The organism is Pseudobutyrivibrio xylanivorans, assembly GCF_008935055.1.
Taxonomy (GTDB): domain Bacteria; phylum Bacillota; class Clostridia; order Lachnospirales; family Lachnospiraceae; genus Pseudobutyrivibrio; species Pseudobutyrivibrio xylanivorans_A.
The window spans coordinates 1-57,671 of sequence record NZ_CP043030.1 but is presented as its reverse complement, the minus strand read 5'-3'; the positions used below and the strand labels follow the sequence as shown (position 1 = coordinate 57,671).

58 protein-coding genes and 2 pseudogenes (1 of these 60 running past the window's edge) are annotated in these 57,671 nt (G+C 37.4%); 14 read left to right on the top strand and 46 right to left on the bottom strand.

Annotated elements, in window-relative coordinates:
• On the top strand, nucleotides 1–259 hold the 3' portion of the coding sequence (locus FXF36_RS15985) for a helix-turn-helix domain-containing protein (RefSeq protein ID WP_151626076.1). 764 nt of this gene lie to the left of the window's left edge; the window shows 259 of its 1,023 coding nt (coding positions 765–1,023); its start codon lies beyond the left edge, outside the window; the stop codon is at nucleotides 257–259.
• On the opposite strand, the gene FXF36_RS15980 is transcribed toward FXF36_RS15985, so the two are convergent.
• From FXF36_RS15980 to FXF36_RS15965, 4 genes are read right to left on the bottom strand one after another with little or no spacing between them, the layout of a single operon-like run.
• Nucleotides 222–1,031: an ABC transporter ATP-binding protein gene (locus FXF36_RS15980; RefSeq protein ID WP_028247884.1), complete on the bottom strand. Its 810-nt coding sequence runs from the start codon at nucleotides 1,029–1,031 to the stop codon at nucleotides 222–224. The genes FXF36_RS15985 and FXF36_RS15980 overlap by 38 nt on opposite strands.
• Nucleotides 1,031–2,047 (bottom strand): FecCD family ABC transporter permease, encoded by a 1,017-nt coding sequence (locus tag FXF36_RS15975; RefSeq protein WP_028247883.1) that lies wholly within the window; start codon nucleotides 2,045–2,047, stop codon nucleotides 1,031–1,033. Before FXF36_RS15975 ends, FXF36_RS15980 begins: the two co-directional genes overlap by 1 nt.
• The gene (locus FXF36_RS15970; RefSeq protein ID WP_243143627.1) at nucleotides 2,044–3,045 is read right to left on the bottom strand and encodes a FecCD family ABC transporter permease; all 1,002 of its coding nucleotides are present in this window, start codon (nucleotides 3,043–3,045) and stop codon (nucleotides 2,044–2,046) included. The genes FXF36_RS15975 and FXF36_RS15970 overlap by 4 nt, the downstream gene beginning before the upstream one ends.
• The gene (locus FXF36_RS15965; protein ID WP_090166703.1) at nucleotides 3,032–4,072 is read right to left on the bottom strand and encodes an iron-siderophore ABC transporter substrate-binding protein; all 1,041 of its coding nucleotides are present in this window, start codon (nucleotides 4,070–4,072) and stop codon (nucleotides 3,032–3,034) included. Before FXF36_RS15965 ends, FXF36_RS15970 begins: the two co-directional genes overlap by 14 nt.
• A gap of 318 nt (nucleotides 4,073–4,390) precedes the next feature.
• Here FXF36_RS15965 and FXF36_RS15960 point away from each other — a divergent pair, with 318 nt between their 5' ends.
• Nucleotides 4,391–4,675, top strand: a complete 285-nt coding sequence (locus FXF36_RS15960) for a DUF3784 domain-containing protein (RefSeq protein WP_243143626.1) — start codon at nucleotides 4,391–4,393, stop codon at nucleotides 4,673–4,675.
• Nucleotides 4,676–5,239: 564 nt separating this feature from the next.
• Here the strand turns inward: FXF36_RS15960 and FXF36_RS15955 are convergent.
• The gene (locus tag FXF36_RS15955; protein WP_151626072.1) at nucleotides 5,240–6,529 is read right to left on the bottom strand and encodes a tyrosine-type recombinase/integrase; all 1,290 of its coding nucleotides are present in this window, start codon (nucleotides 6,527–6,529) and stop codon (nucleotides 5,240–5,242) included.
• A gap of 74 nt (nucleotides 6,530–6,603) precedes the next feature.
• A complete protein-coding gene (locus FXF36_RS15950) occupies nucleotides 6,604–7,224 on the bottom strand; it encodes a helix-turn-helix domain-containing protein (RefSeq protein WP_151626070.1) in 621 nt (206 codons plus the stop codon).
• 253 nt (nucleotides 7,225–7,477) lie between these two features.
• Between FXF36_RS15950 and FXF36_RS15945 the strand changes: the two genes are divergently transcribed.
• The 3 genes from FXF36_RS15945 to mobV all read left to right on the top strand — a co-directional run bounded on the left by FXF36_RS15945 (nucleotide 7,478) and on the right by mobV (nucleotide 9,478).
• Nucleotides 7,478–7,699, top strand: a complete 222-nt coding sequence (locus FXF36_RS15945) for a helix-turn-helix domain-containing protein (protein WP_090531095.1) — start codon at nucleotides 7,478–7,480, stop codon at nucleotides 7,697–7,699.
• Nucleotides 7,700–7,718: 19 nt separating this feature from the next.
• Nucleotides 7,719–8,024 (top strand): hypothetical protein, encoded by a 306-nt coding sequence (locus tag FXF36_RS15940; protein WP_151626068.1) that lies wholly within the window; start codon nucleotides 7,719–7,721, stop codon nucleotides 8,022–8,024.
• Between the two features lie 188 nt (nucleotides 8,025–8,212).
• A complete protein-coding gene (gene mobV / locus FXF36_RS17045) occupies nucleotides 8,213–9,478 on the top strand; it encodes a MobV family relaxase (RefSeq protein ID WP_151626066.1) in 1,266 nt (421 codons plus the stop codon).
• A gap of 75 nt (nucleotides 9,479–9,553) precedes the next feature.
• On the opposite strand, the gene FXF36_RS15930 is transcribed toward mobV, so the two are convergent.
• The gene (locus FXF36_RS15930; RefSeq protein WP_167511449.1) at nucleotides 9,554–10,186 is read right to left on the bottom strand and encodes a hypothetical protein; all 633 of its coding nucleotides are present in this window, start codon (nucleotides 10,184–10,186) and stop codon (nucleotides 9,554–9,556) included.
• 6 nt (nucleotides 10,187–10,192) lie between these two features.
• Complete coding sequence (locus FXF36_RS15925) at nucleotides 10,193–10,846, bottom strand: ABC transporter ATP-binding protein (protein ID WP_420330104.1); 654 nt, start codon at nucleotides 10,844–10,846, stop codon at nucleotides 10,193–10,195.
• A gap of 2,153 nt (nucleotides 10,847–12,999) precedes the next feature.
• On the opposite strand from FXF36_RS15925, the gene FXF36_RS15920 reads away from it, so the two are divergent.
• The 3 genes from FXF36_RS15920 (at nucleotide 13,000) to FXF36_RS15905 (ending at nucleotide 14,547) form a co-directional block, all read left to right on the top strand.
• Entirely contained in the window at nucleotides 13,000–13,443 is a 444-nt protein-coding gene (locus FXF36_RS15920) for a MarR family winged helix-turn-helix transcriptional regulator (protein WP_151626061.1), read from the top strand.
• A complete protein-coding gene (locus FXF36_RS15915; protein WP_317617432.1) occupies nucleotides 13,436–13,912 on the top strand; it encodes a GNAT family N-acetyltransferase in 477 nt (158 codons plus the stop codon). The genes FXF36_RS15920 and FXF36_RS15915 overlap by 8 nt, the downstream gene beginning before the upstream one ends.
• Nucleotides 13,913–14,103: 191 nt before the next feature.
• Nucleotides 14,104–14,547 (top strand): GNAT family N-acetyltransferase, encoded by a 444-nt coding sequence (locus FXF36_RS15905; RefSeq protein ID WP_151626059.1) that lies wholly within the window; start codon nucleotides 14,104–14,106, stop codon nucleotides 14,545–14,547.
• 672 nt (nucleotides 14,548–15,219) lie between these two features.
• Here the strand turns inward: FXF36_RS15905 and FXF36_RS15900 are convergent.
• The 7 genes from FXF36_RS15900 to FXF36_RS15875 form a co-directional block, all read right to left on the bottom strand.
• Nucleotides 15,220–17,205: a carbon-nitrogen hydrolase family protein gene (locus FXF36_RS15900; protein ID WP_167511448.1), complete on the bottom strand. Its 1,986-nt coding sequence runs from the start codon at nucleotides 17,203–17,205 to the stop codon at nucleotides 15,220–15,222.
• 1,250 nt (nucleotides 17,206–18,455) lie between these two features.
• The gene (locus FXF36_RS16435) at nucleotides 18,456–18,599 is read right to left on the bottom strand and encodes a hypothetical protein (protein ID WP_155829907.1); all 144 of its coding nucleotides are present in this window, start codon (nucleotides 18,597–18,599) and stop codon (nucleotides 18,456–18,458) included.
• Nucleotides 18,600–20,045, bottom strand: a complete 1,446-nt coding sequence (locus FXF36_RS15895; protein WP_151622149.1) for a DDE-type integrase/transposase/recombinase — start codon at nucleotides 20,043–20,045, stop codon at nucleotides 18,600–18,602.
• Nucleotides 20,046–20,495: 450 nt separating this feature from the next.
• Complete coding sequence (locus FXF36_RS15890) at nucleotides 20,496–23,159, bottom strand: family 78 glycoside hydrolase catalytic domain (RefSeq protein ID WP_151626055.1); 2,664 nt, start codon at nucleotides 23,157–23,159, stop codon at nucleotides 20,496–20,498.
• 32 nt (nucleotides 23,160–23,191) lie between these two features.
• Nucleotides 23,192–24,001 (bottom strand): sugar phosphate isomerase/epimerase family protein, encoded by an 810-nt coding sequence (locus FXF36_RS15885; RefSeq protein WP_330583239.1) that lies wholly within the window; start codon nucleotides 23,999–24,001, stop codon nucleotides 23,192–23,194.
• 54 nt (nucleotides 24,002–24,055) lie between these two features.
• Nucleotides 24,056–25,480, bottom strand: a complete 1,425-nt coding sequence (locus tag FXF36_RS15880; RefSeq protein ID WP_151626051.1) for an MFS transporter — start codon at nucleotides 25,478–25,480, stop codon at nucleotides 24,056–24,058.
• 29 nt (nucleotides 25,481–25,509) lie between these two features.
• Nucleotides 25,510–26,814, bottom strand: coding sequence for a glycoside hydrolase family 1 protein (locus tag FXF36_RS15875; protein WP_151626049.1), 1,305 nt, complete (start codon nucleotides 26,812–26,814; stop codon nucleotides 25,510–25,512).
• A gap of 183 nt (nucleotides 26,815–26,997) precedes the next feature.
• Between FXF36_RS15875 and FXF36_RS15870 the strand changes: the two genes are divergently transcribed.
• Complete coding sequence (locus tag FXF36_RS15870) at nucleotides 26,998–28,194, top strand: AraC family transcriptional regulator (RefSeq protein ID WP_151626047.1); 1,197 nt, start codon at nucleotides 26,998–27,000, stop codon at nucleotides 28,192–28,194.
• Nucleotides 28,195–28,240: 46 nt separating this feature from the next.
• Here FXF36_RS15870 and FXF36_RS15865 read toward each other — a convergent pair whose 3' ends face one another.
• The 20 genes and pseudogenes from FXF36_RS15865 to FXF36_RS15770 all read right to left on the bottom strand — a co-directional run bounded on the left by FXF36_RS15865 (nucleotide 28,241) and on the right by FXF36_RS15770 (nucleotide 44,093).
• Complete coding sequence (locus FXF36_RS15865) at nucleotides 28,241–28,597, bottom strand: SdpI family protein (protein WP_151626045.1); 357 nt, start codon at nucleotides 28,595–28,597, stop codon at nucleotides 28,241–28,243.
• Between the two features lie 143 nt (nucleotides 28,598–28,740).
• Nucleotides 28,741–29,013: pseudogene (locus FXF36_RS15860) on the bottom strand (M15 family metallopeptidase); the annotation flags it as partial.
• Nucleotides 29,014–29,031: 18 nt separating this feature from the next.
• The gene (locus tag FXF36_RS15855) at nucleotides 29,032–29,607 is read right to left on the bottom strand and encodes a hypothetical protein (RefSeq protein WP_151626041.1); all 576 of its coding nucleotides are present in this window, start codon (nucleotides 29,605–29,607) and stop codon (nucleotides 29,032–29,034) included.
• Nucleotides 29,608–29,655: 48 nt separating this feature from the next.
• The gene (locus FXF36_RS15850; RefSeq protein WP_151626039.1) at nucleotides 29,656–30,183 is read right to left on the bottom strand and encodes a phosphatase PAP2 family protein; all 528 of its coding nucleotides are present in this window, start codon (nucleotides 30,181–30,183) and stop codon (nucleotides 29,656–29,658) included.
• A gap of 216 nt (nucleotides 30,184–30,399) precedes the next feature.
• The gene (locus FXF36_RS15845; RefSeq protein ID WP_090550897.1) at nucleotides 30,400–30,600 is read right to left on the bottom strand and encodes a hypothetical protein; all 201 of its coding nucleotides are present in this window, start codon (nucleotides 30,598–30,600) and stop codon (nucleotides 30,400–30,402) included.
• Between the two features lie 8 nt (nucleotides 30,601–30,608).
• Nucleotides 30,609–30,830, bottom strand: a complete 222-nt coding sequence (locus FXF36_RS15840; protein WP_072912303.1) for a hypothetical protein — start codon at nucleotides 30,828–30,830, stop codon at nucleotides 30,609–30,611.
• 161 nt (nucleotides 30,831–30,991) lie between these two features.
• A complete protein-coding gene (locus FXF36_RS15835; protein WP_151626037.1) occupies nucleotides 30,992–31,216 on the bottom strand; it encodes a hypothetical protein in 225 nt (74 codons plus the stop codon).
• A 47-nt stretch (nucleotides 31,217–31,263) separates the two neighbouring features.
• Nucleotides 31,264–31,623 (bottom strand): dihydropteridine reductase, encoded by a 360-nt coding sequence (locus FXF36_RS15830; RefSeq protein WP_151626035.1) that lies wholly within the window; start codon nucleotides 31,621–31,623, stop codon nucleotides 31,264–31,266.
• A 165-nt stretch (nucleotides 31,624–31,788) separates the two neighbouring features.
• Nucleotides 31,789–32,382, bottom strand: a complete 594-nt coding sequence (locus tag FXF36_RS15825) for a TetR/AcrR family transcriptional regulator (RefSeq protein WP_151626033.1) — start codon at nucleotides 32,380–32,382, stop codon at nucleotides 31,789–31,791.
• A gap of 25 nt (nucleotides 32,383–32,407) precedes the next feature.
• A complete protein-coding gene (locus FXF36_RS15820; RefSeq protein WP_167511447.1) occupies nucleotides 32,408–33,550 on the bottom strand; it encodes a carboxylesterase family protein in 1,143 nt (380 codons plus the stop codon).
• A gap of 300 nt (nucleotides 33,551–33,850) precedes the next feature.
• Complete coding sequence (locus FXF36_RS15815; RefSeq protein ID WP_151626029.1) at nucleotides 33,851–34,924, bottom strand: alpha/beta hydrolase; 1,074 nt, start codon at nucleotides 34,922–34,924, stop codon at nucleotides 33,851–33,853.
• A gap of 6 nt (nucleotides 34,925–34,930) precedes the next feature.
• Nucleotides 34,931–35,926 carry an alpha/beta hydrolase gene (locus tag FXF36_RS15810; protein ID WP_151626027.1) on the bottom strand — a complete coding sequence of 332 codons (996 nt, stop codon included), beginning with the start codon at nucleotides 35,924–35,926 and terminating at the stop codon, nucleotides 34,931–34,933.
• Nucleotides 35,927–36,024: 98 nt separating this feature from the next.
• The gene (locus FXF36_RS15805; protein WP_151626025.1) at nucleotides 36,025–36,732 is read right to left on the bottom strand and encodes a LytR/AlgR family response regulator transcription factor; all 708 of its coding nucleotides are present in this window, start codon (nucleotides 36,730–36,732) and stop codon (nucleotides 36,025–36,027) included.
• On the bottom strand, nucleotides 36,729–38,039 hold the full coding sequence (locus FXF36_RS15800) for a GHKL domain-containing protein (protein ID WP_151626023.1): 1,311 nt from the start codon (nucleotides 38,037–38,039) through the stop codon (nucleotides 36,729–36,731). Before FXF36_RS15800 ends, FXF36_RS15805 begins: the two co-directional genes overlap by 4 nt.
• Before the next feature lie 63 nt (nucleotides 38,040–38,102).
• Nucleotides 38,103–38,540: a hypothetical protein gene (locus FXF36_RS15795; RefSeq protein ID WP_151626022.1), complete on the bottom strand. Its 438-nt coding sequence runs from the start codon at nucleotides 38,538–38,540 to the stop codon at nucleotides 38,103–38,105.
• Between the two features lie 63 nt (nucleotides 38,541–38,603).
• Entirely contained in the window at nucleotides 38,604–41,549 is a 2,946-nt protein-coding gene (locus tag FXF36_RS15790) for a glycoside hydrolase family 3 protein (RefSeq protein ID WP_151626020.1), read from the bottom strand.
• A gap of 160 nt (nucleotides 41,550–41,709) precedes the next feature.
• Entirely contained in the window at nucleotides 41,710–42,291 is a 582-nt protein-coding gene (locus FXF36_RS15785; RefSeq protein WP_151626018.1) for a cyclophilin-like fold protein, read from the bottom strand.
• 12 nt (nucleotides 42,292–42,303) lie between these two features.
• Entirely contained in the window at nucleotides 42,304–42,846 is a 543-nt protein-coding gene (locus FXF36_RS15780) for a flavodoxin family protein (protein WP_151626016.1), read from the bottom strand.
• An 11-nt stretch (nucleotides 42,847–42,857) separates the two neighbouring features.
• Nucleotides 42,858–43,859, bottom strand: a complete 1,002-nt coding sequence (locus FXF36_RS15775; RefSeq protein WP_151626014.1) for an alpha/beta hydrolase — start codon at nucleotides 43,857–43,859, stop codon at nucleotides 42,858–42,860.
• 12 nt (nucleotides 43,860–43,871) lie between these two features.
• Nucleotides 43,872–44,093: a hypothetical protein gene (locus FXF36_RS15770; RefSeq protein ID WP_151626012.1), complete on the bottom strand. Its 222-nt coding sequence runs from the start codon at nucleotides 44,091–44,093 to the stop codon at nucleotides 43,872–43,874.
• Nucleotides 44,094–44,216: 123 nt separating this feature from the next.
• Between FXF36_RS15770 and FXF36_RS15765 the strand changes: the two genes are divergently transcribed.
• Nucleotides 44,217–45,089, top strand: coding sequence for a LysR family transcriptional regulator (locus FXF36_RS15765; RefSeq protein ID WP_151626010.1), 873 nt, complete (start codon nucleotides 44,217–44,219; stop codon nucleotides 45,087–45,089).
• A 133-nt stretch (nucleotides 45,090–45,222) separates the two neighbouring features.
• On the opposite strand, the gene FXF36_RS15760 is transcribed toward FXF36_RS15765, so the two are convergent.
• Complete coding sequence (locus FXF36_RS15760) at nucleotides 45,223–45,810, bottom strand: nuclease-related domain-containing protein (protein ID WP_028243359.1); 588 nt, start codon at nucleotides 45,808–45,810, stop codon at nucleotides 45,223–45,225.
• A 452-nt stretch (nucleotides 45,811–46,262) separates the two neighbouring features.
• Here FXF36_RS15760 and FXF36_RS15755 point away from each other — a divergent pair, with 452 nt between their 5' ends.
• The gene (locus FXF36_RS15755) at nucleotides 46,263–48,494 is read left to right on the top strand and encodes an EAL domain-containing protein (RefSeq protein WP_151626009.1); all 2,232 of its coding nucleotides are present in this window, start codon (nucleotides 46,263–46,265) and stop codon (nucleotides 48,492–48,494) included.
• A gap of 292 nt (nucleotides 48,495–48,786) precedes the next feature.
• On the opposite strand, the gene FXF36_RS15750 is transcribed toward FXF36_RS15755, so the two are convergent.
• From FXF36_RS15750 to FXF36_RS15710, 9 genes and pseudogenes are all read right to left on the bottom strand, one after another.
• Nucleotides 48,787–50,022 carry a glycerate kinase type-2 family protein gene (locus tag FXF36_RS15750; protein ID WP_151626006.1) on the bottom strand — a complete coding sequence of 412 codons (1,236 nt, stop codon included), beginning with the start codon at nucleotides 50,020–50,022 and terminating at the stop codon, nucleotides 48,787–48,789.
• Between the two features lie 13 nt (nucleotides 50,023–50,035).
• Nucleotides 50,036–50,356 (bottom strand): helix-turn-helix domain-containing protein, encoded by a 321-nt coding sequence (locus FXF36_RS15745; protein WP_167511446.1) that lies wholly within the window; start codon nucleotides 50,354–50,356, stop codon nucleotides 50,036–50,038.
• 280 nt (nucleotides 50,357–50,636) lie between these two features.
• Nucleotides 50,637–50,849, bottom strand: coding sequence for a hypothetical protein (locus FXF36_RS15740; protein ID WP_151626002.1), 213 nt, complete (start codon nucleotides 50,847–50,849; stop codon nucleotides 50,637–50,639).
• 24 nt (nucleotides 50,850–50,873) lie between these two features.
• Nucleotides 50,874–51,304: pseudogene (locus FXF36_RS16965) on the bottom strand (hypothetical protein); the annotation flags it as partial.
• Between the two features lie 50 nt (nucleotides 51,305–51,354).
• Nucleotides 51,355–52,230 (bottom strand): AAA family ATPase, encoded by an 876-nt coding sequence (locus FXF36_RS15730; RefSeq protein WP_151626000.1) that lies wholly within the window; start codon nucleotides 52,228–52,230, stop codon nucleotides 51,355–51,357.
• Nucleotides 52,231–52,247: 17 nt separating this feature from the next.
• A complete protein-coding gene (locus FXF36_RS15725; RefSeq protein WP_151625998.1) occupies nucleotides 52,248–53,225 on the bottom strand; it encodes a DNA/RNA non-specific endonuclease in 978 nt (325 codons plus the stop codon).
• 61 nt (nucleotides 53,226–53,286) lie between these two features.
• Nucleotides 53,287–54,045: a hypothetical protein gene (locus FXF36_RS15720; protein WP_151625997.1), complete on the bottom strand. Its 759-nt coding sequence runs from the start codon at nucleotides 54,043–54,045 to the stop codon at nucleotides 53,287–53,289.
• A gap of 21 nt (nucleotides 54,046–54,066) precedes the next feature.
• A complete protein-coding gene (locus tag FXF36_RS15715) occupies nucleotides 54,067–54,465 on the bottom strand; it encodes a hypothetical protein (RefSeq protein ID WP_151625994.1) in 399 nt (132 codons plus the stop codon).
• 15 nt (nucleotides 54,466–54,480) lie between these two features.
• Nucleotides 54,481–54,723 carry a hypothetical protein gene (locus FXF36_RS15710; RefSeq protein WP_151625992.1) on the bottom strand — a complete coding sequence of 81 codons (243 nt, stop codon included), beginning with the start codon at nucleotides 54,721–54,723 and terminating at the stop codon, nucleotides 54,481–54,483.
• 242 nt (nucleotides 54,724–54,965) lie between these two features.
• On the opposite strand from FXF36_RS15710, the gene FXF36_RS15705 reads away from it, so the two are divergent.
• Genes FXF36_RS15705 through FXF36_RS15695 form a run of 3 tightly spaced genes read left to right on the top strand, consistent with a single transcriptional unit; the run spans nucleotide 54,966 to nucleotide 56,708 of the window.
• Entirely contained in the window at nucleotides 54,966–55,661 is a 696-nt protein-coding gene (locus FXF36_RS15705) for an alpha/beta hydrolase (protein WP_151625990.1), read from the top strand.
• The gene (locus FXF36_RS15700; RefSeq protein ID WP_151625988.1) at nucleotides 55,651–56,133 is read left to right on the top strand and encodes a GNAT family N-acetyltransferase; all 483 of its coding nucleotides are present in this window, start codon (nucleotides 55,651–55,653) and stop codon (nucleotides 56,131–56,133) included. Before FXF36_RS15705 ends, FXF36_RS15700 begins: the two co-directional genes overlap by 11 nt.
• Nucleotides 56,130–56,708 carry a GDSL-type esterase/lipase family protein gene (locus FXF36_RS15695; protein ID WP_151625986.1) on the top strand — a complete coding sequence of 193 codons (579 nt, stop codon included), beginning with the start codon at nucleotides 56,130–56,132 and terminating at the stop codon, nucleotides 56,706–56,708. Before FXF36_RS15700 ends, FXF36_RS15695 begins: the two co-directional genes overlap by 4 nt.
• A 625-nt stretch (nucleotides 56,709–57,333) precedes the next feature.
• On the opposite strand, the gene FXF36_RS15690 is transcribed toward FXF36_RS15695, so the two are convergent.
• Nucleotides 57,334–57,630 (bottom strand): hypothetical protein, encoded by a 297-nt coding sequence (locus FXF36_RS15690; protein WP_151625984.1) that lies wholly within the window; start codon nucleotides 57,628–57,630, stop codon nucleotides 57,334–57,336.
• Nucleotides 57,631–57,671 lie beyond the last annotated feature (41 nt).

Sequence of the window (57,671 nt, the reverse complement as noted above, 5' to 3'; positions counted from 1 at the left end):
GGAAGTGGGTATAAGTGAGCAAAAGCTGAAGTATGGTTTTTTAGATTATTACAAACAGACTATTTGGGATTTTCAAAATAATATTAGGATGAGTAGAGCGGCATGGCTCATTTTAAACGATTCGGATACCGTTGAAGAAATATCAAAAGCAGTCGGCTATCATAGCCAAACTGCTTTCTATAATGCATTTAAAAAATGGTGTGGTTTATCCCCAGGAGCCTTTAAGAAACTCCAGAAATCTCATCGTGAGAGCTTATAGGGATAATCATAGGACTGTTGGAGACAGGGTCTGTCACAACAACACTTTCAAGTCCATAGATTTCCCTGATAGTTTCAGGGGTAATAATATCAGCTGGTTCGCCTTCTTTGATAAGATGACCATTTTTCATGGCGAAAATATAATCAGCATATTTGCTGGAAAGATTTATATCATGCAAGACCATCACAATGGTGGTCTTTTTCTTTTTGTTTAAATCCTTTAAAAGATCAAGTATTTCTATTTGGTAAGCAATGTCTAGGTAAGTTGTAGGTTCGTCTAAAAACAGGATATCTGTCTGTTGGGCAAGTGCTAGGGCAATAAAGACACGTTGACGTTGCCCGCCTGATAATTCATCTACACTTTTGTCTGCAAGCATACATATATTCATTGCTTCCATAGCTTCCTCAATTGCGATGTAATCTTCTTTTGTAAGAGGTGCCATAAATTTCCTGTAAGGGAAGCGTCCTCTGGCAACAAGCTCAGCTACAGAGATTCCAGCTGGTGCTATAGAATCCTGTGGAAGTAATCCTATGGACTTGGCAATGTCCTTGCTTCTAATGCAATTGATAGACTTGTCGTCTAGGAGAATCGAGCCGGATTTTGGAGCCAAAAGTCTGCAGAAGGTTTTAAGCATAGTAGACTTGCCACTTCCATTTGAACCGAGAATGACACTGATTTTATTTTCTGGAATTTTCATATTCACAGAGTTTAATATGATATCGTCGCCATATCCGGCAACCAAATTTTCAGCTTTAAGAGAATGGGCTTTCACTAAATTACGCCTCCTTTATTTTGTCTGATTAGAAGATATACAAGGTATGGAGCTCCTAGAAGTCCAGTAACAATTCCAACTGGATATCTAGTTGGAAGAAGATTTTGTCCAATAAAGTCTCCTGCTATTACAAGAATTGCTCCAATTAATGCTGAGGACGTGTAGTTGGTTTGGTTGTTTGAACATATACGGGTCGCAATTGGTCCAGATAAAAAAGCAATTGAAGCAATTGGACCAGAGATTGAGGTAGCAAATGCAATCAACACAACAGAGCAAAACATGAGGAGTGTTCTAACTACACTAACATTTACTCCTAGGATTGTGGCATATCGTTCGCCTAATTCCAGAGACCGGATACTTTGATTACAATAAATCATTATCGCAAAAGCAAGGATTACCACAATCACAAGGAGAGGTAGTGTATCTGTTGTGATTCCGTTGAGATTGCCTGCCATCCATCTCATGGCTGTTGGAACATCATATTCTGCAGCTCGCATTACCATCCAGTTTATAAGGGCTGTAAAGAATGCCTGGGCCCCAATACCTGTGAGAATAAGCCTGCTGTTAGAAAATCCATTTTTACAGGATAGCTTGTAGATTGTAAACGCTGCAAGTAATCCGGCAACAACGGAGATGATAGAGACAATCCCTCTGTTTAGATTCAAAAATAAAATACAGAAAACTGCAGCTACTGTTGATCCAGAGGAAACTCCGATAATATCAGGGCTTGCCAGTGGATTGCCAAGAAGGGTCTGAAATGTGTTTCCTGCAATGGCAAAGGCAATTCCGCAAAAAATACCTGCTATAGTTCGAGGTAACCTAAGCTTCATTATGATATAGTTGTTTTCACCATTTAAAATGATGCTTACTACTTCGGCAAGAGTATAGTTTTTCTCGCCAATTGTAACATTGAGACAAACAAGTATTGCAAGGATAACAAACATTATAAAGATTGCAATATGGTAGTGTTTCTGTCTTTTTTTTATTCCGTGAAAAATGATTTCGTTTTTTATCATAAGCTCTGAAGCTTCGCCTTTCTAATAATGTAAATAAATACTGGAGCTCCAATAAGTGCTGTCATTATTCCAGACTCCAATTCACCTGGAGCGCCAAGGATTCGTCCAAGCACATCTGAGATAATAAGAATAGCACCACCATATATTCCACTTAGAATAATAAGTGGTTTGTGGATGGATCCAATAGAAGAGCGGATAAGATGAGGAATCATAAGACCGATAAAGCTAATTGGTCCTGCTAGTGCTGTGGTGCAAGCACATAATAATACGCCACAAAGAGCTGCCAAAATTCTAGTACGACCAATGTTTAGTCCTAGAGCTATTGCAGTTTCTTCTGAAAGAAGCATTGTGTCCAGATTGTCTGATAGAAGAAAACTCACCACGATAGCCAAAACAGTGAATGGGAGAAGCAATAAGATGTCATCAGTAGATGTGCCGCCAATACTGCCTATCTGCCAAAATCTGAAGGATGTCATTACACTGGAATCTGGCATAACAATTATGCTTATAAGACTGGATAGAGCGGTGCTAATAGCTGCCCCAGAAATAGCAAGCTTAATTGGCGTGGCCCCACTATAACCAAGACTTGCCAGACGATACACAAATATGGAAGTGAGGAGCGCCCCTACAAAGGCAAGTCCAATATATGATAGCTTGGATTGAATATTAAAAAATGATATTCCAAATACTATAAAAAGGGAGGCACCAGTGTTAACCCCGAGTATACTTGGATCAGCTATTGGGTTTCTGGTAATAGACTGCATCAATACACCAGAAATGCTAAGAGACGCACCAGCTATAATTCCAAAGAGTGTGCGAGGTAGTCGTGCCTGAACTACATTCACATTGTAGTCTTCAAGATTTCTGCCAAGTAATGCATCTATAACATCAGATAAACCTACGGATTTTGCTCCGTAGGTTATTGACAAGATAACTGATATAAACAGTAATAATATTCCTATTAAAGTTATTGTTTTAATCTTATTATTTTGCTTCAATTTTTTGTGCTGCCTCATTTAATACTTTAAGATAATCATCAACTGCATATGGTATAGAGAGAATTGATGGAGTTGTTGCTGCTGCCAAGGCTGTTGTTGAATCAATTAATACAACTGCACCATTTTTTACAGCAGGAATCTGGCTCATAAGTGGGTCGGCCTGAAGTGCTTCCAAAAGTCCTTTATCACCATACACAACCATAATATCTACGTCATTTAACATATCTGTTTTTTCTCGTGAAATAGTTACCGAGAAATCATCAGAAGTCTCTGCCAAAGAAAGAATGCTTTCTGGAGTAGCCAAGCCTAAATCATTAAGATAAGAAGCTCGTGGGTCATTTGGAAGATATGCATAAAATGTACTCATATCATCTTGTGATATCCAGAAGTAACCAGCAGTTTTTCCTTCAAGGTCAGGGTAGTCAGCAAGCTTTTCTGCAATCAATGCATCAGTCTGTTCTACAAGCTTTTCACCATCTTCTTTAAGTCCCATTGCAGTAGCGTTTGTAATAGTTTGTTCACGCCAGTTTGTCTTCCATGCAACTTCCAAGAAAGGAACAACAGGAGCGATTTCAGAAAGAAGATTATATTCCTCTTCGGTGAATCCAGAGTAAGAAGCAATAATAACATCTGGTTCACAGGCAGCAATGGCTTCGTAATCCCAACCAGTTTCATCATTGAAAACATTTGGAGAAGTTTCACCTAAATTTTTGAAAGCATCATCAGTCCAAGGATGAAGTTTATTTTCAGTCATAAGACCATAATTTGCTGCAGACACACCAACTGGAACTACACCAAGTGCAAGTGTTGTATCTTGATTAGCCCATCCAAGGTTTACAATTCGTTCAGGCTTACTTTCAATAACTGTCTCACCAAAAGCGTGTTTAATAGTAAGTGGAAACTGAGTATCAGCTTCTGCTGTTGTCTCAGAAGTAGCTGTTTCTGCTTTCTGTGATGTAGAACCGCAACCAATAAATGATGCAAAAATCGAAGTAGATAACAATAAAGCTAGTAATGGTTTTTTCATTAAAATTAATCCTCCATATCTTATCTATCTAAAGTTAGACTCATCTAACAATGTGAAAGAAATTTACCATAGGAAGTTAGTCATGTCAAACATCACGACTGATTTAAGAATTTCTGCACCCGATTCAGTAGGAAACATATTTTATTTGATAGGAGCACTATACTGAGGTTGCTGAAAACAGTAACCTTTTTCTATATGCAGATTGTTTAATATGTATATATGAAACAAAAATGAGAAATATGGTAATTAAAACTTTTACTTAGCTCTCTAATCAACTAAAATAAAGACATTATCAATCGCAGTTTATAAGGGAGGAATATGATGAATCTAGGAGCTTGGATGTGCGGAGTACTGGTTATACCATTTGCAACAGTAGGACTGTTGTTTGGATTATTCAAAGAAAGGGCAACTAAATTTGTTGCTGGATTTAATTCCTTTACAGATAAAGAACAGGAAATGTATGACAGAGCAGCTATTTCTAGAGATATAAGAAATCAGTGTTTGATTTGGTCTGCATTAATGCTCATAGGTACGGTGCTTTCTTTTATTATATCGCCTTATATGGCTATTCCTACGTTTATCATTTGGGGCTTTTTTTTTTAAGGATACTCACATGGATCCTCATAAGACATTTGATAAGTATCTGCTGAAATAAATTGCTATATTAACTTCAAATTTGTCGATCTCTTTCTAATTGAATACTGAACGTTACATAGCAGTTATCGCAAGATAGCTGCTTTTTTATGAAGAGTTTTGTGGGGGCAGGCAGTGCTAGAGAAGAGAATGCTTGTAGTACTGCCCTGGAGAAGAGGGATGAGCAGTGCTAGAAGCAAAAATGAATGCAGCACTGCTCGGAAGAAGAGAGATGGGCAGTGCTAGAAGCAAAAATGAATGCAGCACTGCTCGGGAGAAGAGAAATGGGCAGTGCTAGAAAGAAAAATGAAGTTAGTACTGCTCGGGAGTAGAAAAATATCACTTTTGAATTGTGTATTCCTTGCTGGATGTGGATTCTGTATAATTGAAGGCAGTAAGATTAACAAATTCCAATTTGTCTAACTGATTTGCTAACTTTCCCTTATTTACAAGGCTTGTGAGCCTTTATATAGTGATCGGATTGCGGTTTTCCCTTGTTTTTGCCCTTATGAGGTAGATACAAGGGAAACTTTTTTATCCGACTACTTTATCCAAGAGTTTTGCACTGCTTTTCTTGGATTCTCTTGAACCGTGGGCGTATATGTTCATTGTGGTACTTACATCCGAGTGACCGAGCATTTCCTGCACATCCTTCGGCATGGCTCCGTTCGTCAGCATATTTGTTGTGTATGTGTGGCGGAGCATGTGGAAGTGAAAGCCTTCCAGTTCAGGTACATGTTTGGAAGCTGATCTGCAGGCATCTGAGATGGTAGCAGGTATTTCGAGGCTTCCATCTTCACGCTTACATACGAAGTCGATTTCCTGATAATCGGGAGGAACCATATCCTCCCCACTTAAGTGGTAAAATTCATAGTGGATGCGGTTCTTTTCTTTGACTTCGCGGTAGTAGTTGTGATGATACAGTGTGCCGTAACGGAGTCTGTTTTTGTGCTGTTCTTTCTTGGCCTTTCTTAAGATTTCAGTGAGAGTATCTCCGAAATCCACGATTCGAACCTTGCCACGCTTGGTAGGCCCAATCTCGGTGGTGTGTCTTGCTCCGTTGTAACGGATGCTCCTGCGGACTGTGAGGTACTGTTCATCAAGATTGATGTCCTGCCAGGTAAGCCCAGCCACTTCTCCGATGCGGAGTCCGGTGAAGTATGCTATCTGAACTGGAAGGATGGCATCTTTGCTTCTTTTTCCCAAGAAATCAATTAGTTTCTGATATTCTTCCGGGGTAAGAGGCTTAGTAGTCTCCTGTGATTCATCGTCCTCTGCGAACAGTTCTGCATCGGTCACGTTACTGTGTATTACCACATAGTCCATTGGATTAAAGGTTATGAGCTGCTTTGGAAATACCGCGAACCGGAAAGCTCCGTGTAGCACTGCGGAGTATGATCTCATATAGTTTTTGGAAAAGCCGTTTGATGTAAAATCGCCTTCGGTCCCTCCGAACACCAGCAGATCCATGAACTTTTGCAGGTGATCCGATGTGATGGTTTTGAGCTTCCGCTTACTGATCGGATGCTTTTTGATCCTCTGAATAGTCTGGAGATAGTTTTCTACAGTGCCGTTGCTTAGTGAACCGGTCTTTAAGTCTTCCTCAGCCCAAACGTCGAGCAAATCACCGAGAGTGGTGTTTTCTGCTTTTGCAATGAACTTCTTTTCTTCATAGTCTTCCATTGCCTGTCTTAAGAGCTTTTCCGTTTCACTCTTGCTTTCGGTACCGGTAAACTCCTTCTGTACCAGATTTCCGCTTGCATCCTCAACATAGAAGCGGTAGTACCACTTTTTTCCTTTTTTTCTTACAGATCCTTTTGCCATAAACTGTGCTCCTTTCATTCACGGGCAATCGGAACTGTTGAAATGCTTTTTACTATAAGATATCTGAATGTGATTTATTCTTCGTCGCTACCAAAGTCAGCCATGAGGTTGGCAAGTCTTTCCGATGCCTTCTCAGGGCTCTTTGAGTAGAGTCTTATCACATCCGCGATATCGTTATAGGCATTGATGGAATGAGTCACTTCTCTAAGGAACATGATCTCATTGTATTCCTTTACGGAATCAATTCCCATTGCCTTGGCAATATCTTTATTTTGTTTATCATTCTTATAATTCGTACATCCGAATTTAAAAGAATCAAGGAACAGTTCATACTCCGAGAGTATGTATATGAGTAGGTCTTTTGAGAATGCGAACTGTTCATCTGACAGTTCTTCTTTATCGCTTACAGATAGTCTTCCCATAAGATCGCGGATTTGGAGATCACGCTTATCTGTGATGTCCGTTTCGTACTCATCGGTTTCACCTTTGAGCCATTCCACTGATACGTGAAGAGCATCAGCAAGTCCCTCAAGGATGAGTTTCTTGGTGTTGTCGATAGTACCTGCTTCATATCTTTGAATGGTGGATGTGTTTACATCCATCTTTTCTGCTATGTATTTCTGATGAAGGTTAAGCTCTGTACGTCTCTGCTTGATTCTGCTTCCTATCATCTTGCGTAAATCTTTATCTTTCATTTGCTTACGCCTCCTCTTTCGGTGTAAGTGTACCGCTTATCATTACTTTTTTCTGTTATCAAAATCATATTATTCCTGACCGAAAATCCCTTTCCGGTGGGTACATCTGTACTGTATCACATAACAAAGAGAAATGCAATATGCAATTTGATAAAGCGATATGGATTTGCAGAGTGCTTGACAGATTTTAAAACCTGCGATATATTCTGCTTAGAAAGAATTGCATAATGCAAATGGAAAGGAGGAGTGAAAAATGCGTGAATCAAAGATGGCATATTCCATCGATGAAGCTGCAGAGTGTACCGGTATCGGGAGAAATACACTCCGCAAGCTGATCGAATGGAAGAAGCTTCCGGTACTGAAAGTCGGGCGGAAACTTCTTATCAGGGCGGATACTATTGAGACCTTCATGGAACTAAACGAAGGGAACGACCTGCGCAATCAGAGTGAAGTAAAAGCAGTGTACAACTACTAAAGAAAGAGAGGAACAGAAAATGCCAAGAGCAGAAAAATCAACAAGGGAACTAAAGAAGGATCTGGATAAGATCAGGGAACGATACGAACGTTCCTTAGAGAAGGACAATCGTAAGATTGCCGATCTCGTAAGGAAGTATTTCGGAGATGAACCTGATCTTAAGAAGCTCGATGCGTACTTTAGCAGAATGGCAAACGAATTTGCCGATACTGCGGCATCGAGCAGGGAAAGCACTGCCGGAAAGGTGCAAGCTGTATCGAAGAGGGATGTATCTTCTTCGGAACAGCTTGTACCGAGAGACAGGGATGTCGACCATGATGAATAAACGAGTAAGGTACAGGATGTACCGAGGCGAAGATTATTCACCATCCGGCGGGGCTTTAACTGAGCCAAACGCCTTATGTTTGGCTCCTACAGGGTCTCGGGGCAGCGCCCTGAGCAAGCTACCAAAATCTCATTTTGGTATAGCTTGCCTATACCAAAAAAGATTTTGGATTCTGAAAGGTGGTGACCATGGCTAATTTTGAAAAATTTACAAGAGGTGATTACGGATTATTTGCCCATTGTGAAAGAAAAAAGGATGAGAACGGACAATATATAACCTTCGGGAATCAGCGTATTGATCCAACAAGAACGCACTTAAACTACAATATGTGTCCCGATGGAGGGGAACAAAGGGAACGACTTGAAGCGAGACTTTCTGACCCGAATGTGAAATGTATGAACCGTGCGGATGTGGTTGTTTACGGAAGCTGGTGTGTAACACTTCCTACACATGCTCCCATGGAGGATGAAAACGGAAACATCATCTATGAAGAAAAGGAAGTTCATCACAGAGACGGAACGGTTACTACAGAAACGGCACCGAAACTGAAAGAAATAACATACACAGATGAACAGATAAAACAGTTCTTTGAACTATCCTACAAGTTCCTGTCTGAAAGATACGGGGAACAGAATGTGATCTCGGCATACGTCCATATGGACGAAACAACTCCCCATATGCACTTTCTCTTCATCCCTATAGTAGATGATAAAAAGTGGAACGAAAAGCATCCTGACAAGGAACCAAGGGTTAAGGTCTGCGCCAAAGAACTTATGAATATGACTGAGATGAATGTGTTCCACAGGGTACTGCAGGAATACATGGATCAACACTCTCAGAAGGGACTGTTCCCGGTACTTAACGGTACAACCATTGGTGGTAACCGTACCATAGCAGAGCTTAAAGCAAAGAGTGCCTTAGAGGAAGCGCTAGATGCAACAAAGCATGCAGAAGAGATAAAAGAAGCAGCAAATCAGTCCGTGATTGATGCGAATGAGCAGGTACGGCAGGTACAAAGCGAGATCGTTAATATACAGGAAGCAAAGCTGATTGCGGAAGAAGATACGAAAAAATGGCTTGAAGAATTAGAGAAAAAGGAACTCCCGGTAATGAAGGAACTTAAGGACGGACTGACAGACCTGGGAGCAGATAAAGATGATTATGACAGTATAACAGGGTTCGCAAAAGCACTGGAGCATCCTGTTAAATCAAGCACTGGAAAAGTCTTTGTGGAGATACCGAATCCCGAAAAGACACTTCCGGTCTTGAAAAAAGTAATGAGGAAACTGACATCAGTGATAGAAAAGACGAAGGATATAGCGAGAAAGATCGCCGGACATGCGGAACAGACAAGGGTATCGATTAGGGCAAAACTTGCCGAAGCGCAGGAAGAAGCAAGACGGCAAAATGAGGAAAGAAAACCGGTACAAAAGAGGAACGATATATCCCGATAAAACCGCGTGGTTACCTGGACTTTATCGAAAATCGTTTCTACTTGTGTTTGTATCGTTTCTAAAAAAGTCCATAAATCATTGCACTTCTTGAAAGCTAAAAATACCTATAGATAACATAATAAAAATAAATGAAAACAAAATATAAGTAAATGAGATGACTATATTAGGAATTATTGGCTCTAGCAAGTATTCAGAAATCTTCGTTATAAAAAAACATATTCCTGTTCCAACTGCGAGGGTAATTATCCTCTTTCTTAAGAGTATTGCAGTCAAAGTCATAACAGAAATGATAAACAGGTATTTTGAGAAAAAGACAGACAAAATAGCATGCCAATTGCTTGGATAACCACCACCATTTATACATGATGAGATACTAAATGGGATACCTACAGCCAATAAGGCGACCAATAAAGAAATAATACCATAGACGACTAACTTTGAAATAATAATGTTTTTTCTGGAATAGCCATTCAAAAATTCACCGTACCATGTCCCATTTGCATAGTTTTCTGCAAATATGATTACTGCAAGGAATGCCAGTGCCAAATCAAGCGCAATCGGAATATTGCATCTTTCGATAAACATAGCGTACCCTTTTTTGGGAATTGATGCTGATACAGCACTTTCCACGCATATTAGAATTAGCAAAAAATACGTCTCACGCCGCTTTATTAACTTGTACAAATTTGCCCTTATCAATCTTTCCATAAGCTATCAATTGATTCCAACAATTCTTTTATAATAATCTTCAAAGGTTTCGCCGGATTTGTGAAGTTTATCAGCAGTTACATTTCCGATAATCTGTCCACCACTCATTATTCCATAGCAGGTTGCCACTTCATCAAGTTCCCTAAGCAGATGGCTTGAAATAATAAAGGACACACCCTGCTTATTTAAATCAAGCACCATCTTTCTAAACCACATAATCCCTTCAGGATCAAGTCCGTTCAATGGCTCATCAAGGATCATAAGCTCAGGCTTTCCAAGAAGAGCTATTGCTATCCCTAGGCGTTGTTTCATTCCTAGTGAAAATGTTTTTACTCGTTCTTTTTTTAATGCTGCATCCCCATGACGTGTCAGGTCTACAGTCTCTAAAACCTCTCTTATGCGCTCATTACTTAGTCCCATACGTATAGCATAAAGTTTCAAGTTATCCCATGCGGATAATTCCTCATCAATCGGTGGCCTCTCAATGATTCCGCCAATCTTTGCTCTACTGATATGCAACTTTTTAGGATTGCTTTCTCCAAACAGTTCTATGCTTCCACTGTTTGGAAGAACTATTCCGGTAATGCATTTTAATAGAGTAGTCTTTCCTGCTCCGTTTCTGCCAACAAGACCGAAAATATCGCCTCTGGCCAGCTGCATATTTAGTCCCTTGATGATCTCTTTGCCATTAGAACCTTTCCCATACTGTTTTATAAGGTTTTTAATTATAATGATATGTTCAGACATCGCTATTGTCTCCTTTGTCGCTTAATCAGTTCATATCTTTCCTTGAATAGATATGGTACATTAGATAAAAAAACAGAACGAGTATCAATAATGTCAATACGCCAAGAATTCCTAACTTCAACCAATTCATAAGATAAAAATTTTTGGGATAAACATTGTAATATACCATTCCTGTTTTCTTATCTTGTGCGGACTGATTATTGGAAGTGACCATTATACAGATAATTTCTCTAACAACAAATGTCGACGCAACGCACGACATCGCGGTTTTAATTTTGTTTTTCGAAAACACTGTACACGCGAATATGATAGCGGCCATTAACGTAAAAGAAAAAACATGATAAAAGATCGCTTTCAAAATAAGTTCAGACAATGGTAATGAAAACTCATTCACCGCAACACCAAAGAATCTGATGTACCTGACTGTCTGGAGCGATTCTCCGGAGGTTATACCAATTCCTCTCTTGAATAAAAATGCCCATTCTAGCGGAAATACAAAAGCACGTATAATAAGGAGTGGAACACATAACAGATAGTAAGAAATAACCTTCGAAAAAAATACTTGTGCCCTGTTATATGCGATAAGAGTTTGAAATGAACTGTTTGTATTTCTATCAGTAAGGAAGTGTATTGCTAGGATTGGAAGCCATATCCATGCGTACTCCAGATAGTGCGGCATAGAAATAAAAAAATCAAGTCCATTTGCACTTTCAATAGCTAATTCAGCAAAAATACGCCCAAATAACCAAAAGTATACGATATAAGCAAGATAGAATATGATATATGCAATTATGAAGCGCTTGTAAAAAGATTTTCTTAACAAGAACAGCTCAGATTTAATAAGCTTAACCATCTATTACTCCTAATTTCATTTTAGTCATATATTAATTTCATAATGCCTTTTTTGAAGTATTTATGCAAGCAATAGTCCGTAGAATTATGTATACTATGGGTAGAATCATGTATATAAACAGTAGAATTATTGGTTCATCGAGATTTGATGATCTTGTTTTTCCGCATACACGAGGTGTAGAATCGGGAACGTATAAATATAGCTGAGAAAAAGATTTATACAGAGTCTTTTTTTATAAAGATTGCGGATGGAACCATTAATTCAGGTTTTATTAAAGTATTACATTTCAACAATCCGATAGCCCGTTAGGTGTTATATTGTATTACAGTGTAATCTTTCCCTTGTTTTTTCCCTTATCAACACTTGTAAAGTACTATGGGACGATATAACACAAGGGAAATCATAAGGGAAAGTAAAACATCTGCAAATTTAGTATTTACAAGGGCTTGCGGATGATGAAATAAAAAGTAGTAATGAGTTATAAAGCCCTTGGGAATGGTTCATTCCCAATTCAAATTTGTTTAACTAAATAAAAATATTATAAGGAGCTGGTTTAGCTCCTTTAATTATGCCTATAATTTTTAGAACTAAATGCAACAGTACTATATGTATTGCTTTTACCTGTAGAAACTTGTATTAAGTTTAAGAAATTTGCATTTACTAAAAAAAGTTACGCGTCGTAATCGTAATCGTATTTATCGTCACTTCCAGAGGTAAATGCAAAAAATCCTATATACCCTGATTTTACAAAGGTTACTGCAAAAAATGTGGTAGCCTTTTTTAGTTGACAGGAACAGAAAAATAGTATCTAAGAGCCTTGTTTTCTAATATTTGGGCACGCCCAAAAGGCATTTAACACAAGCTTTCCAGAACTTAATGCTAAATGCCTGGGTAGAATCTATATATTGCATTAAGTTCTGCAAACCAATTATTCAGGGCCTTTATTGCTGTTACAGTAGTCATCATTGCAACCGCTCCAAGACATATGCAGAACAGCATAAGTATAATTCTATTAAACAAGTTTTGGAAATATGGTGATTAAAGCTTTAATTAGGTAGTCAATTCAAGTTTGTCACCCTAATTAATTATTGAACGTTATATAAACCAGTACCTCTGTGGACGTCCAGATAGTACTAGTCTAAATTTATATAAAGAAATAGTTGACAAGAACAACTATTGCAATTATCATTCATATTTAAAAGGAGGTTCGACTATGGATAAAGTAAAAGTTTTTCGAGAATATACCAGAGAACTGGAGCGTAATCTTGATAATTTGAACACTACGGATTGTTGCCAATGCTCAGTTACTACTTCTCAGTGCTTTCTTGTAGTTGAGATTGGACGTAGCCCGGGTATTTGCGTAAAAGAATTGGCGAGGATACTGAAACTTGATAAAAGTGCGGTAAGTAGGGCTGTTGAGGAACTTGTACAAAAAGGTTTTGTCATTCGAGAACCCTCTAAAACAGATCGTAGATGTGTTGTGCTTACTCTGACAAAAGAGGGAGAGGCTCGTTTTAATAAGATTGAGAATGACATGTATGAGAAGTTTAAAGATGTGTTCTCAAGAATCCCGAAGGATAAGCAAGATCAGGTTCTTGAGGCTTTAAAACTATATAACGAAGCATGCGATAAAGTGGAGGACAAATGTTGTGATTAGACAGATGATGGATAGTGATTGGGAAAGAGTATCAGAGATTTACAAGCAGGGAATGGAAGGTGGTACAGCAACCTTTAATACAGAGTGTCCTAGTTTCGAAGAATGGGATAAGGGACATATTAGGGATTGCAGATTTGTTTATGAGGACGAAGGAAAGGTAATCGGCTGGGTTGCAATCAGTCCCACATCAAGCAGATGCGTTTATAAGGGCTGCGTTGAAATGAGCATTTATGTGGATCAAAAGTACAGGGGACACGGCGTTGGAACTGCTCTTGTAAATGAGTTGATTAAGGGGTCAGAAAAAGCAGGATATTGGAGTATATATTCGGCAATAATCTCTATTAACAGGGCTAGCATAGCATTACATAAGAAGTGTGGTTTTAGAGAAATAGGATATAGAGAAAGAATCGCGAAGGACAGATTTGGAGAATGGCAGAATACAACCCTGATGGAGTATAGAGCTTCATAAGAACGAGAGATATTATCATAGAACCGATGCGCAGCTTGTACAGTTTGCCGGTTGGAAACTGGACTATAAAAAATAAGTAAATATCAAGCTTCAGAGACAGTGGGGAATTCTATTTATGAAAATTCAAATTTGTAGATTAAATTAAGTGGAAGTTATTATGCAGAAAATTAATTAGAAGGAGATAACAAGAATTGGGAACTTTTGATGTAAAAGAATGTAATGATATTGAGGTGGCAAAAGCATTATTCATTGAGTATTCTCAGATAAAAGGTGCCGAGGGATGCTTTGTTTCTTTTGATAAAGAATTGGCCGATTTAAATAATTTTTACAAGGGTGGAGCAATTCTCGTTGGTTATGAAAATGGTAAACCTGTAGGCTGTATAGCTATAAAAAAAGTAGATGTCACAACCTGCGAAGGAAAACGATTGTTTATTAAACCAGAGTATCGTGGGAAAGGGTATGCAAGAGTTCTACTTAATTCCATGATAGAAAAGTCGCGAATGCTTGGGTATGGCCAACTGACATTTACTACTAAACCAGAAGTAATGAAAACAGCCTATGAATTATATAAGCGTATGGAGTTTGAGGAATTAGGCTGTGAAAATGGAACGGTATCTATGAGAATAGTATTATAGGGCTTAATATAATCAAATGTACAGAACCCAATAAATATGCAGTGATAAAAATTCCAGTCTATATTCAAGTTTGCCTAACTAAATAAACATATTATAAGGAGCTGGTTTAGCTCCTTAAATTATGCCTAATATTTCCAGTACTAAATGCAACAGTAATATAAATTTGCATTTATCTGTAGAAACTTGCATTAAGTTTAAGAAATTTGCATTTACTAAAAAAAGTTACGCGGTAATCGTATTTATTGTATATATTTTCGCGTTTGCTTGCACTTCTCGGAAAAATTAATATTTAACCGATAGATATTTCTATTTTTCCGATAGCTTAGCTATATGTTGTGATCGCACATGGACACGCCACTCCATATTGTGGGTTTTGACATAACTTTATCAATTAATAAAATAAACAAAGTTGCGTTAACTCTGTCACTACTCGTAAATCTATAAATTTATTAAGACAATAAACACCACTTCAAAGATTTCAATGCTAGAAACTAAAAAACTAAGATTAATCTAGTTAAGTTCGCCAGCTGTACCATTGCACAAATTAAAGGCTATACTAACATTACGGTTTTAGTTTAAAACCCATAAAATTAAAAACCAACGAATTGAAGGATATAAGCTATTCTTCAGTTCGTTGGTTATTTTTGAAATATGATTATCCTGTTCTAAAGACTATTCTACAATGCCAACATATACTCTGCCATTTCCATCATAAATAGTTTCTCCAGAACTCAATTTACTCATACATTCTGATATCATAGCTGAGTTAAAATACTTATCTGTAGAGTTAACATTATCTGTTAAATCTAATTTTGCTACATACATCTTTTCTTCCAACATTGACTCGCCTGATAAATAAACAGGACTAACACCATTCTGATCAATAATTGTAGATTTACCAGGATATAAGCTACTATCCTCATAACCACTAGTGTTTACAAGGTCAGAACTTAATACTGCTAGACCATCTCTTGCTGTGATAGTAGATAATGTGGTGTTGTAAATAAAGTTACTTCCTGCATAACCACCTGATGCAGTAGGGTTTGCGTACATTGTACATCCTGCAGCTGCATAGTACTGAGCCATTTCTGGATATGCGTATACATCCATACAAATTGCAATACCAAGACCGCCCCATGGAGTATCTATAATTAATGGTTCAATACCTTTAGTTGCCCAATCTCCTTCAACTGGCTGTACCTTCTGATATGACATTGTATTGCCTTTTGGAGTAGCTACAAAGGCAGAGTTGAATGGATGCATTGGATCGTTAGCATTAACTTCAGGTGTTCCATAGATTACATACATACCATATTCTTTTGCTTTTGCAGCAATAGTCTTTGCATAAGTACCATCTATTGTCTGAGCAGTATCAATAACTGTCTTCCAGCCAATTGATTCTGGATCTGAAGTTGATACATAATCACCAAGTGACATTTCTGGGAATACAAGAATGTTTACCTTCTGTGAAGCTGCCTCTTTCATATAGTCGAGCATAGTCTTTAAATTAGCGTCACAGTTAGCATACGCTGGACTCATATTTACTACAGCAACAACAGGACCATTTTTCTTTCTTGCTTTGCGTGCCTTAACCTTCTTTTCAGCTATATCTTTAAACCATTTAGTATATAAATTAGGCTGATAAATGTCCATATCAACAAGACCATGACTTGCAAACTCTGGATTAATAGCAGAGGTATTTAAAGTTTCATTACCGTCAAAGCTGCCTGCGTATGTATGCATAATATAGTCTACGTAATCAGCACCCTGTTCAATTGTTGTTTTCCAGATAGACCATACTTCAGAGCTTATATCAGGATCATTTTCACCTGTGATATTAGAACCACCTGCAAATAATAATTCGTCTTTAGCGCCTTCCTTACCAATCAAATTAGCTGTAGCAATATATAAACCTGAAAGGTAACTAGCATTTAAAACACGGTTTCTATTTAAATCATCCCACCCCAAGTATATATATCTATCTGAATATGGGTTACTTACAAATCCCTCATACTTATAGTTATCTGTATATTTTTCAGCCTCCAATGCAGTAGGACTTGCTATCATAAAGCAACCATCTTTTGAATACATTCTATCCTGTGTAATTAAATCAAAAGTATCGTCTCCTAAACTAAGACCAACTTTTCCAAATGGTGTTGAAAAAGTCACTGGGTGATTTCCAGGAATACACCATCCCTTCTCATCTGTAATTATCTGCTTTTGATATGAATCAACGAAACCATCAGGAGATACTACAAATGCAGAATCGTAGGCGTGAGCGGGATCACCTTCAACAACTTCAGGTGCTCCATAAACTATGTACATATCATATTTTGAAGCAAGAGAATAAAAATACTTAGCACTTTCACCATCTTTAGTTTCAGCAAGTGATGCTGGCATGCTATCCTCACTAGACGCATAACCTGTTAATGCCATCTCTGGAAATACAATGATATCTGTATTGCTTGAATATGCATTTTCAATTATTTCTTTCATCTTCTGCTTATTAAGCTCTTTATTTCCATATACTGGGTCAAAGTTAACTACACTAACAACCGGCTCCTGCTTAATAGGCGCAGCAAAAACTGTTTGACAAGGTAAAAAAAGCGAAACACCTGTAACGGTTGCCACAAATGACTTAAATATATTCTTTTTCATAGGCATTCTCCTTTTAGAAACAAAAAGAGGTTCTCACATTTGTGAAAACCTCTTTGTCCTCAAATAAACTAGTATATAATTAACGCGCTAAATATATTTAAATTAATTCGTTTGGGCAATTCCTAATTGCTTGTCAAATATTTTATATATAATTAATTTTTATACAATGTAAATAAATTACAAATATATCCCTATTTTTTATCTTTTTTTCTACAAATTGATGTTTCTATAGATAATTAAAAAATTATTCTTGCACTTAGTTTTATAATCAATTATTTTAAACTATTTGTGAATTATCTTTCTTAGAATGAGGACAATGATTGTCTGAATATATGGGGTAATCATAAAAAAATTGAAAACCCCATTGCCAAAACCAAGATAGCTACACCTAATGCATCCCCCAAGCTATCATAAGAAAAAAATAATCAGATAGATAAACTATTAAAGAATAAAAAAGAATTGGTACAACTATAAGTACGATTAACAATACCCAATAATATTTAATCCGAACAATACGGCTTGAGATTTCATCTCCTGTTCTAAGTATTTTCTTACTAATTCATGCCCCAAGAAAACTAACAAGTACCGCAATGGCTGTAAATAACGGCACCCCTATTAATTTGACTGATAGATGAATGAGCTTTTCTAAGTACTACCAATAAAATCAACCATTTTAAGACGTTAAATGGAATGTTGCCAAGTATATCGCATTCCCGAGAGCACTTCGCTACTTCCACTATTTTGGGCTAGGTACTATATCTAGTCTATTTTGCGTGCCTATTGAAACACGCTTAGTTTGTTGCAGTCTATTTTATTGTTCAAAGAAGATTCGATTTGGCTAATAAGGCGATTTTATTCACAGACAATTAATATTATGTTTGTATATAAAGCGTAAATATTATCGAACACTCCAGGCCCTGATTTTACTGCACCTGTCTTCACAAAGTTCCATTTTTTATTAACATATATATGTTTTTAGCGTTCCGATTTTTATTAATTTTTTTTCATCTGGCTGAAAAAAGTTCCACTTTTTCGTTTTACAAGTTCCAAACTGTCAAAAATTGGTACTTGACTTTGAAACCAGTTAAAACATTTATCTAGTACAACTGCAAAAACGCACGATAGTGTCAAATGATCTATGAAAAAACTGGGTCAAAAAAATAGGCTCAGATTGAACCTTGAAAATGTAGATATGTAGGTTGTGGTAACCTGACGCCACCCTTGACAGCACAAAAAATAACTGCTGTAGGTTAATCACCGACGGCGAAGAACTCAAGAACAATTAGATTTTCTCCGTCGATTTCAGCAGTGTAGCAGTTATTTTTTGTGCCATCAAGGGCAAGCCGCTGAAGCGGTGGCTGGGTTATTACCTCAGGCTCAGAATCTAAGAACAATCAGCTGGCTGCCTGAAGTTCCATGATTTTTTGCTGACCAAAGTAAATCATGAGCTGCCACTTGGCAGGCATGTTCTCAGCTTTGGATAGTATGTCATCAACTACTGGTGGTTTGAAGTCATTGAACTTATGAGGCCTCAGGAAGTTATAGTAGGCAACCCACAAAGTCAGATCATAGTTAGCGCCATCGTAGTTATCAAACCCATTAGTGATTCGATAAGATGCCTTATAGGTGCGGTTAAGACGCTCAATCATCTGTTTAAAAGGGCGGTATTCTTTGGACACTTCATCGTTGTTCTGGAGACCGATGACCTGTGTGATCTCAAACTTGAATCTGTCACCGAACTGCCTAAAGAACTGTTGGGCTGCAAGCGGATACGCACTATACCCATCAGCGATAAACTTGAAATTTTTGGGAAGCTCAGACATACCTTTGAATGCCATTCTCATTGCAAGGATGCATGGACCTACGCCACGGTTGTCAGATACCTGATAACCGATGATGGCTCTGGTAGCAGCATTCAGAATAAGCCAGACATAACCTTTGATGCCGCGCACCTTTATGTACGTTTCATCCGCAGCAAAGACATTGCCTTTCTCATAAGGGTAATTGTCAACAAAAGGTTTTATACAGATGGCAGCTGTCTTACAGTAGTTAGCAACCTGCTGATGAGATATAGATATCCCATACAAATCAGATAATGCCTGTCTTGTTTTTCTCAAAGACAGTCCGAGATTGACATGGAACGTAAGGCACAGGGACATGATGTGGGCGTTGTGCTTGCTGAATTTAAGTGAGGATGCATTCTTTGGAAGAGAGTTCAGATCCATCTTAAAAAAATCTATCGAGAATTCGCGATAGATGTAGTGAAGCTTGTATTTATACTTGCCATTCTCTTCGGATAGATCCTCTTTATCGACTTTTTTAAGGTTGCTGAGATAGTAAGGACATTTGGGATTAACACACTTATGGATGGCGAAGTGCTTACGGTCTTTTATACGTACAAGAGTATGCTGGCAGTGAGGACATTTTAAAGATAACTGTTTATCAAAGCGATTGTCCTCAGGCGTAAAAGTAGTCTGGCAGATCTTACACATGAGCTGTCCAGCTTTACCATTGTTCTTGTAGAGATATGGCTGTGGTGCATGACATGATGGACAAGAACATTCCTCCGGGATATCGCATTCTGAACGTCTTTTGATTGGTTTAACGGGTTTGCCATAGCGCTGAGTATAGTAGTTGTTAAGGTCCTTCCAGTCCCAGTCCTGATGATAATAGACAATCTTAGGAAGTTCATCCACTTTGAACTTTTGATATTTGGGAGAATGTGAGTCATCGAAAGCCCACTGTTTGAGCGGTATATATCTGCAGATGAAGTTAATAAGCCAGCAATTCTGTTGATAGAGTTGGTGGATGATTTCAAGTAAATAAAGTATAATGTTCATGAGCATTGAGTCCTTTTCGGAGATGTTGATTTGGTCGTTGACATTATACCAAAAAGGGAGGTCAATGCTCTTTTTATTTTGAACTCCCGATAAATCAAGGTTTTAGAACTAAAAATGGGTAGTGAATTTGACACTACCAAACGCACAGTAGGCAGAACTCTATGAAAGACAAAAAAGTTTGCTGTCAAAGTACTGCCATATATTTATTTTTAGCCGTAACAAGTCATATCCTTTAAGTGCCAAAGCCCAGATAATAACTTCATTCCTAGTTCCTGAGGAAAGGGGATACGGGGGAAGGAAAGACTGAGTAAGCGAAGCACCTGGTCTGTGGAGGGGGGCAGACCTGCGAAGCTGCTAGACAATGGTAAAATAATACACCCCTATTCCAGGGCTAATCTATATTCTAAAAAAGGACTCCCAAAAAGAGAGTCCTCTGATAATTCATATTTTTCAGCACATATAGTTATACTCACCGGCTAAAACCCGTTGCTGCGTTCCATTTGGAAGGATTAATTTTGCTTCAAGTCCTACAGGAATAAATAGATGAATATGAACTTTTTCGTTAATATAATCCCATCCCATTTCTATTTTTCCTGCTGGTGAATCATACGTTGCTTTTGCAGAAGTAAGTCCATTTGCATCATCACCTATATATATTTCAGGTTGTATTATCAGCTCACCATCACAATAGTGTATTCCACATACACCATCCATAATCCAGCCTACAACAGCTCCATAAGAATAGTGATTAAGAGATGCTTTTGGTTCCTTTCCCGGCTGAATTCCATCCCAGTTTTCCCAAAGGGTTGTGGCACCTTGATTTACCTCATATAACCATCCTGGCATTTGTGGATTCAATAGCAATTGATATGCCTCTTTTATATATCCTCTTTTCGCCAGCTGCCTGCATATTTCAGGTGTGGTTAGAAATCCTGTATTTAGCTTTCCATTTTCTCTTTTTACCATCACAGCTAACTGTTTTGCCGCAAGCTTGTCGGCCTCTTCGGGTAAAAGCCCAAAAGCCAGTGGTCGTACTAATTGACATTGGCGTTCTGTAGTAATCAATCCATTTTCTGTATAAACTTCAATATAGCCTTGTCTGGCTTTCTCAGACACGCGAATTAACTCATTGACTTCAGCTTCAGGTCTATCTAAAATTTTGGCAATCTTTGACATAAGCATTCCGGAATATGCAAAATAGGCATTAGCAACATCATAGTTACCATCCTTCATGCTTTCAGCTGCGCTTCGGCCTGGCTCACACCACTCGCCATAATTCATCCCCTTTTCGATTACATAATTTCTATTCTTTTTCGAATGAGACTTGTTAAAAAGCTTTTTCTTACGCGCCTCTTTCTTCAAAAATGAATACCAGTTGCACATCATGCTATAATTTTCACTGAGAACACGCTTATCCCCGGTCAATTGATATATTTCCCAAGGCACAATTATAATAGCGTCTCCCCACGCAACGGATCCAGCCAATAGCTTGGCAAAAAATCCAGGTTTATTGTTAGGAGGTGCAATGTTCATTACTCTTCCATCAGAAAGCTGTGTATACCTACACTGTCTTAACCATTTTTTCAATACAGGAACTGATTCCATCAAACGCAGTCCTGTATATGCAAATATACCAGCATCGCCAGTCCAACCAGCACGTTCTCTTGTTGGGCAGTCTGTTGGAATATCACAAAAGTTTCCTTTCTGACTCCACATTGCATTTTTTACCAACTGATTTAGCGCTGTATTTGATGTAGTCAATGAAAGAGTATCCATCATCTGAGAATACACCGCATGGGCATAGAATACTGCTTTTGATAAATCGGCATTTGTCTCTACTTTTACATAACGAAATCCCATGATGGTAAAGTTTGCATGATAATGGTTATACCCAGCTTTCATTGTATAATCAATAGTCTGGTAGGTTCCACCTTCTTTATGACGTTTTCTATCTTGAAAGTTTTCCTGTGTAAACTCTCCATTTTGGTCTAATGTCTCACCATGAATCAGGCGTATTTTTTCTCCTGCCGCTCCATTTGGAATTATAAGCTCAATCTGTCCCGCTAGGTTTTGACCAAAATCAAGAACTGTATCTCCTTTTGGAGTTTTAATGATTGTTGCATCAAACCTCTCCATTCTTAGTATAGGCACAGTATCCATTGCTTTCAAAAGCTCATACCCAATAGGTACTTCCTTCACTTCATGCCAAGCCATCTCATCATCTGACAAGTCCTCCATTCTGGCATCATATACCTCGCCATGTTGCATATCATTCTGTCTAAGAGGGCCATTTTGTGATGCTTGCCATGTGTTATCAGTTGACACAATGGCTTTCCCGTTAATCTCTAGCTGGCATATTACTGCCGTTTTTTCGCCAAATAAATTTCTGTCACCATCTACACCTGATGTACTACGATACCAACCATCACCTAAGATAATATGTATTTCATTTTCTCCAGTCTTAACATAGTTTGAAATGTCATATGTTTGATATGGTATTTCGAATTTATAATTGGCTGTTCCTGGTGTAAGCACATAATCAGTTATTTTTTGCCCATTTATATATATTTCATAGAGTCCACAAGCACTGGCATATACTCTTGCAGTCTCTATTTTCTCCATTGAATCCAGGCAGAATTTTTTTCTAAAAACTGATGCTGGCTTATGAGGAAGAAACACTTCCTTTTTTTTATGCTTTTTCTCGTTCCATGCTTTTAAAGCCGTAGAGTTCATATAATCTGGAGTACCTATATCAAATTGATACCCAATTTCCTCACTTGGCTCAATCCATTTAGCATACCAGTCATCACTGTTAAGCAGGCCATATTCAAAGGTGCCTCCATCTGCCCATTCACCTGAGCAATCGTCCTGATCCCATAAACGGATAGTCCATGACATGTTATCTCTTGACCTATGCTCTGGTGCAATAATAGCATGCATTTTCTTGGATTCTACCTTGCCAGTATCAAGTATTATCTCACTACCCTTTTTTACAACTATTTGGTATGCGCTCTGCATAATACCTTCCTGACACTGCCATGAAACATATAAATCCTGTGCATCTATTCCTATAGGGTTATTCCGGTACTCGGTTTTACAATTTATTGCTTTCATCTATTCCTGTTACCTCTCGCTCATTGGGTGTTTTAATTCACATACTCTTTTAGAAACTGAGAACTAATTTCAGCAGAAATTATTGGTGACTTCTGTTCCCAATTTCTATGGCTTTCAAGAACAACCGCTTCTACTTCATTCTTTTTTGCAATTTCAAGCAATCCTTGTAAATCCATACTTCCCTTTCCAAGCTCACAACTATCAGTTTTTAAGATTGATGAAAGTGGTCCCGTCTGTTTTGAGCCTCTATCATTGATATGCCAAAGTTTCATTCGCTGCCCAAGTTTACCCATCCAGTATTCAGGATTCACTCCAATATCAGCAGCCCAATATGAATCAAATTCAAAATTCACATATTCCGGATTGGTCTCTTCAATCAAAACTTCATAGGCCATCTTTCCACTTTTTAATCTTCTGAACTCGCAATTGTGGTTGTGATATAAAAGACTTAGTCCTTCGTTCTTTAGCAATTTTCCTGCTTCATTCAAATTATTTGCCAGGTCATAAACTGCCTTCTCATCGGTATAATCAAAGTGATGCATGCCTGTAATAACCACATATTTTGTTCCGTAAAGATGAGCCTCTTTTGCCACTTCCTCTGTTCTTTTCAATACGCTACCCAAGTCAGAGTGTAAGCTAATAACTTTAAGACCGGACTCATCTATCAATTCTTTCCAGTTCAGCTTGCCACTTTTTCCCATAGGCATCCCTGCCAGACGAGTCAAGGCTCTTATGATAAATGGCATGGGGTGAATCATGTATGAACATAATTCAATCCCCTGATAGCCAGACGCTCTCAATCTACCCAATGTGTCTTGTGCCTTTTTTTGATTGCCTATCACTGTTCGAAGCTGAAACTGTTGTATTCCTCGAATCACCCTCTACTACCTCACTCTCTATTGTTTCTTCTGGCCTTTTGCCTGAATCTCAGCCATCTTTTCCTTTGAAAGAGGGCTTATTTTCATGCATATAATTGAGATAATCCATCCTATTATTGGAAATCCATAAAGCAATAACACTGTCAGATACTTAATACCATTAGTCATAGGATCATTTGGCTGTGGCATAGTTGTCTCATAACCAATAAGAGCAACACAGCCCATGGTAATCACTGTTGCTAACGACGATACAAGTCGGTCCATCATAGAATAGGTAGCTGTGACAACAGCAGGAATAAACTTTCCAGAACGGTCTTTCTCATAATCGACTACATCCGCACTCATTGATGTTGTAGCTGCTGTGACACCCATTTTTGTTCCATTAACAGCAAGAGTTAAAACGAAATATACAATAGTTGGAAGTACTGCAACTGTAATCGTTCTCGTATTAATTGTCAGTAAAAATACAGCCATAAGTACTGTTGCAATGAGACTTACAAATGACCATAGTGAAATAGCTTTTCTACTTCCATGCTTACCTGCATACTTTCCTCCAATAATGGCGAACACGATTGAAGGAAGCATCGCAATTACACTGATTAATGTGGAAAGCTGCATATTTCCGATCAGTATTCCAAACATCATTGTTGATACAATAGATTGACTACCAACCTGATTTGCAAGTTTTACAGCAGAGGCTGAAATCACGTAGGTTTGCATTGCTTTATTCTTGCCTAAAAGCGAAACCATATCTTTAAAAGAAACCTTTTCATTATTGGTTGCAGCCACATCTTCAAAATTTTCTGGACAATCAGTCTCAGATACACCTATGCAAGCCAGAATAATGAACACAAGAGAGATTGCCACTGTTACAATGCATGAAGTGCTAAGCATTTCAACAGAATATGTATTTTGATACTTTGGAAGAATTACCATTGTGATTAAAATTGTCATAATCATTGGCGCAAAGTAACTATAAACAGTTGCCCATACCCCTACCATTGGTCTTTGCTCAGGATCATTTGTCATTACCGGTCCCATTATTTGGCCTGCAACATTATTCATGGCGTATCCAAATAAATAAATGACATACATTACTACGAAAAGTATAATTCCATGACCTTTACCACTTCCCCAAATAAATAACAATAAAACCGCTGCAGCCTGAATCAGCCATCCGCCAAAAAGGAATATACGAATCTTTCCAAATCTGGTGTTAAATTTATCCACGAATACTGCAATTACAGGATTTAGAACACCCTCAAGTATTCTACTGAATGTAAGAATAGTGCCCATTATCGCAGTTGCAATACCATACCCAGCATTTCCAACATAACTGACGTAAGTCATTAAGATATAAAAACACATTGCGTTTGCAGAATTCATTTGTGATAAGGCAATTTGCCAGTTCTTTGCTTTTCTGTAATTAATCTGATTTTCCATTTTTGCTCCTTTTTACTATCATTTTGTATCTAGCGTAGACTTCCAAGAAATCTCAGGCTTTCCTTTGGATGTCGGCTCATATCATTTCGATCAACGCCAATAAGTCCAAAGGTCATCTTGAATCCCTTTTGCCATTCGAAATTGTCTAGTAATGACCAATAAAAATACCCTTTAACTGATAATCCATCATCTATACATGATTTAATCTCATCAGTAGCAGTTTTTATGTACTCTACTCTCTCTTTATCTTCTGATGTTGCAATTCCATTTTCCGTAACAATTAAATCTCCTTTGAAGGACTTTGCCACCTTTCGAACTACATTTCCAATTGCTTTAGGATAGTTTTCATATCCCATCTGGGTTGTTTTAACTCCATCAGGTAAACGTTCCTCCCCATGCTCATCGAAGCATTTTCTCGTATAACATTGAACGCCGAGGAAATCATCGCCTTCAATAGCTGGAAGATAATGAAGTAATTCTTCATCCCATACTCTTTCAACTGCTTTAATTGATTCTGCACTATTTGATTCTTCAAGTGATTGTAAGTCATGCAATGATAATGTAATTCCAACCTTTAAATCAGGCCTTACTTCTCGAATTGCTTTTACCGCAGCCATGTGTGCTTTCATTACAATTCGGTCTCCTTCATCTGAGCACTGTGATACAAATACAGCAACATCTCTTGGGTCTTTAAATCCAAATGCCTGTGCACTTTCCATTGCAGCTTGCATCATACGATTCTGATCCAAATTGATACCAACCTGAACCTTCGAATCTTCTTCTGCCTGTTTTTCTTCTAGAGAACGACTTGCACTCATGCGAGCCATCATGCTTTTCATCAGTCCAGCCAATTGATAACGCATATTGGCTTCATTGATGGTGCAAACATAATGAATTCCTTCTCCCAATTCTGAAACAATTCGTCCGCAGTATGCAGCAAAATCATCAATGACCTCAGGATTCTCCCATCCGCCTTTACGAATTAACCACTTAGGAGATGTAAAGTGCATTAGAGTGATAACCGGTTCCACTCCATTTTCTACACAGCACTTAATGACATCCTTGTAATGCTCTACTTCTGTAGAATCCCATTTGCCCTCCTCTGGCTGTATTCTTGCCCACTCAACTGAAAATCGATATGCATTCAGTCCAGCATCCTTTAATAGCTTTATATCCTCTTCAAAATGATGATAATGATCTACTGCCAAACCAGAAGGTTCATCAAACATACTGTGCTCCAAATTCTCCTGAACCCAATAATCACTGTAAATATTGTTTCCTTCTACCTGATGTGCAGCTGTGGCAGCCCCCAATAAAAAACTCTTCTCAAACATATTCCTTCTTCCTCCTTAGTTAACTGTTAAGTTGTGAACACATTATATTGGGATGAACAGATATTGTATTTTATTAATTTGATGTGTATTATAGTTTTATGATATTTACTATATTTTTCCCTTTTTGCACAATTTCCTACTGCGCAAATTTATGAAAAAGTTACAATGGGAGGCTGATATGAAATGCTATTTTCACAATTAGAATTGATTTATCAAATATATGGAGTTCCAATCTCAGTATTTGATTTAGATGGGACAAGTAAGAAACTTATCCCTGATAAGAATTTTAATAGCGCTTTTAAACTATCTGATATTCCTGAATGGACACACTTTAGTTCTTTTACAAATCAAGTTTGTTGTCTTGTCACAGATTCCCTGCTTCTATTGGGATTTATCCCAGATTTTTCAAATAAGCAGATAATCGTCTTGGGGCCTGCCACTACTGTCGAGATGAATTCTGTTTCCCTGAAACATTTTACGGGTCAGATAAGCTCCAGCTATTCAAAAGAGATTGCTTTAGCAATATCGAGTACACTTGCTTCGATGAAATTGACTGACCTACATCAATTTAAAGCTACCTTATCTCTAATAGAATCCCTATTGGGTGTGGAAATACACGATATTAAAACAATTAGCGAATACTCAACAAACTTAACTCAGATAAATGCGCTAGAGAAAGTTACTAATGCAATTACAACAGAGATTACTTTTGACGATCATGACTACACTGACACAGATATTCAGGACAGAATTCTATTTTATATTTCTCATGGCATGGTTGAAAATCTTGAGAACCTTGTTATTCCAGAGCAATTTATGGAATCGATGAATAGATTAAGTCTACGATATGCTAAAAATTCACTCATTGTTTTGAACTCTCTCAGCCAACGTGCAGCTCTATCTGCAGGCGTGCCATTACGTTCTACTGACTCTTTAGGAAGGGCTTTTAGTGACCAGATAGAGTCCTCGCCTGATGTTGAGTCCCTAATTCAATTATCAGCAAGAATGTTCATTCCCGCTGCCTATGCAAGGTTGGTCAGAGATGTTAATATACCTGGCAACACAAGTCGTGATATTCGAACTATAATAATATATGTTCAAAATCATTTTAGAGAACAGATAACTGTCAAGAAACTTGCTGAATTAGTGAATTTATCAGAAGAACATTTATCCAGAAAATTTAAATCCGAAACAGGCATGACACTAAAGAGTTTTATTGTTAAAGAAAAAATACACGAGGCAGAGGCTCTACTTCGCTTCACAGATCTATCACTATCATCAATTTCAGAAATATTATCGTTTTCATCACAAAGCTGGTTTCAAACTGCTTTCAAAAAACAGACTGGAAAGACACCTAAGGAATATCGAAAGGAAGCCTAGTGATAGGCAATATGCCATGTTTTTAAACATAAAAATAACCTCTCCTCTAGAAATTCTTTTTCAAATTGATTTCTGTAGGTATGATTGGCCAAAGTATTATAGCCATCTGTACAACCATAATAATAAGTCCTGCTGTTCCAAGTACATCTTGGCTGCTATGTATAAATGGAATATAAGCTATTACAGACGCTGGCAACAAAATCAATCCAAGCTTAAACCACAATCGCCCAAAATACTCTTGAGCAAACTGCCAAGACTCTACATTTTTCCTAGAACGTTTAGTCCTATATCCATAGAAAGAATTAATGTCCTTTGGACCATGTTTCCACAAAAGCCATCCAAACAAAATCATAATGCCTGGTATAAGCAATCCATTGATTAGCATAAACCACCAGAAAAACATAACAGCTCCTCCAAAGCAAATGCTTTTTATCTATACCCCTTCAATCAATACTCAATACATGATTTAAGTATATCACAGAAGGGTAAAGGTTCTTGTGGGCTTTTCCTTAAGCAGCCCACAAGAAGTCTTATTGTTGGACAATATTATTTTCTCAGATAACTCGAAGATACCGGAAAATCAAAGTATGTTTCAGGATACGGTTCATTTTTTAGTGTGAAATGCCACCATTCACAATTTATAGGCTCAAACCCATTTCGCACCATGACTTGCTGTAGAGTCATGCGGTTATCATATTGTTCAGGAGATATTCCTTTATAATCTGGATGAGAAATCTCACCAAAGTAATCAAATGGTCCACCCATATCTACTTCTTTTCCAGTCTGCATATCAAGAAGAGTTACATCAACAGTACTGCCACGGCTATGGCTGTCCTCTTACAAATCATCCTTTCCAAGCTGACTATTCTTACTTTTCTGTAATAAGGCTATGCTTCCAGCAATAAGTATGCCCACAAGAGGTAAGAAGCGATTAAGGTGACCAAGCATTACACCTGGGAACCCCACTAAAAAAACTAAGTAAAGAATTATCTCCAGAATAACCATACCTAAAGATATCTTCTCACTAGACCCCTTATCCATCCTTTCAGCAACTAAAACACAATTGCAAGCTAAAACCGCAAGGAGAAATTTTGCTAATGCGCCCACCCAAGGATTAACGCCATCTGTATTTAACAATGCTGCTCTTAAGGCTTCGAGCAAAGCATATGAATTTAGAACAATCCTTAGGAACTTTCTATCCCTGTCTTTAAACCGAAATACGCCAAATACAATTATCAGAATGCATGCAACTGCCTGACCGATGTATATTATGGCGCGATGCAAATTGGTGTTGTTGATAATTCCAACAATCGTAAGAATAAGTGCTGCAATCATCAGCAACATTTGAAGCATAAGACCTATTCCACGTTTCTTTGAAATACCGTATTTTTCCATTACTTCATCATTATTCATAGCCGCCTCCCAACAATTGATTAATTTATCTACCTAACATATATAATGTTATTCTGCCTTTGCTACACCAATCTTCTTTGAAATCAAATCCACCAGTTTAGTCGCAACTTTTCCCATAAGTACACCAAAAACAATACCTGCTAATACATCCGTTGGAAAATGAAGGAAAAGATACATTCTGCTGAAGGCTATCAGTGCTGCCCAAATCAGAGCAATGATACCGCCCTTCTTATTTCCTAAGAATATAGCCGTTGCTCCACCAAATGCCCAGGCTGAATGAGTTGATGGAAATGATGAGCTAGATGGACGTGAAACTAAAAGCTCAAAAGTCTCATCTATCTGGCAAGGTCTCATTCTTGAAACCATATTCTTAAGACCAAACTGTCCCAATACAAACACCAAGACATAAGAAACCAAAACCGCCACACCAATCTTCCTAGTCTTCTTAAATAAAAGAAGAATTACAGCTATAATCACCCATAGCTGACCATAAGATCCTGTAATCTTGTTGATTGTTAGAAAGAAAGTATCTAGCACCTCTGTACGTGGTATAGCATATAAGAATTGAAACTCCATAACTCTCGCCTCCTCTTGTTAATCTTAGGTAAGTATATCCAAAGATTATGAAAAAACTGCAAAATTGCCTTAGATTCTGGGGAAAGGGGGGCTGGGGGAAATAGAATTGACTAAACTAGATTATCAAACAAAAGAGTTCAAATGCCATTACATTTGAACTCTTTTGTTTGAGTTTGAACTTACATCTATCGATAATAATAAGATGAATTGTCTAAGTCATCTTTTGTAATCCGCTGAGACATCTAAAAATGACCGAATCCCTGAGATATAATCATCATAAGCTGTTTCTGCATCTTTTCCGTGAAAAACTTTGCAAAGCCCACACATATCGCAATCTGCAATGCATGGAAATCTTTGCTTTATATAATCACGCCGTTCTTGTTCAGTTGAATTTATAATATCTGGAGCTTCTTTCATAAATATACCTATTTTATTTGCCTATCTTGACGGTATATAGACATATAATCCTTATTAATATCACTAATTTCACGTTTTCCATCTATATAGTCCTGATAAATATCCCACGGACTACCGCCACCAAGCCAACAAGAAGAACAGTTTTCGCATCCGCCTCCACAATCAAGAGATGCTTTTATAATCTCCTCGCGCTCCTCTCGTGTTGTATCTTTAATAAGGATTGATTTCATAGGCCTTTACCCCGCTAACATTTCCTTGTTAATAGTATCCTCACTAGCTGCAAAGAGTACTTTCCCCCTTCTCACCTGTTTTCTAAAAGCATACTCTTTTAGTAGGTAAATAGCAATCTCTATATTTTGTTGCATATCAATTACAAAAAGAAATTAGTGCATTATATCACCTTAAAACTAAGGCTATTCTGTATTATTTTCTTAAGCATAATATATCCAACCAAGGCTGTTAAAACCTCAGCAATCATAAATGTAAACCAGATAATAGATTTTGAAGCAATCCCAGCAATTACCATATTTGAAAAGACATATGCTACAGGTATTACTAAAACAAACTGTCTTAAAAGAGAAATCACTAGCGACTGAGGACCAGCATTAAGTGCCATCTCACCATTTGTGATTCCTCCTACCTTACTACTAAAGAAAACTGCTCTTAATTCTCAGCTGCTGTTATTTCCTTTGCAAGTTCAAGAATGTCATAGGCGTACATAGCTTTTCCTTTTTTTAGAAGCTTTTTGTACAGCGGATAATTCACACCACATATTACAACGCCTAAAAGCCCAAGTATTACTCCAAAAATCATGCTTACTAATCCAGTTCCTAGTATTCCCATAGAAAGACACATTCCTAAACCAAATATTAATGCTCCAACTACTCCCAGTGACATAGCTGTCACCAATGCTGGAAGCTTTGCCTTTTCATCAAGCTTCTTCAATTGTCTTACTTTACTTGTCTCCTTTGGCATATAATCCTTTGCTACACTTTCTGCGTATACCTTGTCTAAATTGTTCATTGTTTTACCTCCATCAATTTTGATTTTGAACTCTCTGCTTTGAGCTTGAGGTAATTATAGAAAAGTGCTCCCATAAACAGAACAACACTTTTTACGAAAAGTGTTGGTTTCAGGACCTAAGGTCCCGACACGATTCATAAAAAGTGTTGGATTAATTTTACGTATTTAATTAGTTTCTTTTATTGGCATCAAAATGCATTTCTGAATAATGCCAATGATCTCATCTTTTGATTCAGCACAATCTCTGGCTATCCATTCATTTACCACACCAATAATCCCTTTAAGATAAAAAATCATAATAAATGGTTGTTCTGTCTCAGATACTCCAAACCTTGTGAGTATTGGTCCAAATATCTCTCTAAACCATTTCTCGTATGTTTTCTCAGCTCCCATCATCTCGTTTTTCTCATACATTATATAAAAGAGCTTGCGGTTATCTTCCACAAATTCCAGATACGGCATAAGATACTTTGGAGTCACTAAAAACAATTCCTCATTCTTCTTATCCTCAATATCAATTTTTTTAGGTCCATCAGCGGAAAACCTACTGAAGAAATCCCTATATGCCGCTTCGATTGTTTCTCGAAGAAGATCATTGGTATTATCATAATGAAGATAAAATGTCGATCTGTTAACCCCAGCCTCTGCACATATTTCCTTAACTGTAATCAGTTCGAAATCCTTATTCTCTATTAGAGAAATAAGTGCAGTATGCATCTTTTCGGCTGATTTAAAGTACCTGCTCTCGTTTTTGTTCATAACCCAAATACATCCTTTTTTCCCGCTAGTTTTCAAACAACCATTCCATTACAGATATACATCTATATGCATAGTCAAATGATGCCATGTGATATTTTACACTTTCCATCATGGAATTATCTCCACCTGCATTCATACCACCTTCTGGCTTCTCACCGGCTTTAGCGTCACCTGACATAGCAGGCTTATCATTTTCTGAATCCAATGCTGGCTTTTCTCCACCATCGTTAGAGCTGTTAGGACCTGCAAAAGAAGTTTCACTACTAGCTTCTATTGTACCTGATTTCCATGATACAAAGTAGGCATTTGTATTGCCTGATGTTAATTCTGATGTTGCATCTGTAAGTTCATCTGGTGTCCATGTTCCATCCCACTGGGCGTATGTATACTCGACACCATCCTCGTCGAACATATCCATGACTTCCTGCATTCCATTATAAGCATTCTGATCATCTTCAGCGGCAAAATATATAAATGTCTGGTCTTCTAATGATGAAAGTGTACTAACATCCCACTGTCCATCAACAAACATACATGCTGCATATAAATCAGGATATTCTGAGGCTAAAATGAGAGTGGTCATGCATCCCATAGATTGACCTGTACCGTAGATTCTATCAGTATCAACTGCGTACTCCTCTGATACATCATCTGTAAGTCGCTTTGTAAGCTCTACATATTCCGTTGTGCTATAGCCATTCTGGTCATCTAAAATTGTCTCTGGATATGTTGGCACTAATACTATGCTAGGATTTGCTGATTGCCACTGATCTGCAGCCCACACCAAGGCACCACGTCCTTGTGTAAGAGAAGATGTTGCATCATCACCAGCACAGCTTGAATCAGCTATAAAGACTACCATAGGATACTCTTCTGTTTCGTCATAATCCTCTGGTAAATAGATATTGGAAGTTACTGTTAGGCCGGTTTCATCATCTGTGTACTCAACCTGTTCAAATTCATCAGCATATTCTTCAACAAGCGCATCTGTGTCCTCAGCATAGCTATTGTCTACACTTGCTGTAGCTGTTGTTTCAGCTTCTGCTGTAGTCTCCTCAATTTCCGTCGTTTCACTTGTTTCTGTGGTAGTTTCTGTTGCAGTTTGACCACATGCAACGGCTGATAAGCCCATGGCTCCACATAACATTAAAGCTAATAGTTTCTTCATTTTATAATTCCTCCAAATAAATATTTTTCTCATGACATACCAATTAGGTAACATTCAAGAAATACAATTTTTTCTAGTTGGAGTATTTTATAAAGCGAGCTACCATTCGCTGCCGAGCTGACAATGCAAACTATAAGCTCTATATGTGAATGGTATGTGTTGATATTATAAATAATGAATGAAAATAGAAATCACTTTATGGCGTTCGCAAGAGTCAGCAATATACCATGATTAGTGTGTAGAGCTTAATAAAAGTAGCAAGGCCACATGGACCTTGCTACTGGATGAGGTAAAGAAGAATTATTTGAAGAATACTAAGAGCGAATTATATAAATCAGCCTGCCAGCTGGCAAACATATGGGCACCGTCTCTTAGCTTTACAAATGCATAATTCTGCCCATCTGTAAATTTGTCAGGAATGTCTGATAGTACTTTTTCACAAAAATCTTTATGGTTTTCAAGAGCAAAATCTCCTGCTCCGTTTCCGTTATACCAAAACTTTATTTCATAATCAGCGAAGTCCTCTGTCATTGCTTTTTCAAAAGCTTCTGGCTTTTGCCATGCCCCGGAATACATTCCAAAGTAAGCAAATAAATCTGCATTATCTGTCATACCAGAACGAGCAACTGTCATAGAGCCACGGCTAAGGCCTGCAAATGCTCTGTGGTCTCTTGTAGCTATTAAGTTTTCTTCTGACACATCGTGCCCTGCGTATGTTGCAAGTTGAGATTCAGCAGTTGGAATAATATTGTTTCTTAACTCCTGACCAAAATATACAGGCCAAATGTTTTGTGCATTGTCTACTTCCCCGCCATCTTCAGCTTTGTCAGCGTATATCATTTCATCATTTAGCTTTTCTGATAAGGCTTTTGCATCATCCTCTGTCATTTCATTCCCTTCCATTTCCGAATAGTATGTAGGACATACAACGATTGTTGGTTCACACATTCCTTCTTTAATCATGTTGTCAAGGATATTACGTGTAGCAGACCATCCCTCTAACCATATAGTTTCCATTGCTGGATCAGTTTCACCCCTGGTTCCATGCAATAAATATAAAACATTGTACTGACCATTTTCGTCATAACCATATGGCAGATATACTGTCATTGTCTTTGTAAGAGTCTCATCAACACCTTTTAAGTCATTAATGGCATATGCAGGTGTTTCATACTCAATTGTTATTACTTCACCTTTTTCATCACATTCTTCTTTCAATGCATCAATGTCGCCATTCTTTTTTGCAAAATCCCACTGATATTCCTGGGCCGCCGTCTGCTGTACCTGTGCCTGCTGTTGCTCTTGTTTTTGGCCGCAGCCTACAAACATGCTTGCCGCTGCTAATAAACAAACTAACTTACTAAATCTTTTCATTTCAAATTACTCCTTAAAAAATACTAGCATGCAGTTGTATAAATCAACCACCCAGCTTTGATATGAATGAGAGCCGTCCTTGATATCAACCCAGGCAAAATTCTCACCATCTACAAATCTGTCTGGCATGGCATCAACAACACCATGGCAAAACTCATCATGCTCATCATGGGCTATATCACCTTTGCCATTTCCGTTGTACCAAAACTTCACCGCATAGTCCTTATACTCATCAGATTCTAAAGCGTTTTTGAAATCATCTACTTTTGTTTTCGCCCCTGAATATGAGCCTACCCAGCTAAACATATCTACATTCTTCATTAATGAGCAATGAATGCTAGTCATTGAGCCCATTGAAAATCCAGCAAATGCTCTGTGGTCGCGAGTTGCTATAAGATTTTCCTCTGACACATCACCATCTGCATAAGTAGAAAACTGAGACTCAACAGTAGGGACAACCTGATTCCTTAATTCATCAGCAAACACATATGTTAAATCCTCTGCTCCTTCAGCATTATCTATATCCATTTCTGTAGCGGGATTAAATGTTGGTGTTACTACAATGAATGGATCGCAGACTTTATTTTTAATCATGTTATCAAGTACATTTCTTGTAGTTGGGCCCCAGCGTTCTCCTGCAAGCCAATAGATTTCTGATTCACCGCCTCCATGCATCAAATATAAAATGTTATATTCCTTGGCAGGGTCATAGCCATATGGTGTATATACCCACATTTCTTTAGTTACAGTTTCTTCTGGATTTACAGGATAATTAGGTGTCTCGTACTCAAGCTTTGTCAGTTCACCCTTCTCATCGCATTCCTGTTTCAGATCATCAATTCCTGTAGTCTTTTTTACGAAATCCCACTGATACTCTACAGCAGCATCTTTTGCCTGGGCCTGAGCATTTGTGACACTAGCAGTTTCAGTCTGTTTTCCACAGCCAGTTAATAGGCCACATACAATTAAACCAAGAAATAAAAATACTTTTGTCTTTTTCATAATTAAAACCCTCCTTAAAAACTAGTTACATACTAATTTTCAAGGAGGGTCATCTCAATATAAGTGTCACCAACTGTTATGAAGTTGCCATAAGTTGCTTATCTTTTGTTATGATACGCTGCTAGAGCTTCCATAAATACCTTTTTCTTTGGTCGGCTTACAGTAATATCCTGTCCTGCAACAGTCACTACATTTCCTTTTACAGATTCAACATATGCAAGGTTAACAAGATAGCATTTAGCACACATAAAGAATTCGTTACTGTCAAGTTCGGCAGCGGATTCCTTTAGGGTTCCTCTTATTCTATATGTATCCTTGCTGGTGTAGTAATAAACATTATGTCCTTGTACTTCCACATAACGAATATCCTCCATCTTTATAGAAACCATCTTATCTTCTACCCTAAGAAGTAATGATGGGCTTTTAGCTCTGTCATCTGTAAGCTTAATAGCACGAGCTATCTTTGTTTCAAACTTAGTATACTCTAAAGGTTTTACAACGAAATCTGTAGCGGCTACTTCGTACCCTTTGATAGCATACTGAGCTAAATTGGTTACAAATATAAGCACTACTTTTTCATCTAGTTCTCGAAGTCTTTTTGCAGCCTGAAGTCCGTTCATTCCAGGCATATCAATATCCATAAAAACCACATCATAGTTTGATTTATAGTTAGTAAGAAAAGCCTCTGGAATAGAAAACTCGCTAACTACAAAATCTTCCCCAAAGTTTTCTGTATACTTTTTTAAAAAGGATTGTAACTGCTGACGTATATTTGCGTCATCATCCACAATTGCTATGTTCCTCATTTCTTCTCCTGTTCTAGACTCTCACTTATAGGGAATATGATATTTAGCATAAAAACATCTTCTTCAAGCTTTGTATTTATACTACCATCGTATTTTTCAATAACATATTCAAGTCCTGCAAGTTCTGGTCGTTTAACAATTATCTGCCCGTTTCGCTCTTTTAAAATATAATCTTTATCCAAGTCCAAAGGATGTTCTATTTGAATAAGCAAAAACCCCTTTTCGGAGTGTACATAAATATAGATATATCTTTTTGTATGATTTGCTAACTGTCTGACTGATGATATAGCACTATCAATTAGCCCACTAAAAAGGACATATAAATCCGTTGTCTTAATAAAGGAAAGGGCAGCCCCATCAATCATTGGAGTAAATACGATATCATGATCTTTACAGTAATAATTCTTTTCATTGAAAATAATATCAAGAGTAGTATTTCCTGTCTTAATATCACTATTAAAGGTTCTAAGCACAGCCATAGCATCTTCAGCATGCTTCGTTGGTTCAACGCCCATTGCGATTGCAGCAATTTCGTATTTTAGGTCATGACACTTTTTTTGTATTGCTTCCATATTGGATTTAGACATTTTATATTGCTGCTCTTTATCTGCAATAAGTCTTTGGGTTATTTCTAGTTCTTTATCCTTCTCACTTATTTGCACAATGTTGAACTGAATAGCAAGAACTAAAAAGCAAAACATTAGATTCCAAATATACTCAATTAAGGAGCTATATGAAACTGTATAATCCGCCCCTGCTACCACAATACCAAGTGACCAGAACTGATTCATTATCAGCACTATCGCCCCTAAAATACTCATTGGGATAGTGGCGTTCTTTTGCAACTCTGCTCTAATAGCTTTCTTGGCTGTAATATAGTAGGCTATCGAAAATACGATAATATCAATTCCTATAATCAGCGCATAGCCTAAAATGAAATACTCCCCTTTAGTCTCACTGAAATGTCCAAATACTCTTGGAAAAAACACTGTGATTATAGAGTTTATTAAGCTTGATATATGCTTTAAGGTATATCCAATTGTTCCTAAGAACACAGTTTGTGTCATAGTTGTTTTATAACATAATTTTAAATAGAGGAAAGCAACAAGTATGATTGGAATATGTATAAGCAAGTAATTTAGCCCATCTAATGGAAATAAAAAAATGTATACAAATACTAATGCTAAACAGCAAAATAAGCGAAGAACAAAATAGTTTCTCCGCTCCAAACTTCTAGCTAAAATTGTACATGGCACTGCTAATTCTATAGCGTTTAGCAGCATTATAATCGTCAAATGAATATTCATCTAATCCCCCAAAGTGCATAAGCTGGCCAACTAAAAGCTGGCCAGCTAAGATTAGTAATGTAATTACTGCTCAATAGCACCTGTATTAACATTTACTGTGAATGATGTTGCATCAAAGTCCTCAAGCACTGATGGGTCCTCGCTAGATAATGTAACTGAACCATTCATGTTCAAATATCCTGATGTAGGAGCCTCAAGTGTGATTTCCTTCTGGCCATCCGCATTAGCTTCACCTGCTGTATATTTACCATTATACACATTTTTAATGTTTGCCACTACAACACCACTAATCTGGTTTACATAGAAGCCATGTGTAAGAGTATATGTTCCGTCTGCGTTAAGTACTAAAATGTCCTGATCAGTATTTACGCAGTCACCTTCGTAACCTGCCTCAACTGAATCAACCTCTGCTGTGTATACCTCAGCAGCTCCTGACTTTCCACAAGCTACCATTGACATAGCACATACTACTGCAAGTCCTGTTGCAATTAACTTTTTCATTTTTCTTTCCTCCAATATCCTTTTCATTATATTTATGTAGACGCATTTAGCGTTTCTACCACTTTACTTTTCAACTTCCACTTTAATCACATTTTTACTTTTCTTTTTATGTCCGATGAACAAAAAGACTATTCCTAATATTGCAAATAAAGCGACTACACCATACATAGCCATTCTCCATGGTGCCATCTTGTATTCAAGTGTTGTTCCATCAGAAAGACCGTTTACTGTATTAGAATTTACATGGGTGTAAATAATATTTTTAGCTGCCTGTCGCATGTATTTCAGGGATGAAGCATTGCTTGTATCTGCAATCTTGCTAGGAAGTGTAGATGCATTAGCAAGCATCAAATCATTTCCATTTGTGATTCCCCATTCAACGTTCATGTATCCATATCCGTTGTAATCAGTTACAACAGTTCCAAGGAATCCCCACTCATCTCTAAGTACACCATTTAAAAGGCTGCCGCAGCCACCAGACCAAACAGATCCGATTCTGTTGAATGAGCTCATTACGCCAAGAGAACTTCTCATTGTCTTTGTTTGAGTGTTTCCATCTTCATCCAAATACTTTAATTCAGCCACTGGCTCTTTGATGGCAATCTCAAATGCCTTGAGATACAACTCTCTCATTGCCTGCTCATTAGCCCATACACATGGACCGTTATCAATTCTATGGGCTTCCACATCATTTAATGCAAAGTGCTTAAACATTGTAGTAAGACCCTTTGAGCTAGTACCTTTAATTGTTGCCGCGCAAGTTTTACCTGTAATAACAGGATCTTCTGAATAATATTCGAAGTTTCTACCACCGAATGCTGTTCTATGTAAGTCACAGCCTGGAGCATACCAACCATCAACGCCTGCTATAACCGCTTCATTACCAACTGCAATACCATATTCGGTGGCAAGATCTGTATTCCATGTGGCTGCTACTAATGTTCCACAACAGTTAAAGTTTCCAGATGCGCCAAATCCCAAGCCACCATATTGCTTTAATCCAGCAGGGCCATCTGTAGCATTGGACATTGGAAGTCCAATAGATTTAACAGGTATTGTTCCCTGGTTTCCTGAATAGATTAGCTCTGTCATTTCTTTTTCTGTTAATTCATCAAGCAGAGCATCCCATCTAGGATCATCATATGTAGCACCTCTTAGGGTTACTGCATTTATTTTGTTGTTTTCACCTGTTGCTGGCTTTTCATCAGCATTATCATAATAATCAGGCTTGTACTCTTTAAAATTAGCTACTACACTGTCAGCTGCCTTCAAGTCATCTGCTGTAGGGGCTGTTGGCATTGTTGAAGCAAAATCTGTTCTTGAAAGAATTGTTGACTTTCCTTCTTCGAAATGAGCGTTCTGTTCATCAAATTTTGTTGTAGCTGCAACAGTTTGATGATTAGCTTTCCATTCATCCGAATAGTTTACGTATTCACCTGTTTGAGCCTCCACCTCTGTAGGTCTTGGATTAGATGAATCGTATACCACTTTGGAATCCACTACATATTCGTATTCGCAATTTTCACCATATAACTCATGGCTATTCTTACGTACTGAAATGATATAGCTTCCCTCGTCAAGCACATAACAGCCAGCATTCTTGTAATCAAAGCTTGCCATTGTATCTTTTCCAAAGGAAAGAGTGTACTCTTTTGTCTCTCCTGGGTTGATATCATCTGTTTTATCATAGGCTGCCAGTACAACCTCAGCTTTTTCAATATCTCCGTTAAATGGTGCGCTGTAATAAATCTGAACTACATCTTTACCTGCAACATCACCAGTGTTTGTTACTGACACTGTTACGTCGATATTGTTTCCATTTTCCTTAACATCTGTAATTGCCTGTGCAAATGATGTATAGCTAAGTCCATATCCAAATGGATAAACAACAGCATTGTCATAGTCAATTACACCCTCAGCTGCAGCTGTTTCATACCATCTGTATCCAACATAGATGCCCTCTTCATACTCAATCATGTATCCATCTGTGTTAGAGTATTTCTCTGTTGTTACATTTGCATAAGTTGGATCTGCAGCAAGATCTCTTGGCCATGTATCCACTGTATGACCAGATGGATTTATTTTGCCATCTAAAATCTCTGCAAGGGCAACAGTACCTCTTGAACCTGGATAAGCCATCCAAAGAACAGCATCTACATTTTCATCATCCTGCAATTCTCCAAGCTCCATAACATTGGCGCTGTTTATAACAACCACTACATTGTCAAAGTTCTCTTCAACATGCTTTAAAAGATCCTTTTCTTCCTTACAAAGCTCAAGCTCGTGCTGTCCATCTTCGTAATTTTTCGTTTCTGCTACATCATTAGACATGGCTGTTTCGCCACTTGAAATGCTTCCCTTTAAGTCAGAGCAAAGGTCCATACCTTCACCTCCCTGACGTCCTAATACAACAATGGCTGCATCATGATATTTTTCATATGATGCTGTAACACTATTGTTGTAATAGCTCACTGGGAATTCGCCAATGTAGTATGTCATCGCACTTGGCTTGTCCATTGTGTATGACATGGATTCAACCTTATCAAGATTCTCAGAATAGAGCTTTGTTAAAGTATCATTTACATTAAAGCCTTCGTCCTGGAGTGCCTTCTGGATAGATGTGCACTGAGCAGGATCGCCTGCTCCAGAGCCATTACCGCCCCAGACAACATCCACGCTTCTACGCCCAAACAATGAAACCGACTGCCCCTTCGAAAGAGGTAATGTTCCATTATTTTTCATAAGAGTAATGCCCTCTTCTGCAATTCTCTTTGTTACATCTTTTGCATACTTATCAATTTCTTCTGCTGTATCATAGTCTGTTGTGTAATAATCTGTGTCCCAGTTTTCACTACCTGGCTTTTGAACCATTACAGCCTCTCCGAGACCAATATAAGTATCCAAAATTCCCCCGAAATAATTACCTGCCCCTGTGATTACCACTGCAAGGATTAGAAATATTATTCCAAGGACTGAAAATACTTTTCCTGACTTTTTTTTACTTCCCATCAGTTCATCCTCCTTATATAACTATTGACATCATAGAAATAAAAAAGCCGCCTTACAATTAAGACGGCATTATCTGTCATTTAGTAGTCATAAAATGCTATATTAAATGACCACAATTTCACATGGTCTTTATTTTCTTATAAATTAAGACGAGTCACAATTAGTCTATACTGAGAGTTATATTTACATCTCCATTTGAAAGGAGTTCTGTCATTTCTGCCTCATCCTTATCAGATATATGGCCAAGCCTTGTATATGACCAGCTATTTGAGCCATAGAACACTACAATCTGGTTACCTGAGTATAGCACAATATCACCTGAGCTAGTTGTTGTCTGTTTATCATCTCTTGGGAGACTCTGACCAATTGATCCCACCTGTTCAAAACCACCATACATGGTCATCTTAATAGTAACATCCCCATCTTTAGCCATATCCCGCAGTGCTTCTACAGCTCGGTTGTCTTCCCAGTCAACATTAACTTTTGTATCACCAATCGTCATTATCATAGTATTATCTCCAGTAGCCTCATAATCTGCGGTGCCATTGTCTTCTGTATGATACATAGCATCTCCCTCCGGCTCATCATTCTCTTCTGAGCTTTCTGTTTCAACATTTTCTGATGTTGATATTTCAGTTACTGCATTCTGATTATCACCGGAGTTTATTGTATTTCCTGAACAAGCGCTTATACAAAACATGATTGTCATACAGAATGCTATCAAAATCATTTTTTCTTTCATATCAAGCGTCCTTTATCTTAAAGACTTTCCAAACTTGAAAGCTTCGTTTAACTCTTCTGTTTTCCCGAATGCCTCACCCATATCGCCTATACCTCCACAGAATAAGGAACCAGAAAACTGAGCCTTTTCGAAACAATCAACCCATCCCTGAAGTCCACTTTCAGCTTTCTGAGGAACAAGCTCTTCATTCTCAGCTGCTACAGAGAGCATATATACATTTCTAAATTTATAATCTGAAGGATATAGAGGATTGAGCCTGTCCAAAAGAGTCTTCATCTGACCGCTCATTTCGTAGTAATAAATCGGTGTTACAAAAACAAGGGTATCTGCCCTCTTAACTTTATCAACTATCTCAAGAGCATCATCATTTATGACGCATTTTTGAGTATTCTGACAGACCAGACATCCTATGCAAAAACCTATATTCTTACCTTTAAGACTAATATGCTCCACATCATGACCTGATGCTTTTGCTCCTTCTATAAGCTTTTCAGTAAGTATATCTGAATTGCTTTTTGCACGAAGGCTTGTCGAAATAACTAATACTTTACTCATGTTTACCATCCTTATTTCAAATTTTCCTTAAAGAAACTCTCCAGCTTATCAAAAGGAATATAATTCTTATCTCCACCATCATATAAATCCGTGTGTACCGCATCAGGAATTATCATAAGTTCCTTATTGCCTGCATACTTACTGTCTTTAATCATATCTGCATATGCATCTTTTGAGAAATAGCATGAGTGTGCCTTTTCTCCGTGAACAAGTAAAACTGCACTTCTAATTTCATTGCTGTACTTAAGTATTGGCTGATTAACGAAAGATTCACAGCCAATTACATTCCAGCCTCCATTGGAATTGAGACTTCTCTTGTGATAACCTCTATCTGTCTTGTAATAATCATAGTAGTCTTTTACAAAGAATGGTGCATCCTCTGGAAGGGAATCTACCACTCCACCGCCAAGCTTATATTCTCCTGCCTTCAAGTCTTCTAGTCTCTGTGCACACATGGCGGCTTTCATCTGATATCTGGCTTCTTCGCTATCCGCTGAATCAAAATATCCCTTGGCATTAACTCTTGTCATATCGTACATAGTCATAGCAGCTGTAGCTTTGATTCTGGTATCGAGGGCTGCAGTATTCACAGCCATTCCGCCCCAGCCGCAGATACCGATAATTCCAATCCTATCAGCATCTACCTTCTCATTTAATGAAAGGAAATCCACTGCAGCCATGAAATCTTCTGTGTTGATATCAGGAGATGCCATGTATCTTACATTTCCACCAGACTCTCCTGTAAAGGATGGATCGAAAGCAATTGTTAAGAAGCCTCTTTCTGCCATTGTCTGGGCATATAGGCCTGAGCACTGCTCCTTTACTGCGCCAAATGGTCCACTTACAGCAATTGCAGGAAGCTTACCTTCTACATTCTTTGGAACATACATATCAGCCGCAAGGGTAATTCCATATCTGTTTACAAATGTTACTTTGCTGTGGTCTACCTTATCACTTTTCTCAAATGTCTTATCCCACTCAGTTACAAGGTTCAATTCTTCTTTTCTAATCATTTTGTATTCCTCCTAAAAATTATTTTCTTTTTGAATCTGTCTTATCAGAAAATCCATGTTATCTACTTTTTTCTGGCTATCATGAAGTTCATCCATAAGATGGCACCGGCATTTCCTTAAATCTCGAAGGAGTGTATCGGTATCGCCTTCTTTATACATTTTTTTCATAAAACATATTTCTTTTTCATCACAGCCCATAGCTGAAAGGTTTTCAAGAATTTTTTCTGTATCCATCTTTGTTCTCCTTCCAATTTCTATATTAAAGCCTTGACCTGATTTTCGCTAATGAATAAAATAAATATCATGATATACCTTTTTGGAATATCACTACGTTTGTATTTATAAGAGGAGTCTGCCATGGAAATAAAAAATCTCAGATACTTTCTTGCAGTTGCAAGGGAAGAAAACATGTCTAAGGCTGCCGAACAGCTTCATGTATCGCAACCTACTCTTTCAAAGACATTAAAAGCTCTAGAGGAAGAACTTGGGAAAAAACTATTTGTCAGGCACAGCTTCAGCATTTCCCTTACAGATGAGGGAATGCTTCTGCGTGACCGTGCCCAGGATCTTGTGGCTATGTCAGATAAAATAGAACAGGAATTTAATACTTTGGATGATATAACTGGTGGTGATATTTACCTTGGGCTGGCAGAAAGCTATCAGATAAGATACCTTGCCAGAGAAATCTATAAATTAAAAGAAAAATACCCAAACTTCACTTATCACATAACCAGCGGAGATACTGAGCAGGTTACGGAAAAGCTTGATAAGGGTATTTTAGACTTTGCTGTGCTTTGTGAAACACCCGACAGCAATAAATATGAATATGTAAAATTTCCGGAAGCAGATATATGGGGAGCAATCATGTCTTCATCTCACCCTCTGGCAAAGAAAAAATCCATCCGTGTCTCTGACCTTATTGAACAACCTTTATTTGTTTCTGAACAAAGCTGGAACAATGAAATCAAGACATGGGCCAAGGACAGATATCCGGAGCTTAAGCTTGAAGGTTCTTTTAGACTTTCCTATAACGGTTCTGTATTTGCAAGAGAAAACCTCGGAATTCTTCTTACATTTAAAAATCTGATAAACACTGAAGGAACTGATATGGTATTTAGACCTCTTTCACCTGAACTGAAGTCAGACCTATATCTCATATGGAATAAGTATCAGACCTTTACTCCTATTGCTGATAAGTTTCTGGAGCAGATAAAAAAAGCTTTCAAGTAATTTAAAAAAAGGTCACGGCATATAAATAGCTATGACCTTCCTTTGATTTAGTCGTATTTTTATTAAGCTTTCTATTTTTGAAAATAAAAAAGACGCATAAACATTACTGTCTATACGCCCTATTACTTTATTATCAATCAAAAATATCTGCAATTATATCTATCTCCCTATCAGAAAGATGATTGCTTCCTAGCCCATGAATAGCTTTATCTATATCTGATAAGCTTTCAAGAATCATATCGTCATCTACAGGACTGTTTTTCTCAAGTAAAATGACATATCCATCTACCCACACATCAAGTTTATGCTGTCTCAAAATATGGGATAGTATGTAAATCTGTCTTTTAACTTGTTTAATAGGATTCTTTACTGTCTTGCAGTAGATATCTCCACCTGGAGTGGTCTTATACTTCTTCCACTCATAATCGTCCAAGCCTCCAACCAACTCGCCAACGTAATTCTTAACCTCGATGATAAAAACACCATGAGAATTAATAATTAAATTATCTATTTCAGAGCGGCTTCCCTCAAACGATATCTTTACATTTGTAAGCAAGATATCATCATCTTTTAATACTCGACTAATTATGTCAGTTGCTACCTCTTCTCCTCTTTTGCCAGCACGTTCAACTGGATCCTCAATATTTATACCTAGCCAAAATATCAGTATAAAGACAGCAACTATGCCTACTATAAGTGATATTAAATAGATTTCACTCATTGATTAAAGCTCCCATAACTTATCCAATAATCCCCAATTCCCCGCACTATCAAGATACCGCCTTGCAGACCTGAGATGTGTAAGCGCAATAAGAGTAGCAACTAATGTGTCTATGCCATAACTGTACTCTTGCCACCCCAAAAGAATTTTAATCGAAAAGCTGCACAGCCGAAGCCATGCAGCAAATATACTTTCCTAAAATCACCTATATTATAACAAAGAATGCTATATTTTTGCATTTTATTGGACAAATGGCTATGATTGCTACATACGATGAATTTATCAACTTATTTCAATTCTTCATTGGACGAATTAATCAGCCTGGTAATTAACAAAGTATTCATAAATATTTGCTACACTTACATAGATACGGTATATAGTGGGTGAATTGTTTGGAACCATGTAAAACCTACTTATTAAATAATATTGTTTTTAACAAGGATTGGTTTAATATGATGACATTTCCAAAAAGAAATATAATAGTACTTCTACTTATTTCATTAATGATTGCTTCCCTGTTTAATGGGCCAGTTTTGGCTACAGATTTGTCCGATAAGGAAACCATAATAGTTGGTGTACCTTCAGATAGATGCCCTATTTTTTATACTGATGATTCGTCTAAAAATATTGTAGGTATTGGAATTGATTTAATGAGTCTTGCGGCAGAAAATGCTGGTTATAATGTAAATTTTAAGATCATAGAAGACTCATCACTTAAAGACGCACTAGACAACCCTAATTATGATTTGGTAATGCCTTTTGGCAGTTCTATAAATAGTACCTCAGGACAACCTTCAATCGTATCAGATAATCTTATGACAACACCTTTCACGATTGTCACTTTGAGTAGCGGTTACATTCAATCTTTAGAACAAATAAAGGTTGGAATGCTACAATCGATGGCAGGTGTTGCTGATACTGTTCACACTTTGTATCCAAGTATGAATCTTGTTTTGTATGAAACTATGCCTGATTGTGTGAATGCTCTTCGAAAAGGTGATGTTGACGCATTACTTTACAACTCTTATGTATGGAGTTATGTGCTTCAAAAACCATTATATTCAGATTTAGAAGTTCAACCAACAACAATGTTCTTAATGGATTTTAGAGTTGGTGCTGTTGATACCCCCAAAAGTCAGGAGCTAATAAACCAGATTAATGTGGGCATTTCTAAGATTAATGATAATCAACGTCAGGCGATTATATTGGATTATACATCTCGGCGTCTGTATAAAAATGATTTCTTTGACTACTTATATATCTATGGCAATCTAATCATTATATTTGGATTATTATTGGTTTTTATTATTCTGCATTTCGTTTCAAAACAATATGCAATAAGAAAAGAGCAAGATGAGCAAATCCGCCAATTAATTGAGTATGATGCTCTTACTGGAACCTTAAGTCTTGATGGTTTCCGTAAAAAAGTTAAAACGCTATTAAGGGAGAACCCAACTTTAACGTATTTAATATCTTATAACAATATTAAGAACTTTAAATTTATAAACGATAAAATGGGTATGAATTCAGGTAATGATCTTTTAGTTTTTTGGGCTGATAAAACCATGAATTACCTGTCTGAAAAAGAAGCTGTTGCAAGAATAGGGGCTGATCATTTTGCAGTCCTAGCCATCGTTCCTGACGACAATAATCTTCTTAATCAAGAAAAGACTGTATTTGAACCAGTCAAGAACTATTATATAAACCAAGGTATCGACTATACAGTCCAATTATGCAGTGGCATTTATGTTTTAACAAGAGATGATTATTCAGATATTAATGTTGATAAGATGTTGGATTATGCCCATTTAGCAGAAAAGAAAGCTCGCAATTCTGTCTCAGGTGGGGGATATGAAATATACAATACTGACCAATGGGAAAAAGGTAAAATGGTTGCCGACATCTGTGGTCATTTTTCAACAGCTGTAAAGAATAATGAAATACAAGTATGGTACCAACCACAAGTTAATTATAAGACAAGCAAAATAGTTGGTGCCGAGGCCTCATGTAGATGGAACCACGAAAAGTTAGGCTGGATAAGTCCTGACATATTTATACCTATATTGGAACAAACAGGGCTTATCTATGATTTAGATTGCTTAATATGGGATAAAGTATGTCAAGACCTCCATAGATGGAATGAAAAGGGTATCCAACATTCCATTTCGATAAACTTATCACGTTATGACATTGAAAAAAATAACAACATTGCGGACTATTTCAACAATCTGGTACGAAATTATAATATCGCTCCGTCACAGCTAAGGATTGAAATTACTGAAAGAGCATATGTTGAAGATACTGAGCTTCTACTAAAAACAACTACTGCCCTTCAAAGATATGGTTTTATTGTTGAAATGGATGATTTTGGTAGTGGCTATTCTTCATTAAATATGCTTAAAGAGGTTCCTGTTGACGGAATAAAGCTAGATTACATCTTTTTAAAGGACGAGAAGAACAAAGAAAAAAGCAAAATCATTATTAACTATATAATCAAAATGCTTTTGCAGCTTAAATTCAACTTTATTGCTGAAGGTGTCGAAACCAAAGAACAGGCTCAATTTCTTTTAAATATAGATTGCGAACAAATGCAAGGATATTATTTTTATAAACCTATGCCTGTAACTGATTTTGAATTATTAGATTTCGATGACATAAATAATAAAACCGCCAATAGAGCATAGGTTTTTGTTTTTCCTCAGAAAAACAAGAACCGGAAATAGACCAATATTTTCTGAAAGAAAATGTTGCTTGGCGAAGCCAAGTTTTTGTGGGCTTTTTCCTTAAGTAGCCCACAAAAAGTCATACATTACTTAAATATCCTTTATAAAGTTTACATATCTTAGAAAGGGAGGCTCTATTGAAAAACCTGAAACATCCACTTGGAAAAAGTATATATCACAGAAGGGTATATTATTGGACAATATTTAATTTTTCGTAAAACCTAAATAATGCACTATAATCATATAATATTCATTAGATATCAATCAGTGCTATAGCAACATCATTCACGTTCGTTCCTGTTGCACCAGTTATTATCAGACCATCAACTGCTTTTAATGCATTGTATGCATCGTTATCTTTAAGAACATCATGTATATTGATTCCTTTAGATAGTAATTCTTGATAAGTCTCGTTATCAACATAGCCTCCAGCGGCATCTGTTGGACCATCTGTTCCATCACTGCCAACTGATGCTACTGCCATGCCTATATTTCCAGCTATTCCTATAGCAGCGCTGAGTGCAAGTTCCTGATTTCTTCCACCTTTACCTGTACCAGTAAGATGAACCACTGTCTCTCCACCAGCAATAATGGCCAGCCTTTCATTGTCCTTTGCTTTTGTCTTTGCGATGCTAGCAAGAAAACTTCCTGCTTCTCTCGCCTCACAGCATAGCTCATCTGTCAGAATAATAGGCTTGTAACCTAACTTTCCACTGTTGCTAGCAGCAGCTCTACAAAGCTCTCGTACAGATCCAGTTATGTGAGTTTCAACATTTTTTAATTCTTTAGGAGTTTCTTTATCTAATAGCTCTTCAGCATCCTTAGAAAGCTTAATATTGTATTTACGAACTATTTCCTTTGCTTCATCACATGTAGAAAAATCCGGATATGCCGGGCCACTTGCTATCATATCAAGCGGATCTCCAACTATATCACTAAGCACAATGCTAAATACTTTGGCTGGAGCGCATGCTAAAGCAAATCTGCCGCCCTTTACTTTACTAAGACGCTTTCGAATAGTGTTTATCTCTACTATATCTGCACCACTAGCAAGTAACTGCTTTGTAATGTCTTGTAGTTCTTCACCAGAAATTAATGGCAATTCAAACAGAGCACTTCCACCACCGGAAAGTAAAAATATAACCGTGTCATCTTCTGTTAAACCTTCCACTAATTCAATAGCTTTTTTTGTCGCATCAAAGCTATTTTGATCAGGTACTGGATGCCCTGTTTCAAAGCATTGTATCCCCTCAATATTGCCTTTAACATGATCATATTTTGTTATTACAATGCCGCCATCTAATCTTTTAAGAACCTTTTTTGCTGCTGCGGCCATTTGCCAAGCCGCCTTTCCAGCAGCTACTAGAATCACTTTACCTTTTCCGTAAGAGAAATTGTTAAGAGCTCTAGTAACCGCCTCATCAGGCAGAACTTCTTTTATTGTGTTTTCAACAATATAATCAATATCATTCTTTAATTTCTGATTCATAAAACTTCCTCGATCACATTATTAATGTATTCTTATGTATGAATAACTCTTGAGCTGCTTTATTAAAGTTGAAGTTGTTTCTGCTTAAAGCTCCAACGGTCTCTATAAAATCATCTATTTTTCCTTCTGGGAATTTGCTTTCAAAGATATAAAACATGTTGGCCATATCTCGCATTGGAGTAATGAAATGCAAATACTCTCCAACTATGTATTTGTAATCAGAGAACAATTCGCTAACTGTGTCAGGCATAGTTTTAAAGATGATTACTCTCTTTTCATCAAGAGCTAAAGAAACATCTTTTAGAGTATGATAAAGACTCTTTTTAAGATGCACTAAAAGTCAGATGCATTACCCCCATCCATAATGTTTACATTATATGAAGTGTATTCTGTTACCTGTTCAATAAACTTTTCCGCTAAAAACTTACTAATCATGCCCCTTCTCCCTTTCATTCATCCTATCCATTATTTTAAATCTTAGGCTATACAAAAGCAAAGAACCATATTAAACATATCATTAAACTCATCCAAATCGTTATAAATATACGTTCGTCATGTTTCAATATTTAGGCCCAGCCAAAATGATTCATTATCATACCGATCCTCGCATGGATTCACATTTCCGTTACCTTATGAATACTTTTGATTATGAAGATGATGATACATTTTGAAAAATCTTGTCTTAGATGAAATAGTGGAATCTCACAAAACAGTTTGAACGCTTCAAGTGAGGAAACCCTGAAAACCACATTGTCCCCTAGTCGAATATAGTCGATGGCCTCATCCATCTGAGGAATTCCACATTTCACTTTGTCAAATGCTGCCATTGTAAAAACCTCCCCTTAGGTCATTTAAAGCTCTTCCAGTTCTTTTAACCAAATGTTTGCGCAGGCATCTGAAGGCATACACAAATCTCCTCTTGGAGAAACTGCCACTGAACCAACCTTTGGCCCATCTGGCAAACAACTTCTCTTGAAATGCTGTGCGAAAAATCTTCTATAGAAGGACTTCTCCCATTTTAAGATTGTTTCATCATCATACTGATTCGTAAATGCGATATGGGCAAGGTGGAAAATCTTTGCAGGTGTCTGTGCCAGCCTCAGCATGTGATACAGGAAGAAATCATGGAGTTCATATGGTCCCCGTTATAGGTGGCCCAGCCTAGGGCAAGTTCCGACAAATCTCATGTACCAATTACTATACCGTTCTCCTGATTTGCAATATCCATCAACAGCTGGGTTCGCTCTCTTGCCTGGCTGTTTTCAAATGAAAGTGATATTACTGACTTATTGCAGCATCGCAAATAGTCGCCTAAAGGATCATACTTACTCATTACAGCTGTTCTCCTATAGCTTCAAACTCTTCTCTTCTATCCATAAAGAATTTATAGTATTCTTGTACATTTTTTAGTAGATGCCAGTCATTTGGCCCAGCTGGATTCTTATCCAAGTCATAAACTAAAGCATCTCGTATAGACAGTATAAATGGTGAGTGTGTTGCAATAATAAACTGACATCGAAATCCTCTAACTGACTGCTCTAAGAAATTTACCAGTTCCAACTGCATTTCTGGAGATAAGCTGTTCTCTGGCTCATCTAGAATATAAATACCATTCTCTTTTATCTTTCTAGTAAAGTATCTAAAAGCTGATTCTCCATTTGAATACTCTCTGACATTGTCTATTAACGTTTTTCTTATATATTGAGACTGAGTCTTTGATTTAGCTGCATTGTGTTTTCTCAACTCCTCAATATCATCGATAGATTTAAGCTGATATGAACTATACTTGTAATCCATGTACTCTTCAAATCTTTCTTCGCGCTTATTATCTATACCCTCATTTAATCTGCGGATATCCAACATATAGTCAAAAATATCATCAGATGTAATGATTAGCTTTTCCTCCATTTGAGCATTTGCATAATCTAAGTCACAATGTTCAAGATAATCTTCGTAAAAGTTGGATCGATTATACGGAGCCATTCTATCAGCACCAATCTTCTCAGCTATTATATTGAGCATGGTACTCTTTCCCGAACCATTGCCACCATATAGAATTGTAATATCCTTGAAGCCTATTTCATCAATTCCCTTTTGTGGTAGTATCTGAAATGGATAAAAACTGTCATAACAAGTTCTTCGTATAGAATTTAGGAACATATCCTCTGCCAGTCCCGATGTAAAATAGAAATTTTTCAAATAAACCATTCGTATATATCCTCTTTTTATGGATGACATCTACCGCAAGGATCATAGCCTTGATCAATCAATTCTTCCCTTGAACCTTGAAATGTCTGCTTATTTTTATCCTTTATATCAACTACGGATTTACAATTAGGATTATGAAACTTCTTTGTATTTGTGTTAAGCACATAATTCATTTCTACGCCATTGTTGCTTGTTGTCTCAGTAGAAACTTGTTCATTCGCTAGAGTAGCATCAGATGATAACTCACTGTTACCGGTAGCATAGTCAATTATGATACCAGGCTGCACATTGTAGCAATAGACATTAAACATCACACCTTTTCCTTGGTCTTCAACAGAGTATGCTTCCATTAGTACACCTGAGGCTACTAAATTATTGCCTTCAAATATAGGTGTAACTCTATAAAGTACATGATTACCTGTACTTTCCACATAGTCAGCAACTTCATTTTCAAAGGGAAGCATTCCCTGTACATTTAAATATCTTGTGCCTGTAATAAGATTCTTTTCATTAGAATTTTCACCGCTGAGCTGATATCCAATGAGATGACATCTATTATATAGGTAAGTTCCATCGATATACTCATGATAATTTGCTGTATGCCATCCACTTGGCTTTATACTACCAATCTCGCCCCGCTCTTCTGTAGGCATTAATTCATTGCATATGTTGGCATAGGCTACGCCACATCTTCCTAATGAATCTAGATTACTGTACGTTTCAAAGGCATCTGTTCTAGTCATCTCGGAATCAGCGAAATATGGCACATTGTTATTGATTGCTATATATGGATTTCCAGAATAGGCTCCAACTTGATCAATAGAAAACGTCGTTGATTCTGTGCCCGCAACAGTCGTTCCTGTTGTAGGTACCTCTTTTGTCTCCTCTATTTGTATTATCTTTTCTTCATTGCCTGCATCGCTTGTACCATAAAAAATGTAGCCACCTATTAATATGGTGCATGCTGCAAGGCAAAATAATAATCTCTTTCTCATTCTAGTCCTCCTTATAGCCGCTCACTTTTTTAGTATATTATACTATTTTTACGCACGACTTTTAGATAGGAGTTTCATACTGCGCTTCTATAACAATAGACCACTTTACATCAGGTTTTGATGGAGGTATAACTTGTTTAATAACATAATCAGCGCCTTCATAGCATATGATGTTTCCAACCTTCAAAATACAATCTTGTTCATTAAAAACAAGAACTGTCCCGTATTTAGTTTTAAATAATTCTCCAGTTAAAACTAATTTCTCTTCTTTAGGTAAGGTAAACATATTAGGCTTGCTGGCCAAGACATTCTTATAATCAACCACAATTTCAAAAGTAGGCATGCTAAAATCCACTTGATCTAGTAACACAACGCCATCCTCAGTTTCATGTGTTCTCGCTTCCGTTGCCCCGCTAAAGCCTGCATAAGATGCAGGCTCTTCATCATCAATAACTCCACCAATAATATACTTTCCATTGTTTTCAAAAATAGGAACAAAATAACACTGCCCCTTGGTGAAATTTAAATTTGATTCTCCGTTGTACCTGACTATCCCCCATGTACTTTTATCATTTACATGTATAATGCTTTGCTTATACTCTTCGAGTTTTTCTTCCAATTCAGGGAATTTTTTCTTGTATTCATCTATCTCCTCAAAATATGTCTCATAAGATGCTGGATGATATGGTATCAATTCTTTGCAACCCAAATCCTCTAATTCTGAAAGAAGTCTACTGTCATATTCAAATACTTCCCATCCATTTTTTCTTGCTGTTGGTAATAAATTATATTGTTTATGTTCATCTGGGATATATGGCATATTGCACCTCACTTAGCCTTTTTACGCTTTTAAATAATTCATAGAACCTTGTTTGATAACATAGTTACTTTTATCACATCTATTAAGAATAATAGTATCTTCAATTAGATCCCCCATAGTCCAGTAATAGTGGCCATCAAACTCATAATATGTATGCTCTTTACTTGCAAACTTACAGTCGAAACCATTCTCTCTAACGTATTCCACAAACCATACAAATTCATCTTTGCCCTCTTCATCAAGCTTGTCCTTAACGTAATATTCATGTGGAGCAAAGTCTGCATAGGTCTTAGCAAATGTCCAAGGATATTTCGATACAAACTGGCGAATCCTGTCATTATCATCTTTAAGCAAAACCTCTAACATCTCTTTAGAGAAATATTCTTTAGGCTCAACATACAATAAATCCATCTTATTCATATTCTATTCCTCCGACTAACATGTTCCATCAGTGATAAATTTCGACTTTGACATAGTCTCTGGATATTTTATGGCCCATGGACTAAATGCTCTTGTCTCACCAGCCTTTTTCAGTACTACTATTGGACCACCAAATCCACCATAGCTACATTCCCTTTTACTGTTATAGAAGAAATATAGGTCCTTATATTCTTCCCAAGAGTCATAATCCAAATTAAAGTCCTTTGCTATCTCTATAGCTTTATCTAGTGTGATCATCCTTTTCCCCCAAGCTATTTATTCATCTTCATCAATTCTGCCAATACTGCAAATGGAAAAATCAATATACATAAAATAACCATCCTGCACCTCTCATATTTCAATAGATATTTAAGGGTTCTCTTCTGATTTTAATTGTACTCTCCATTGGCCCTATAAATTGGACACCTTTCAGCCCTTGAAAAATAAGCAAATAATGGCTATTCTCAATTTATCCAATACAATTCTTATGGAGTTATGAAATGACTAAAGAGATTTTTCAAATACAAACCAGAAACTGCATAGCATTTTGGGATAAAACCCCAGAGGTTGTACTTGTTCAGCCAGTAGACTCCCATGATTACGAGTTGCTAGACTCTGAAACCAAATATATAGCAGAACATACAGATAATCCTTTTATGCTTGTTGCCTTTAGCGTCAATGACTGGAACAAAGATTTATCCCCTTGGCCTGCACCACCTGTGTTTGGAAAAGAAGGTTTTGGAGACGGGGCTAATGATACACTTTCCTTTGCGATAAAAGAGCTCATTCCTACAGTGAAGACAAAATATGATATACCACAAGATACCCCAATCATTTTGGGTGGCTATTCTCTTGCTGGATTATTTGCTCTTTGGAGTGCCTACCAAACAAATGCTTTTACAGCAATAGCTGCGGCCTCTCCTTCAGTATGGTTCCCTAGTTTTCTTGAGTATGCTAAGAGCAAAGATATTTTTGCTAACCATGTATATCTAAGTCTAGGTGACAGGGAAGAAAGAGCTAAAAACCCTATTATGTCTACTGTAGGTAAATGTATTAGAGAGCTCAGTGATTATTATCAATCAAATGAATTAGATTCTACCCTAGAGTGGAATGAAGGTAATCACTTTAAAGAGGCTGATACCCGTACCGCAAAAGGATTTTCCTGGTGTATTGAAAGGATTAAAAATGATAATTAGAACCGCAACTATAGATGACCTTGCAGCCATTTCTGCAATTGAAGCCGAATGTTTTCCACCGACAGAAGCAGCTACTGAGAATGAATTCAGAGATAGACTCGAGCATTATGCCAATCACTTCTGGCTTATGTTTGATGATGACAAGCTTATAGCTTTCGTAGATGGCTTTTGCACTGATGAGCCTGACCTTACCGATGAAATGTATGCTAAAGCTGATATGCATAGTGAAGAAGGTGCATGGCAAATGATTTTTGGCGTAAATACGCTCCCTGACTATAGAAACCAAGGCTTCGCTGGAGAGCTTATTAAACAAGCCATTTCAGATGCTAGAGCTCAAGGTCGTAAAGGTCTTCTCCTTACTTGCAAGGATAAACTTATTCATTACTATTCTAAGTTTGGATTTATAAATGAAGGCATAAGTGAATCGGTTCACGGTAATGTTACCTGGTATCAAATGAGATTAACACTATGAGAAAACTAATACTATTTGGAGATTCAAATACATACGGTTATGATCCAAGAGATTTCCTTGTTGGTAGATATGCTGAAGATGAACGCTGGGCCACAATAGTTCACCATATCTTAGTAGACCGCTTTGATGTCATCGAGGAAGGAATGAACGGTCGTCAGCTTCCATCCGTGGAATATGGCTACTTCACCAACCTTCTTACTGACCTTTCTGAGGGTGATGTCTTTGTCATGATGCTTGGAACCAATGACATCTTGCTAACTTACAATCCCAATATAGAGCTAGCTGTGACAAAGCTTGATAGAATCCTAAGCTATGTCAAAGAAAACTGTAAAGCTCAGTTCATCCTAATAGCTCCACCTTACATCAAAGTAATGGAACCAGAAATGCAGCGTTATCACGATTGCTGCATCGAGATGAACCAGCGCTTCCTCGAACTAGCAAAACAATATGACATCACCACCTTCGATGCTAGTGAATGGAATATTGAAATGGGTTCTGATGGAGTTCATTTTTCTATTGAGGGACATAAAAGATTTGCTGAATGCTTTATAAAAAGCCTAGAAAAAATCTTATAAGATAATGTCAATGTTCGATTGTTTTTAGGAGGAATACTTTGATGTTAACATTAGAGCAATTTGTAGCTATTACTGGATTATTATTTACAGCATTTGGAATCGGCTACAAAGTTGGCCGAGATAGCAATGCAAAGAAATAGCCGTCCTGCAGCCTGGAAAACTTAGGACGGCTTAAAACGTTTTAATTAATCTAGGCCACCGTCTATCGGTAGCGCCTTTTCTTAACTCATATTATAAAGACTTTAATCTCTTTTGTAAACTACCCTAAAACTCAACGGCAGCGTAAATTTGTACTCGGAAATCACAGAAAAGACTATCCCTGTGTTTTTGTGACAAGAATTAGATTTGTGATTATCTTACTATTTTTCTATTCTAAAAGGAAGCCCTGCTCCGCAGGCCTCTGATTTTGGTTTAAAAGCCGTACTTTTTTGTACGACAATTAATCCTTCGTTTGCTTGTTGATATTTTATCTGCCTTGAAATGGGTGTCAAGGACTTCAGCCTTCGGTGCGTAGCATCCTTGACTCCCATTTCTGGGCAGATACACTGTAAATCAAGCAAATGAAAGATTAGGTTTGTGCGAAGCACGTTTATTAAAGGCAACACCGTCAGGTGTTATTTTCTTTTTACAGCTTTCCATTCAACATAAACAATAGCTGCTTACTATTTTGAACACTCATGCTTGAATGAATTGCCTCTGAATATTTACCGTATTCTCGCAATAGCTGACTTCTCTTGTTTTTTTCTGATGCCAGGACATCATTAGCAGTCAATATAACTTTTTCTGCTCCCGCTGCCATCGGCAGTTCTTCTTTTTGGAATTTTGCAAGTTCTAACATGTCTTTATCGTTATAATAATACTCACGCAGATGAGCCATCTGATTTGCTCCATGTTTACTCCAGCCCATCGCTTGCGTACTCATTCTACTGGATAACACATGATATACATGCCCTTCTGCCGAAC

Excerpts from the sequence above, each read along its gene's own strand:
- FXF36_RS15975 (WP_028247883.1), bottom strand. The coding sequence starts at position 2,047 with ATGATAAAAAACGAAATCATTTTTCACGGAATAAAAAAAAGACAGAAA.
- FXF36_RS15965 (WP_090166703.1), bottom strand. The coding sequence starts at position 4,072 with ATGAAAAAACCATTACTAGCTTTATTGTTATCTACTTCGATTTTTGCA.
- FXF36_RS15960 (WP_243143626.1), top strand. The coding sequence starts at position 4,391 with ATGATGAATCTAGGAGCTTGGATGTGCGGAGTACTGGTTATACCATTT.
- FXF36_RS15955 (WP_151626072.1), bottom strand. The coding sequence starts at position 6,529 with ATGGCAAAAGGATCTGTAAGAAAAAAAGGAAAAAAGTGGTACTACCGC.
- FXF36_RS15950 (WP_151626070.1), bottom strand. The coding sequence starts at position 7,224 with ATGAAAGATAAAGATTTACGCAAGATGATAGGAAGCAGAATCAAGCAG.
- FXF36_RS15945 (WP_090531095.1), top strand. The coding sequence starts at position 7,478 with ATGCGTGAATCAAAGATGGCATATTCCATCGATGAAGCTGCAGAGTGT.
- FXF36_RS15940 (WP_151626068.1), top strand. The coding sequence starts at position 7,719 with ATGCCAAGAGCAGAAAAATCAACAAGGGAACTAAAGAAGGATCTGGAT.
- mobV (WP_151626066.1), top strand. The coding sequence starts at position 8,213 with ATGGCTAATTTTGAAAAATTTACAAGAGGTGATTACGGATTATTTGCC.
- FXF36_RS15930 (WP_167511449.1), bottom strand. The coding sequence starts at position 10,186 with ATGGAAAGATTGATAAGGGCAAATTTGTACAAGTTAATAAAGCGGCGT.
- FXF36_RS15925 (WP_420330104.1), bottom strand. The coding sequence starts at position 10,846 with ATGCAGCTGGCCAGAGGCGATATTTTCGGTCTTGTTGGCAGAAACGGA.
- FXF36_RS15920 (WP_151626061.1), top strand. The coding sequence starts at position 13,000 with ATGGATAAAGTAAAAGTTTTTCGAGAATATACCAGAGAACTGGAGCGT.
- FXF36_RS15900 (WP_167511448.1), bottom strand. The coding sequence starts at position 17,205 with ATGAAAAAGAATATATTTAAGTCATTTGTGGCAACCGTTACAGGTGTT.
- FXF36_RS15895 (WP_151622149.1), bottom strand. The coding sequence starts at position 20,045 with ATGAACATTATACTTTATTTACTTGAAATCATCCACCAACTCTATCAA.
- FXF36_RS15890 (WP_151626055.1), bottom strand. The coding sequence starts at position 23,159 with ATGAAAGCAATAAATTGTAAAACCGAGTACCGGAATAACCCTATAGGA.
- FXF36_RS15880 (WP_151626051.1), bottom strand. The coding sequence starts at position 25,480 with ATGGAAAATCAGATTAATTACAGAAAAGCAAAGAACTGGCAAATTGCC.
- FXF36_RS15875 (WP_151626049.1), bottom strand. The coding sequence starts at position 26,814 with ATGTTTGAGAAGAGTTTTTTATTGGGGGCTGCCACAGCTGCACATCAG.
- FXF36_RS15870 (WP_151626047.1), top strand. The coding sequence starts at position 26,998 with ATGCTATTTTCACAATTAGAATTGATTTATCAAATATATGGAGTTCCA.
- FXF36_RS15865 (WP_151626045.1), bottom strand. The coding sequence starts at position 28,597 with ATGTTTTTCTGGTGGTTTATGCTAATCAATGGATTGCTTATACCAGGC.
- FXF36_RS15855 (WP_151626041.1), bottom strand. The coding sequence starts at position 29,607 with ATGAATAATGATGAAGTAATGGAAAAATACGGTATTTCAAAGAAACGT.
- FXF36_RS15850 (WP_151626039.1), bottom strand. The coding sequence starts at position 30,183 with ATGGAGTTTCAATTCTTATATGCTATACCACGTACAGAGGTGCTAGAT.
- FXF36_RS15845 (WP_090550897.1), bottom strand. The coding sequence starts at position 30,600 with ATGAAAGAAGCTCCAGATATTATAAATTCAACTGAACAAGAACGGCGT.
- FXF36_RS15840 (WP_072912303.1), bottom strand. The coding sequence starts at position 30,830 with ATGAAATCAATCCTTATTAAAGATACAACACGAGAGGAGCGCGAGGAG.
- FXF36_RS15835 (WP_151626037.1), bottom strand. The coding sequence starts at position 31,216 with ATGGCACTTAATGCTGGTCCTCAGTCGCTAGTGATTTCTCTTTTAAGA.
- FXF36_RS15830 (WP_151626035.1), bottom strand. The coding sequence starts at position 31,623 with ATGAACAATTTAGACAAGGTATACGCAGAAAGTGTAGCAAAGGATTAT.
- FXF36_RS15825 (WP_151626033.1), bottom strand. The coding sequence starts at position 32,382 with ATGAACAAAAACGAGAGCAGGTACTTTAAATCAGCCGAAAAGATGCAT.
- FXF36_RS15820 (WP_167511447.1), bottom strand. The coding sequence starts at position 33,550 with ATGAAGAAACTATTAGCTTTAATGTTATGTGGAGCCATGGGCTTATCA.
- FXF36_RS15815 (WP_151626029.1), bottom strand. The coding sequence starts at position 34,924 with ATGAAAAGATTTAGTAAGTTAGTTTGTTTATTAGCAGCGGCAAGCATG.
- FXF36_RS15810 (WP_151626027.1), bottom strand. The coding sequence starts at position 35,926 with ATGAAAAAGACAAAAGTATTTTTATTTCTTGGTTTAATTGTATGTGGC.
- FXF36_RS15805 (WP_151626025.1), bottom strand. The coding sequence starts at position 36,732 with ATGAGGAACATAGCAATTGTGGATGATGACGCAAATATACGTCAGCAG.
- FXF36_RS15800 (WP_151626023.1), bottom strand. The coding sequence starts at position 38,039 with ATGAATATTCATTTGACGATTATAATGCTGCTAAACGCTATAGAATTA.
- FXF36_RS15795 (WP_151626022.1), bottom strand. The coding sequence starts at position 38,540 with ATGAAAAAGTTAATTGCAACAGGACTTGCAGTAGTATGTGCTATGTCA.
- FXF36_RS15790 (WP_151626020.1), bottom strand. The coding sequence starts at position 41,549 with ATGGGAAGTAAAAAAAAGTCAGGAAAAGTATTTTCAGTCCTTGGAATA.
- FXF36_RS15785 (WP_151626018.1), bottom strand. The coding sequence starts at position 42,291 with ATGAAAGAAAAAATGATTTTGATAGCATTCTGTATGACAATCATGTTT.
- FXF36_RS15780 (WP_151626016.1), bottom strand. The coding sequence starts at position 42,846 with ATGAGTAAAGTATTAGTTATTTCGACAAGCCTTCGTGCAAAAAGCAAT.
- FXF36_RS15775 (WP_151626014.1), bottom strand. The coding sequence starts at position 43,859 with ATGATTAGAAAAGAAGAATTGAACCTTGTAACTGAGTGGGATAAGACA.
- FXF36_RS15770 (WP_151626012.1), bottom strand. The coding sequence starts at position 44,093 with ATGGATACAGAAAAAATTCTTGAAAACCTTTCAGCTATGGGCTGTGAT.
- FXF36_RS15765 (WP_151626010.1), top strand. The coding sequence starts at position 44,217 with ATGGAAATAAAAAATCTCAGATACTTTCTTGCAGTTGCAAGGGAAGAA.
- FXF36_RS15760 (WP_028243359.1), bottom strand. The coding sequence starts at position 45,810 with ATGAGTGAAATCTATTTAATATCACTTATAGTAGGCATAGTTGCTGTC.
- FXF36_RS15755 (WP_151626009.1), top strand. The coding sequence starts at position 46,263 with ATGATGACATTTCCAAAAAGAAATATAATAGTACTTCTACTTATTTCA.
- FXF36_RS15750 (WP_151626006.1), bottom strand. The coding sequence starts at position 50,022 with ATGAATCAGAAATTAAAGAATGATATTGATTATATTGTTGAAAACACA.
- FXF36_RS15740 (WP_151626002.1), bottom strand. The coding sequence starts at position 50,849 with ATGGCAGCATTTGACAAAGTGAAATGTGGAATTCCTCAGATGGATGAG.
- FXF36_RS15730 (WP_151626000.1), bottom strand. The coding sequence starts at position 52,230 with ATGGTTTATTTGAAAAATTTCTATTTTACATCGGGACTGGCAGAGGAT.
- FXF36_RS15725 (WP_151625998.1), bottom strand. The coding sequence starts at position 53,225 with ATGAGAAAGAGATTATTATTTTGCCTTGCAGCATGCACCATATTAATA.
- FXF36_RS15720 (WP_151625997.1), bottom strand. The coding sequence starts at position 54,045 with ATGCCATATATCCCAGATGAACATAAACAATATAATTTATTACCAACA.
- FXF36_RS15715 (WP_151625994.1), bottom strand. The coding sequence starts at position 54,465 with ATGAATAAGATGGATTTATTGTATGTTGAGCCTAAAGAATATTTCTCT.
- FXF36_RS15710 (WP_151625992.1), bottom strand. The coding sequence starts at position 54,723 with ATGATCACACTAGATAAAGCTATAGAGATAGCAAAGGACTTTAATTTG.
- FXF36_RS15705 (WP_151625990.1), top strand. The coding sequence starts at position 54,966 with ATGACTAAAGAGATTTTTCAAATACAAACCAGAAACTGCATAGCATTT.
- FXF36_RS15700 (WP_151625988.1), top strand. The coding sequence starts at position 55,651 with ATGATAATTAGAACCGCAACTATAGATGACCTTGCAGCCATTTCTGCA.
- FXF36_RS15695 (WP_151625986.1), top strand. The coding sequence starts at position 56,130 with ATGAGAAAACTAATACTATTTGGAGATTCAAATACATACGGTTATGAT.
- FXF36_RS15690 (WP_151625984.1), bottom strand. The coding sequence starts at position 57,630 with ATGAGTACGCAAGCGATGGGCTGGAGTAAACATGGAGCAAATCAGATG.